Annotated in this window: 48 protein-coding genes (1 of these 48 only partly in view); 23 read left to right on the plus strand and 25 right to left on the minus strand. The window is 35.3% G+C overall.

What is annotated here, in order from left to right; genetic code table 11:
* The 5 genes from C8J95_RS13395 to C8J95_RS13415 form a co-directional block, all read left to right on the plus strand.
* Positions 1-59, plus strand: partial view of a retron system putative HNH endonuclease gene (locus tag C8J95_RS13395; protein WP_107809190.1) — the 3' portion only. Its footprint begins 610 nt before the window's first position; the window shows 59 of its 669 coding nt (coding positions 611-669); the start codon falls outside the window, past its left edge; the stop codon is at positions 57-59.
* Positions 60-354: 295 nt separating this feature from the next.
* Entirely contained in the window at positions 355-3,360 is a 3,006-nt protein-coding gene (locus C8J95_RS13400) for a type I restriction endonuclease subunit R (RefSeq protein ID WP_107809189.1), read from the plus strand.
* On the plus strand, positions 3,353-4,540 hold the full coding sequence (locus tag C8J95_RS13405; RefSeq protein ID WP_107809188.1) for a restriction endonuclease subunit S: 1,188 nt from the start codon (positions 3,353-3,355) through the stop codon (positions 4,538-4,540). The genes C8J95_RS13400 and C8J95_RS13405 overlap by 8 nt, the downstream gene beginning before the upstream one ends.
* 3 nt (positions 4,541-4,543) lie before the next feature.
* Positions 4,544-5,692 (plus strand): AAA family ATPase, encoded by a 1,149-nt coding sequence (locus C8J95_RS13410; protein WP_107809187.1) that lies wholly within the window; start codon positions 4,544-4,546, stop codon positions 5,690-5,692.
* The gene (locus C8J95_RS13415; RefSeq protein WP_107809186.1) at positions 5,692-7,311 is read left to right on the plus strand and encodes a type I restriction-modification system subunit M; all 1,620 of its coding nucleotides are present in this window, start codon (positions 5,692-5,694) and stop codon (positions 7,309-7,311) included. Before C8J95_RS13410 ends, C8J95_RS13415 begins: the two co-directional genes overlap by 1 nt.
* A 79-nt stretch (positions 7,312-7,390) precedes the next feature.
* On the opposite strand, the gene C8J95_RS13420 is transcribed toward C8J95_RS13415, so the two are convergent.
* Complete coding sequence (locus C8J95_RS13420) at positions 7,391-7,801, minus strand: helix-turn-helix transcriptional regulator (protein WP_107809185.1); 411 nt, start codon at positions 7,799-7,801, stop codon at positions 7,391-7,393.
* Between the two features lie 191 nt (positions 7,802-7,992).
* On the opposite strand from C8J95_RS13420, the gene C8J95_RS13425 reads away from it, so the two are divergent.
* The 3 genes from C8J95_RS13425 to C8J95_RS13435 all read left to right on the plus strand — a co-directional run bounded on the left by C8J95_RS13425 (position 7,993) and on the right by C8J95_RS13435 (position 11,761).
* Complete coding sequence (locus C8J95_RS13425; protein ID WP_107809184.1) at positions 7,993-8,841, plus strand: GIY-YIG nuclease family protein; 849 nt, start codon at positions 7,993-7,995, stop codon at positions 8,839-8,841.
* 36 nt (positions 8,842-8,877) lie between these two features.
* Positions 8,878-10,989: a hypothetical protein gene (locus tag C8J95_RS19010; RefSeq protein WP_107809183.1), complete on the plus strand. Its 2,112-nt coding sequence runs from the start codon at positions 8,878-8,880 to the stop codon at positions 10,987-10,989.
* Between the two features lie 358 nt (positions 10,990-11,347).
* The gene (locus C8J95_RS13435) at positions 11,348-11,761 is read left to right on the plus strand and encodes a hypothetical protein (protein ID WP_107809182.1); all 414 of its coding nucleotides are present in this window, start codon (positions 11,348-11,350) and stop codon (positions 11,759-11,761) included.
* A gap of 225 nt (positions 11,762-11,986) precedes the next feature.
* On the opposite strand, the gene C8J95_RS13440 is transcribed toward C8J95_RS13435, so the two are convergent.
* Complete coding sequence (locus tag C8J95_RS13440) at positions 11,987-13,786, minus strand: POTRA domain-containing protein (RefSeq protein ID WP_107809181.1); 1,800 nt, start codon at positions 13,784-13,786, stop codon at positions 11,987-11,989.
* Between the two features lie 373 nt (positions 13,787-14,159).
* On the opposite strand from C8J95_RS13440, the gene C8J95_RS13445 reads away from it, so the two are divergent.
* Complete coding sequence (locus C8J95_RS13445) at positions 14,160-15,452, plus strand: hypothetical protein (protein ID WP_107809180.1); 1,293 nt, start codon at positions 14,160-14,162, stop codon at positions 15,450-15,452.
* Positions 15,453-15,572: 120 nt separating this feature from the next.
* Here C8J95_RS13445 and C8J95_RS13450 read toward each other — a convergent pair whose 3' ends face one another.
* The 3 genes from C8J95_RS13450 to C8J95_RS13460 all read right to left on the minus strand — a co-directional run bounded on the left by C8J95_RS13450 (position 15,573) and on the right by C8J95_RS13460 (position 17,554).
* Positions 15,573-16,367, minus strand: a complete 795-nt coding sequence (locus tag C8J95_RS13450; protein ID WP_107809179.1) for a GLPGLI family protein — start codon at positions 16,365-16,367, stop codon at positions 15,573-15,575.
* Positions 16,361-16,594 carry a hypothetical protein gene (locus tag C8J95_RS13455; RefSeq protein WP_107809178.1) on the minus strand — a complete coding sequence of 78 codons (234 nt, stop codon included), beginning with the start codon at positions 16,592-16,594 and terminating at the stop codon, positions 16,361-16,363. Before C8J95_RS13455 ends, C8J95_RS13450 begins: the two co-directional genes overlap by 7 nt.
* Positions 16,595-16,855: 261 nt before the next feature.
* The gene (locus C8J95_RS13460; protein WP_107809177.1) at positions 16,856-17,554 is read right to left on the minus strand and encodes a DUF1826 domain-containing protein; all 699 of its coding nucleotides are present in this window, start codon (positions 17,552-17,554) and stop codon (positions 16,856-16,858) included.
* 125 nt (positions 17,555-17,679) lie between these two features.
* Between C8J95_RS13460 and C8J95_RS13465 the strand changes: the two genes are divergently transcribed.
* Complete coding sequence (locus C8J95_RS13465; RefSeq protein ID WP_107809176.1) at positions 17,680-18,735, plus strand: DKNYY domain-containing protein; 1,056 nt, start codon at positions 17,680-17,682, stop codon at positions 18,733-18,735.
* 156 nt (positions 18,736-18,891) lie between these two features.
* Complete coding sequence (locus C8J95_RS13470; protein WP_185124616.1) at positions 18,892-19,941, plus strand: DKNYY domain-containing protein; 1,050 nt, start codon at positions 18,892-18,894, stop codon at positions 19,939-19,941.
* A gap of 370 nt (positions 19,942-20,311) precedes the next feature.
* On the opposite strand, the gene C8J95_RS13475 is transcribed toward C8J95_RS13470, so the two are convergent.
* Positions 20,312-20,803, minus strand: a complete 492-nt coding sequence (locus tag C8J95_RS13475) for an ATPase (protein ID WP_107809259.1) — start codon at positions 20,801-20,803, stop codon at positions 20,312-20,314.
* 256 nt (positions 20,804-21,059) lie between these two features.
* Positions 21,060-22,178 (minus strand): lactonase family protein, encoded by a 1,119-nt coding sequence (locus C8J95_RS13480; protein ID WP_107809175.1) that lies wholly within the window; start codon positions 22,176-22,178, stop codon positions 21,060-21,062.
* Between the two features lie 201 nt (positions 22,179-22,379).
* On the opposite strand from C8J95_RS13480, the gene C8J95_RS13485 reads away from it, so the two are divergent.
* The 3 genes from C8J95_RS13485 to C8J95_RS13495 all read left to right on the plus strand — a co-directional run bounded on the left by C8J95_RS13485 (position 22,380) and on the right by C8J95_RS13495 (position 25,062).
* Complete coding sequence (locus C8J95_RS13485; protein ID WP_078403879.1) at positions 22,380-22,928, plus strand: hypothetical protein; 549 nt, start codon at positions 22,380-22,382, stop codon at positions 22,926-22,928.
* Between the two features lie 134 nt (positions 22,929-23,062).
* Positions 23,063-24,466: a PLP-dependent aminotransferase family protein gene (locus C8J95_RS13490; protein ID WP_107809174.1), complete on the plus strand. Its 1,404-nt coding sequence runs from the start codon at positions 23,063-23,065 to the stop codon at positions 24,464-24,466.
* An 80-nt stretch (positions 24,467-24,546) separates the two neighbouring features.
* Complete coding sequence (locus tag C8J95_RS13495) at positions 24,547-25,062, plus strand: hypothetical protein (RefSeq protein WP_107809173.1); 516 nt, start codon at positions 24,547-24,549, stop codon at positions 25,060-25,062.
* A 55-nt stretch (positions 25,063-25,117) separates the two neighbouring features.
* Here the strand turns inward: C8J95_RS13495 and C8J95_RS13500 are convergent, their stop codons facing one another.
* Complete coding sequence (locus tag C8J95_RS13500) at positions 25,118-25,639, minus strand: HEAT repeat domain-containing protein (RefSeq protein WP_107809172.1); 522 nt, start codon at positions 25,637-25,639, stop codon at positions 25,118-25,120.
* Positions 25,640-25,928: 289 nt separating this feature from the next.
* Here C8J95_RS13500 and C8J95_RS13505 point away from each other — a divergent pair, with 289 nt between their 5' ends.
* Positions 25,929-28,793 carry a TonB-dependent siderophore receptor gene (locus C8J95_RS13505; RefSeq protein WP_107809171.1) on the plus strand — a complete coding sequence of 955 codons (2,865 nt, stop codon included), beginning with the start codon at positions 25,929-25,931 and terminating at the stop codon, positions 28,791-28,793.
* A gap of 74 nt (positions 28,794-28,867) precedes the next feature.
* Here the strand turns inward: C8J95_RS13505 and C8J95_RS13510 are convergent, their stop codons facing one another.
* Both C8J95_RS13510 and C8J95_RS13515 read right to left on the minus strand, forming a co-directional pair.
* Positions 28,868-30,358, minus strand: a complete 1,491-nt coding sequence (locus C8J95_RS13510) for a serine hydrolase (protein ID WP_107809170.1) — start codon at positions 30,356-30,358, stop codon at positions 28,868-28,870.
* Between the two features lie 86 nt (positions 30,359-30,444).
* A complete protein-coding gene (locus C8J95_RS13515; protein ID WP_107809169.1) occupies positions 30,445-31,008 on the minus strand; it encodes a helix-turn-helix domain-containing protein in 564 nt (187 codons plus the stop codon).
* A gap of 156 nt (positions 31,009-31,164) precedes the next feature.
* Between C8J95_RS13515 and C8J95_RS13520 the strand changes: the two genes are divergently transcribed.
* Positions 31,165-32,055 carry a type II CAAX endopeptidase family protein gene (locus C8J95_RS13520; protein ID WP_107809168.1) on the plus strand — a complete coding sequence of 297 codons (891 nt, stop codon included), beginning with the start codon at positions 31,165-31,167 and terminating at the stop codon, positions 32,053-32,055.
* Between the two features lie 35 nt (positions 32,056-32,090).
* Here C8J95_RS13520 and C8J95_RS13525 read toward each other — a convergent pair whose 3' ends face one another.
* Positions 32,091-32,294: a hypothetical protein gene (locus C8J95_RS13525; protein WP_107809167.1), complete on the minus strand. Its 204-nt coding sequence runs from the start codon at positions 32,292-32,294 to the stop codon at positions 32,091-32,093.
* Between the two features lie 130 nt (positions 32,295-32,424).
* Here C8J95_RS13525 and C8J95_RS13530 point away from each other — a divergent pair, with 130 nt between their 5' ends.
* Positions 32,425-32,619, plus strand: a complete 195-nt coding sequence (locus tag C8J95_RS13530) for a hypothetical protein (RefSeq protein WP_107809166.1) — start codon at positions 32,425-32,427, stop codon at positions 32,617-32,619.
* 176 nt (positions 32,620-32,795) lie between these two features.
* Here C8J95_RS13530 and C8J95_RS13535 read toward each other — a convergent pair whose 3' ends face one another.
* The 9 genes from C8J95_RS13535 to C8J95_RS18700 form a co-directional block, all read right to left on the minus strand.
* Positions 32,796-34,328 (minus strand): M20/M25/M40 family metallo-hydrolase, encoded by a 1,533-nt coding sequence (locus C8J95_RS13535; protein WP_107809165.1) that lies wholly within the window; start codon positions 34,326-34,328, stop codon positions 32,796-32,798.
* Positions 34,329-34,701: 373 nt separating this feature from the next.
* Complete coding sequence (locus C8J95_RS13540) at positions 34,702-36,216, minus strand: vitamin K epoxide reductase family protein (protein WP_107809164.1); 1,515 nt, start codon at positions 36,214-36,216, stop codon at positions 34,702-34,704.
* Between the two features lie 62 nt (positions 36,217-36,278).
* Positions 36,279-37,583, minus strand: coding sequence for an HlyD family secretion protein (locus C8J95_RS13545; RefSeq protein ID WP_107809163.1), 1,305 nt, complete (start codon positions 37,581-37,583; stop codon positions 36,279-36,281).
* A gap of 93 nt (positions 37,584-37,676) precedes the next feature.
* Positions 37,677-37,859 carry a hypothetical protein gene (locus C8J95_RS13550; protein ID WP_107809162.1) on the minus strand — a complete coding sequence of 61 codons (183 nt, stop codon included), beginning with the start codon at positions 37,857-37,859 and terminating at the stop codon, positions 37,677-37,679.
* A 43-nt stretch (positions 37,860-37,902) separates the two neighbouring features.
* Entirely contained in the window at positions 37,903-38,079 is a 177-nt protein-coding gene (locus tag C8J95_RS18695; RefSeq protein ID WP_158267947.1) for a hypothetical protein, read from the minus strand.
* A gap of 78 nt (positions 38,080-38,157) precedes the next feature.
* Positions 38,158-38,361, minus strand: a complete 204-nt coding sequence (locus tag C8J95_RS13555) for a hypothetical protein (protein ID WP_078720749.1) — start codon at positions 38,359-38,361, stop codon at positions 38,158-38,160.
* Between the two features lie 35 nt (positions 38,362-38,396).
* Entirely contained in the window at positions 38,397-38,600 is a 204-nt protein-coding gene (locus C8J95_RS13560; RefSeq protein WP_107809161.1) for a hypothetical protein, read from the minus strand.
* A gap of 489 nt (positions 38,601-39,089) precedes the next feature.
* The gene (locus C8J95_RS13570) at positions 39,090-41,291 is read right to left on the minus strand and encodes a peptidase domain-containing ABC transporter (RefSeq protein WP_107809159.1); all 2,202 of its coding nucleotides are present in this window, start codon (positions 41,289-41,291) and stop codon (positions 39,090-39,092) included.
* Positions 41,292-41,434: 143 nt separating this feature from the next.
* Positions 41,435-41,605: a hypothetical protein gene (locus tag C8J95_RS18700; RefSeq protein WP_158267946.1), complete on the minus strand. Its 171-nt coding sequence runs from the start codon at positions 41,603-41,605 to the stop codon at positions 41,435-41,437.
* A 189-nt stretch (positions 41,606-41,794) separates the two neighbouring features.
* On the opposite strand from C8J95_RS18700, the gene C8J95_RS13575 reads away from it, so the two are divergent.
* The 5 genes from C8J95_RS13575 (at position 41,795) to C8J95_RS13595 (ending at position 48,913) form a co-directional block, all read left to right on the plus strand.
* The gene (locus tag C8J95_RS13575) at positions 41,795-42,571 is read left to right on the plus strand and encodes a DeoR/GlpR family DNA-binding transcription regulator (RefSeq protein ID WP_107809158.1); all 777 of its coding nucleotides are present in this window, start codon (positions 41,795-41,797) and stop codon (positions 42,569-42,571) included.
* 278 nt (positions 42,572-42,849) lie between these two features.
* Positions 42,850-43,179, plus strand: coding sequence for a hypothetical protein (locus tag C8J95_RS13580; protein WP_107809157.1), 330 nt, complete (start codon positions 42,850-42,852; stop codon positions 43,177-43,179).
* 58 nt (positions 43,180-43,237) lie between these two features.
* The gene (locus C8J95_RS13585; RefSeq protein ID WP_107809156.1) at positions 43,238-44,326 is read left to right on the plus strand and encodes an efflux RND transporter periplasmic adaptor subunit; all 1,089 of its coding nucleotides are present in this window, start codon (positions 43,238-43,240) and stop codon (positions 44,324-44,326) included.
* 32 nt (positions 44,327-44,358) lie between these two features.
* Complete coding sequence (locus C8J95_RS13590; RefSeq protein ID WP_107809155.1) at positions 44,359-47,481, plus strand: efflux RND transporter permease subunit; 3,123 nt, start codon at positions 44,359-44,361, stop codon at positions 47,479-47,481.
* Positions 47,462-48,913 carry a TolC family protein gene (locus tag C8J95_RS13595; RefSeq protein WP_107809154.1) on the plus strand — a complete coding sequence of 484 codons (1,452 nt, stop codon included), beginning with the start codon at positions 47,462-47,464 and terminating at the stop codon, positions 48,911-48,913. The genes C8J95_RS13590 and C8J95_RS13595 overlap by 20 nt, the downstream gene beginning before the upstream one ends.
* Before the next feature lie 226 nt (positions 48,914-49,139).
* On the opposite strand, the gene C8J95_RS13600 is transcribed toward C8J95_RS13595, so the two are convergent.
* The 5 genes from C8J95_RS13600 to C8J95_RS13620 form a co-directional block, all read right to left on the minus strand.
* Complete coding sequence (locus C8J95_RS13600; RefSeq protein WP_107809153.1) at positions 49,140-50,552, minus strand: RagB/SusD family nutrient uptake outer membrane protein; 1,413 nt, start codon at positions 50,550-50,552, stop codon at positions 49,140-49,142.
* Between the two features lie 18 nt (positions 50,553-50,570).
* Complete coding sequence (locus C8J95_RS13605) at positions 50,571-53,399, minus strand: SusC/RagA family TonB-linked outer membrane protein (RefSeq protein WP_107809152.1); 2,829 nt, start codon at positions 53,397-53,399, stop codon at positions 50,571-50,573.
* Between the two features lie 192 nt (positions 53,400-53,591).
* Complete coding sequence (locus tag C8J95_RS13610; protein WP_107809151.1) at positions 53,592-54,290, minus strand: LytTR family DNA-binding domain-containing protein; 699 nt, start codon at positions 54,288-54,290, stop codon at positions 53,592-53,594.
* On the minus strand, positions 54,280-55,347 hold the full coding sequence (locus C8J95_RS13615) for a sensor histidine kinase (protein WP_107809150.1): 1,068 nt from the start codon (positions 55,345-55,347) through the stop codon (positions 54,280-54,282). Before C8J95_RS13615 ends, C8J95_RS13610 begins: the two co-directional genes overlap by 11 nt.
* A 93-nt stretch (positions 55,348-55,440) precedes the next feature.
* Positions 55,441-55,827 (minus strand): DoxX family protein, encoded by a 387-nt coding sequence (locus C8J95_RS13620; RefSeq protein ID WP_107809149.1) that lies wholly within the window; start codon positions 55,825-55,827, stop codon positions 55,441-55,443.
* A 170-nt stretch (positions 55,828-55,997) separates the two neighbouring features.
* Between C8J95_RS13620 and C8J95_RS13625 the strand changes: the two genes are divergently transcribed.
* Complete coding sequence (locus C8J95_RS13625) at positions 55,998-57,644, plus strand: alpha/beta fold hydrolase (RefSeq protein ID WP_107809148.1); 1,647 nt, start codon at positions 55,998-56,000, stop codon at positions 57,642-57,644.
* The last annotated feature ends 27 nt before the right edge of the window (positions 57,645-57,671 follow it).

Consider the following 57,671-nt stretch of genomic DNA (forward strand, 5'->3'; position numbering starts at 1 on the left):
TTAGACCTTATTGTTTAGTGGCTATTTATTATTTGAACAAGAAATTAAGAAGTAACTAAACAGTCAAGACTAAATGAAATTGAAATAAGTTGTTACTTTTTGTTTTTATTTGGTCTAAGAAATAAAATCAACTATCTTTGAAACAGTTTATTACGGTTAAATTTATCGTGTGACTCATTTGTCCCTCGAAAATCATAACAAACTAATAAACAATGGTTTAAAATGAGCTCTAAGTTTTGTATCGGGAAGTAAAAACTACTTCTAAACAAGAAAACATATCAATTTCTACTATATCACTGCCAGCATATATAGTAATTAATTGCCTATATTTGGGAAGATTTAGGCATTAGTTCAATGACACGAGAAAACCACATAGAAGAAAGTCTCATTACTAAACTTTCAGATTTAAAATATATTTACCGACAAGATATTCGAGATAAAGAAAGTCTTGAAAAAAACTTTCGTGAAAAATTTGAAGCTCTAAACCGTGTGAGGCTAAGTGAAGCTGAGTTTGCAAGATTAAGAGACGAAATTGTAAATCCTGATGTTTTTGCAGCGTCCAAATTATTGCGTGAACAGCAATATTTCCAACGTGAAGATGGAACACCACTTCACTACACATTAGTGAATATTAAGGATTGGTGCAAAAATGAATTTGAAGTAATCAATCAACTGAGAATGGATACCGATAATAGTAACCATCGCTATGATGTTATTATTTTGATTAATGGTATTCCTGTAGTTCAGATTGAATTGAAAACTCTGGACATTACCCCAAGAAAGGCAATGCAGCAAATTGTTGATTATAAAAATGATCCTGGAAATGGCTATACCAATTCCCTTCTTTGTTTTATGCAACTATTCATTGTCAGTAATAAAACCAATACTTATTATTTTTCGAATAATAGAAATCAGCATTTTGCATTTAATGCGGATGAACAATTTCTTCCTGTTTATCAATTTGCTGATGAAAATAATAAAAAGATCACCCACTTAGATGATTTTTCAGATAAGTTTTTATCTAAATGTACACTGGGTGAAATGATTAGTAAATATATGGTGTTGGTAGAAAGCGAACAAAAGCTTTTAGTAATGCGTCCCTATCAGATTTATGCTGTAAAAGCTATTGTAAACTGTATCGAACAAAACCGTGGCAATGGCTATATCTGGCATACCACCGGAAGTGGAAAAACACTTACATCTTTCAAAGCTTCTACACTGCTGAAAGACAATCGGGACGTTGAAAAGTGTCTGTTTGTAGTGGACAGAAAAGATCTTGACAGACAAACCCGTGAAGAGTTCAATAAATTTCAGGAAGGCAGTGTAGAAGAAAATACCAATACCGAAACTCTGGTAAGGCGTCTACTTTCTACAGACTATTCTGATAAGGTAATCGTAACCACCATTCAAAAATTGGGTTTGGCGCTTGATGGAAATTTCAGAAAAGAAAACGGACAAACCTATAAAGAGCGATTAGAACCTTTAAAAAATAAAAGAATTGTTTTCATTTTCGACGAATGCCATCGCTCACAATTTGGAGACAACCACAAAGCCATAAAAGAATTCTTTCCGAATGCGCAATTATTTGGTTTTACAGGAACGCCGATTTTTGATGACAATGCCATATACAAAAAGGTAGATGGCGAATTTGCTTCCTATAAAACAACAAAGGATATTTTCCAAAAACAACTACACGCCTATACCATTACCCATGCCATAGACGACAGAAACGTATTGCGTTTTCATATAGATTACTTCAAAGGACAAGGCAACATCAATCCAAATCCCGGTGAAGGTATTGCACAGCAAGCCGTAGCAGAAGCTATCCTTGAGAAACACGATTCTGCAACGCATTACAAAAGATTCAATGCCGTTCTTGCAACAGCATCCATCAACAATGCGATTGAATATTATAATCTTTTCAAAACGTTACAAAAAAATAAAAAAGCAGAAAATCCGGATTATGTTCCGTTAAATATTGCCTGCGTTTTTTCTCCGCCTACACAGGCATTGGCAAAAAACAGTGATCAGAAAAATATTGCCGACATCAGACAATTACAGGAAGATCTGGAACAGGAAAAAGCAGACAATCAGGTCAATCCGGAAGAAAAGAAAAAAGCATTGACAACAATTATTGCTGACTATAACAAGCAATACGGAACCAATCACACCATCAACGAATTCGACAGCTATTATCAGGACATACAGCAACGTGTAAAAGATCATAAATACAGCAATGCAGACTATCCGCATCAGAACAAGATCGATATACTGATTGTTGTCGATATGCTTCTGACAGGTTTTGATTCCAAATACCTCAACACCCTGTATGTAGATAAAAATCTGAAACATCACGGACTGATACAGGCTTTTTCCCGAACAAACAGAGTACTGAATGACACCAAGCCTTACGGCAATATTCTGGATTTTCGTTCGCAACAACAACAGGTTGACGAAGCCATTATGCTGTTTTCAGGTGAAGATAACGAAAAATCAAGAGAAATCTGGCTGGTAGATCCGGCTCCGATAATTATAGAAAAATACCAAAAAGCTGTAGAAGCAATGGGTATTTTTATGGAAAGTCACAATTTAGTTCGCGAACCGCAAGAAGTATACAACCTGAGAGGCGATGCAGCCCGCGTTAATTTTGTAAAAACATTTAAAGAAGTACAACGACTGCGCACACAGCTCGATCAGTACACCGATTTGAATAACGAGCAAAAAGATTTAATCGAAAAAATACTGCCCGAAGATACCCTGCGTTCTTACCGCAGTTCGTATCTGGAAACAGCCAAACAGCTAAAAGAAATACAGGAAAAAGAAGGCGAAAATGCATCTTTGGGCATACAGCAACTGGATTTTGAATTTGTATTATTTGCTTCTGCACTTATTGATTACGACTATATCATGGGATTGATTGCAGACAACACCAATCCAAAGTCTAAAAAGCAAAAAATGAGCAAAGAGCAATTGATAAAATTGCTAAGCTCCAGCTCCACTCTGATGGATGAAAAAGAAGATCTGACCGATTATATCAACCAACTAGACTGGGACAACGGACAGGACGAAAAGCAGCTAAAACAAGGCTACGAAACCTTTAAAACAGAAAAAAACGAAAAAGAACTGGCAGACATCGCTCAAAAGCACGGTTTGGAAACCACATCTTTAAAAGCCTTTACAGACAACATTACCAGCCGAATGATTTTTGATGGCGAAAAACTAACAGACCTGTTAGAACCATTGGAACTAAGCTGGAAAGAACGCCGTGTGAAAGAACTGGCGCTAATGGAAGACCTTATACCGCAACTAAAAAAATTAGCCCAGGGACGGGAAATATCAGGATTAACAGCATATGAATAAGACAGAAAATAAATTGGTGCCGGAGTTGCGATTTCCTGAATTTATAAATGATGGAGAATGGAAAAAAACAGAATTAGATAAGCTAGCCCATAGTATTTCATCCGGAAAAGATAAAAATTCAATCGAAGGAAAATATAAGCTTTATGGTTCAACAGGAATAATTGGAACATCAAACATCTCTAGTTATAATGGCAAATTTATTCTAGTAGCTCGAGTAGGTGCAAATGCTGGCTTATTGAATAAAGTTAGCGGAAATTTTGGAGTTACTGATAATACTTTGGTAATTGATTTAAAAAAACTGAATATTATTGATTTTATTTTCTATTCTCTTGAAAAAACGAAATTAAATAATTTAGTTTTTGGCTCTGGTCAGCCACTAATTACTGGAAGTCAACTAAAAAATTTAAAATTATTTTTGCCAAATTCTGAAAAAGAACAACAAAAAATAGCCGATTGTTTATCATCTTTAGACGGAGTAATTAGCATCCATAACGATAAATTAGAAGCCCTTAAAAATCATAAAAAAGGATTATTACAAAATCTATTTCCACAAGAAGGCGAAACGGTTCCTAAATATCGTTTTCCGGAATTTAAAAATGATAGAGAATGGGAAGAAAAAGAATTAAATGAATTAGGAAAATTAATTAATGGACTTACTTATAGTCCAAATGATGTTAGAGAAAAAGGATTATTAGTTTTACGTTCTTCTAATGTTCAAAACGGGTTGATTGATTTAAAAGACTGTGTTTATGTCAGAACTGATATTAAGGGGGCAAATCTTTCTCAACCAAATGATATTTTAGTATGTGTAAGAAATGGCTCAAAAGCTTTAATTGGAAAAAACGCAATGATACCTAAAAAGTTACCAATAGCAACTCACGGTACTTTCATGACTGTTTTCAGAGCAAAAAATCCATACTTTGCCTTTCAACTATTTCAAACTGTTTTTTATGAAAAACAAGTTAGTGGTGATTTAGGAGCCACAATAAACTCGATCAACGGAAAGAATTTTCTTAAATACGTCTTTCCTGTTCCTAAAAATCCAAAAGAACAACAAAAAATCGCAGACTGTTTATCAGAAGTAGACAACCTGATCACTGCACAAGCTGACAAGATAGAACAACTAAAAGCCCATAAAAAAGGATTAATGCAACGATTGTTTCCACAGCTAAAAGCATAATGTATGAGTAATACGCCCAAAACAATTCATTTTCCGGATCTGCAAAAACTGGTTACCCGCCTCAGGGACGAACTGAACGATCAATTTTTTGTATTGCTCTATGCCTACAACGGTACGGGTAAGACCCGAATTTCGATGGCTTTTAAAGATTTTGCAAAAAAAAGAAAAAAAAATCCGGGAGCAGACACTTTGTACTTCAATGCTTTTACAGAAGACCTGTTTTCGTGGGACAATGACCTGACAAACGATACCGAAAGAGTTTTAAAAATAAATGCCAACTCTAAATTCTTCAACGGATTCAAAGAGCTGGCACTCGAAGAAAAAATATTTGCCTATCTGGAACGGTATGCCGAATTTGATTTCAGAATAGACTATGACGATTATAAAGTCATTTTCAGTAAAACAATCAAAAACCCGGCGTATCGAGCAGGTTCGGGCACACCCGAAACAATAGTACAAGACCATATAAAAATTTCAAGAGGAGAAGAAAACATATTTATCTGGTGTATTTTTCTATCCATCTGCGAACTGGTTGTTGAAAATGCCGAAGCCTATGAATGGGTAAAATATGTTTATATAGACGATCCCATCTCCTCCTTGGACGACAATAATGCCATTGCCGTGGCAAGCGATCTGGCACAGTTACTAAAAAAAGGGAAAGACCGCATAAGAACTGTAATCTCATCACACCACGCTCTATTTTTCAACGTGATGTGTAATGAGCTGAAACAATTAAAATGCAAGCGTTATTTCCTGCACAAAAATGGTTTGGATGGGCACACATTAAGACCAACAGATGACACACCATTCTTCCATCACGTGGCCATTTTAAGCGAGCTTAAAACGGTAAGAGATTCGGAAGCCATAAACACTTACCATTTCAATATGCTCCGTAGTATTTTGGAAAAAACAGCTACCTTTTTCGGTTTCGATGATTTTTCAAAATGCATATACGGAGTTGAGGACGACGTTCTATATGGCAGAGCATTGAACCTGCTAAGCCATGGCAAATACTCTATCTACGAGCCTGTAGAAATGGGGAAAGACAACAAAGAATTATTTATAAGAATTTTAGACGCTTTTCTGGATAAATACAAATTTGATTTACCGGAATTGCTCATTGAACAACCTACAAACGCAAGTCAAGAATAATGACAAGAGATGAACAACAAAAGTTAGGGAAAACCCTTTGGGAAATAGCAGACCAGTTACGAGGAGCGATGAATGCGGATGATTTTCGTGATTATATGCTTTCATTCCTTTTCCTGCGTTATCTATCAGATAACTACGAAGCCTCTGCAAAAAAAGAATTAGGACCAGACTACCCGCAATTGCCGAAAGACGACCACCGCACGGCTTTATCTGTATGGTACAAAAATAATCCGGATGACGTTAGCGAATTCGAAAAACAAATGCGCCGCAAAGTGCATTATGTAATAGAGCCCGACTATTTATGGAGCAATATTGCCGAAATGGCAAGAACGCATAATGGAGAATTGATTAAAATACTAGGAAAAGGATTCAAATTTATTGAGAACGAGTCTTTTGAAGGAAATTTTCAAGGATTATTTTCTGAAATTAATCTAAACTCTGAAAAATTAGGAAAAAACGATACCGAAAGAAATAAAAAGCTATGCACTATCATCACAAAAATATCGGAAGGGATTGCCAAATTCTCGACTAAGACCGATATTTTAGGAGATGCTTACGAGTATCTGATAGGTCAATTTGCAGCAGGATCCGGTAAAAAAGCGGGTGAATTTTATACTCCGCAACCAATTTCGGAAATCCTTTCAAAAATCGTAATTCTGGACAGTCAGGATCCTAAAACAGGACCTAAAAACAAACTGGATAAAATTCTTGACTTTGCCTGTGGTTCAGGCTCCTTATTGCTCAACGTAAAAAAACAATTATATGATCAGAATAAAGGACAAATAGGCAAAATATACGGGCAGGAAAAAAACATCACTACCTACAACCTTGCCCGGATGAACATGCTTTTGCATGGTGTAAAGGATACCGAATTCCAGATTCATCATGGTGACACCTTAGTCAATGACTGGGACATGTTGAATGAAATGAATCCGGCAAAAAAAATGGAATTTGATGCCATCGTAGCCAATCCGCCATTTAGCCTGAGCTGGGAACCTACTGATACGACATCAGACGATTTCCGATTCAAAAATTATGGTGTTGCTCCAAAGTCTGCAGCCGATTTTGCATTTCTCCTGCATGGTTTTCATTTCCTGAGTCAGGAAGGCACAATGGCTATTATCCTGCCACATGGTGTTTTATTCCGTGGTGGAGCAGAGCAAAGAATACGCACAAAACTATTAACAGAAAATAATATAGATACTGTAATTGGTTTGCCCTCCAGTCTGTTCTTCTCTACTGGGATACCTGTTTGCATTCTGATACTGAAAAAATGTAAAAAACACGATGATGTACTTTTCATTAATGCCAGTGCAGATGAAAACTTCGAAAAAGGCAAAAGACAAAACCACTTGCGTGAAGAAGACATAGAGAAAATCGTAAATACGTATAAAAACCGTCTGGATGAGGATCGTTATTCAAGAAAGGTTTCTATGAGTGAAATTGAAAAGAACGACTACAACCTGAATATCTCAAGATATGTAAGTACTGCCGTAGCCGAAGAAAAGATTGACCTGAAAGAAGTGCATGAAAACCTGACCGACATCAACAAAAAGATAGAAGAAGCTACAGAAAAACATAATGCATTTTTGAAAGAATTAGGTTTACCGCCGTTATAAGATTTCTTTTCGAAATATGATGAATACAAAAAAGCTCAACATTACTGTTGAGCTTTTTTATATTTATATTATTATACGTTTATTTCTTATCAATCAGCTTTTCCAGCCTAGCCATTATTTCATCTTTTTCCTTTAGCATACGTTCATAAAGTTCCATCTTTTCTTCATGTAACTTCTTTATTTCTTCAATTGGATTTATATTGAAAGTTGGTGTATGTCCCATATTCAAAAAAGCACCATTGTCAAAAGTATTCGAAATAATATTCACCGCTTGTTCTTCATCAAAATTTTGGATGGCTTCCACAGGAATTTTCAGGACTTCGGCTATTTGTTGTAAAAGAGAGTCTTCAATCACTTCTTTCTGTTCCAGGAGAGAAACTTTCTTCTGGTTCCAGTCGCCACCAATATCAAAAGCCAAAGCCTCCTGCTTTATGCCCAGCATTTCTCTAAAGCGTTTCACATTACGACCCTGATGTATTTTGTGTTCCATGGCAAGTACCTTTTATAATGAGGTTAAATATAAAAAAATATCTACAAAAACACGCCCTAAAACCCAACAATTAAATCTATATTTTTTTCATTAAAATGGCTTTTACGGTTTACCGTATTGGGCGGAGTGGTGATTTTGGTTATATTTACAGTTAGACTATTCAAAAATTAACTTGTAGCATTTAACTATATATGAGCACCTTCGGAAAAACCATACGATTATTTTTAGTAGACGGAACTGCTAACGGCCTTACAACTGCAGAACTCAGCAACTGGACGGGAATAGGTGTAAAAGTACCTCGTATAAAAATCAGAGAATACAGTAATCGACCTGAGTTTCAAAAGCCGGGTGTATATATTCTCATAGGTAAAGGAGAAAATAATGAAGATGCTGCCTATATTGGTGAAGCAGAAGTAATTGCTAATCGCTTATATCAACAAATCGCAGATAAAGATTTTTGGAATGAGGTTATCTTTTTCGGTAGTAAAGACAAATACCTGAATAAAGCCAGTGTAAAATATCTTGAAAACCGTTTGCACGCATTGGCATTAAATGCAGGGAGATATTCTATCAATCAGAATACCCCTACCCGTTCTGAATTATCCGAAGCTGAGCAAGCTGAGTTGGAAGAATTTCTTTCTCATGCAAAAGTCCTTACAGCCACTTTAGGACATAAATTATTTGAAGCATTGGAAGAAACGGTGGAAGACAATGAAGTACAAAATCAAATATTCTATTGTCGGAACGGAGCCGGAGCAGAAAGCAAGGGCAGTCCGTCTACAGAAGGTTTTATTGTTTATAAAGACTCTTTATTTATAATTCCGGAGCAACCTTCTTTAGCTGACGGTATTCGCCTTGAAAGGCAAAAAATGCTGAATGATGGAACCTTAAAAATTGAGAATGATTTTTATAAACTGACCAAAGATTATGTATTTACCTCGCCATCTCGTGCCGCATCAGCAACGCTTGCGCGATCAGCAAGCGGACCTTTGGAATGGAAAACGGCTGAAGGTATTCAGTTAAAGTCTTTGGAGGTCTAGGATTTAAATTGGGGGAAACTAATAAAAATTAAAACAATGAGTTTAGAAAAATTTTATGAACTAAGAGAAAATTTTATCATTCTAGGTCTAACCGGAAAAATGCAAGCCGGCGCAGATAAATTAGTCGAAATTCTAGCAACTGATCAATTATCCAATCAGAATAAAAAATTTTTAAATGAATTCTCTGATAAATATAAAATAATCAGCAATAGTGAAGCTATAAAATATAGAAGAATTAATGATTTTTATAATTACGAAAAAAACTGGAAGGAATTTAAAGTAATAGAATATAAAGATGTTGTCCTTTTATTTATTCTTAAACATTGTTACGCTGAAGATATAAATAAGTTTGCCACAAATATTTCAAATTGGATTATTGAATTGGGAACAATAAAATCAGATTCAAATCTTAGATTTGGCTCTAATCAAGGAATTGCAAAAGGCAGTAAAGGTTTCATTAAAGGAAATTTTAAAAATTCTATTTCTTCTAATTTAGCCAAATTTGATACAAAACAATTAAAAAAGGTATTCAAAAAGGAAAATGAATTAAGTTCAGTTTTAAAAAATAATAATATATTCTTCTCAGATGAATATCAAAAATTTACAGAGCTATTTTTTAATAAATTAGATTCTTTCAGCATTTATCTAAGGCATAAATTAATTCATTTAACTTCTTATCATTTAAGAAAATATGGAACATTAAATTTAAGTGAGAGTGAAAATCCACAAGATAGACTAAAAGATATATATATTATTGCTGAAGTAATTAATGCAATTATAAAATGCCATAGAAACAATAATGATGGTAAAGCACATATCATTATTGATCGTTTAAAAAATTCTTATGAAATGCTTTATTTCAGGGAAAAGTATTCCGGATTTTATATGATATCTCTTAATCGTGAAGATGACTCTCGCTATAAATCTATTGAAAGAAAAATAAGTAAAATATCAAATAAATATACGACTAGAAAAGACAATCTTGATCTAATAAAAAAATTAGACCAAACTGAATATTCTGTTTCTGAATTTAAAAAAGGAGAATTTGAAGGTTTTGATATAGAAAACTGTTTGCAAAAATCTGATTATCATATATGGTATGATGACAAATATTCTAAAATAAAATTTTATGATAACTTTAAAAAAGAAGGAAACAAATTACTCTATAATGAGAAAGAGTTAGAAAAAACTAACCAATATTATGTTTACCAGCCTTTATTATTACAGGTGCTAAAATTAACTGCATTAATTAAACTTCCAGGTTTAATTACGCCAACTTATCCAGAAAGAATAATGCAAATTGCTTATAATGCTAAACTAAATTCAGGATGTATCTCAAGACAGGTAGGTGCTGTAGTAACTGACAAAAACTTTTCAGTCAAAGGTATTGGATGGAATGAAGTTGCTAATGGCCAAACTCCATGCTCTAGTAGAGATATAAGAGATTACAGTTCTTCTTCTTCTACAAAAGACAATGGTTATACAAAGTTTGAGCTTGGGGATTCAAATCATCATTATAAAGATGGAAAAAGTTTTCATGATAAAATGCTTGATGATATTAAAAAAATATCATCAAACTTAGATAATAATTTAAAAGGACGTTCCTGCTCTTTCTGCTTTAAATCACATCACAATGCCTATGAAGCAAAAGAAAATCAAGTACATACAAGATCATTACACGCAGAAGAAAATGCAATGCTTCAAATTTCAAAATATGGAGGTCAGCCACTGCTTGGAGGAAATCTGTTCACTACTGCAAGTACATGTGAGTTGTGTGCTAAAAAAGCATATCAATTAGGAGTAAGAAATATCTTCTATATAGACGTATATCCAGGTATTTCAAATGACCAAATTCTAAATAATGGCACAAATATTCCAAATATTTTTGCATTTCAGGGTGCCATTGGTAGGGGATTTAACAAATTATATGAACCCTTTATGTCTCAAAAAGACGAATTATTTATTCGTACAGAGTTTAAACCAACTGTTTCTCAAAAAGAACAAGCTTCTCAAGTTCAACATATAATTGGTTCAAAAATTGATAAAGGCTCAAAACAATTAAAAGAATATTTGGATAGTATAAAAGATGATCCTGAAATTTTAGAAAAATTGGTTAATTTGTTACAAAAGGGTCTTGAAGCCAAGTAATAACTAGCTTATTATACAAAACATACCGGCAATAACACTAATAAATACAAGATATGAATCTTTAGGTTCCTGCAAGCCTAAGGTCTTATTGGATATTTTTAAAACAATTTTTGACTCCTATATCTACTAATATTTAATATTAAAACCCCAATCACACGATGAAATTTTCATTGTCCTAATATTTTTTTATCTTCGACTATGGAACCAAACAGGAAATGCCTTTCTGTTCCACATTAACACTATTGCATTGAATATGAAATTATACTCAATCCTTTTAGGGATCAGTTTGCTCCCTTTCGTTGCATGGGGCAAAAAAATGGTTGCTCCCGGCAATTAGTGATAACATAAAGAAAGTCTCATGCGGAAATTAATATTAATACTTATACTTTTATTTGGTTGGAATATTAAAGCTCAAAAATTACCTACATATAGAGAGTTGAACGTATGTAAGCAAGAAGGCATGGCTGATAATGGTGATTTCAGAATGCTAGGAGAGAAAAAATATCTTTCAATTATTAAAGAGTTTGAGGGAAATTTGAACAAAACTAAAAATAATTATTCAGATTATTATAGATTATATAGTACACATGGAGGAGTTAAGCTTAAAGGTGTTGCTGTTTATTTAATTCCTAAATCTATTGTATCAGAAGAGCAGAAGGCGAAAAAAGAATACAGAGTATTTGGAGATGAAAGAACACTTTGGGTTTATTATGATTTAAAGACCAAAAAATTAACAAAACCTAGATCTTTTATGTTAACCCCAGATTTATAATTAAGTTTTTATCAATATAAAACCCCGACTAACCTCGGGGTTTTTCTTTTATAGTATATCCATATAAATAACAAATATTAGTTTACTAAATAGTATACTAATTATTTATAAACACCTATAAACAGGATGTTAACTACTTTCTGTATTGGGAAATAACTTCCAACAATAAAATAAAAAAGCCAATATTTTCTATCAACATTCTTTACATGCTACTCTATTTTATGATCAGTTTCCAAAATTCACAAAATGCGGAATTTCTGTGGCAAAACTGTTCATTGGTAAAAGATTATTCCGGTTACTGTTAAAATCAAAGACCGAATTATTATCAAAAGGAACACGGGGATAATAGGTAAACGAAATCTGAATCCTGTTGAAAACCAGAAAAGGATTATTAATCAAAACTCCGATTCCTATCTTAGTATTTGTTTTTGTACTCAGCAATTTATCATCAGGCATACCCAGCCATCCGGCTGCCACCGTCAGATAAGGGCTGAAATGGAAATTCTTCCATGTCTTATCAATAAATAGCTGAAGCTGATATCTTAAAACCAGTTTTTTGGTTCCGATATAATCTGAGCTGTACACAGGAAATTCATCCGGAGATGAAAGATTAATCCTGTCAATGTAAGAATAATTGTGCTGTGGATTTCCCAATGCTAAAGTTGGAGAAAAGAAATGCCTTACTTTGGCAAATCTCCAGTCTGTAAGGTTAGTAAAATAAGTACCATCCAAACGGAAAGACTCGCGGTTTCGGCTATTCTCATTAAAAAATCTTCCAAACTGTGCTTTCAGAGTGAAATACCCAAGCTTTGTAAAACTTCCATAAGATGCAGAAATACCCACATAAGGTTTAACATCATTACTTCGCGATAAGGCGCCGGCAGTAAAATTCACTGAATTACCATAGGCAATATCCTCCGGCAGGTCATATTGGAAAATATTCCGCTGCACCGAGAAATTTCTACGGATAAATCCTACAGACATCAGAAAACTGCTGTAAGAATTAAAATATTTGTATTTATCAATTTCGGGACTGTCTTTGTATTGGTAATTCTGAAACCTTCCTGTCACCGCAATATTACTCGATACTTTTTCACTTTTATCTGATGAAACAGGAATTTGATACCCTCCCCACATATCCTGGCTGTAAGCTTTGATCTGAACCTCCGGATAAGTAGTATCCGTTTCTATGGGAAGTAAAACATTCCTCATAAAATAGTCGAAGCTAAAACCTCCTGCCCATTTTGTAAGAGGTGAAAAGAAATCTCTTCTGATATTGAAATTGATTCTTTCATTTCTCGAAAAATCACGTTCGCCCAGAATCTGGGCATTGATATAAGAACCGAAAAGATTGTATGCGGTATAGCTTCCTAAAACATAATTCTGTCTTTCTTTGGAATCATTTCTATAAAGGAAGTCAAATGTATGCCCCAATCCCAACACATTTTCCTCCGTCACACCCAACCCAATTTTACTGCCGGAATAGCTTATTCTTGGCTTCAGGCTCCAAGAATCAAGAACCTTAACAACTACATCAATAGAATCTTTACCGGAATCACTATCAGAAACACTGATATTAACCCTGTTGATGAAAGACATCCTTCTCAGCAAACGTTCGGATTCGTAGAGCTTCTGAGCATTGTATTCTTCGCCTTCTTTAAAAAGTAAATAATCATCAACTGTAGAATTTCTTGTTGTGGAGTGAAGATGATGTGTCAGCCAATCATACCATTTCAATTTTTCTTTATTGTCTTTTGAGCCATATCCAAAAGGATCTATGGTTTCTATTAGTATATTTCTGATATATTTTTTGTTATAGGTTTCCTGAGACAGCTTTTCTGTCCGTGACTTCACGGAAGTAGAATCTGCCTCCCTTCGGAATATGAGACGATGGAAGAATTTGGTAACTTTTCTCTGATCCGAAAATTCTTCTATTTTATAATAAAGCGAATCTTTTTTTTCCTGTGCTTTTAAAGAGAAAAAACCACATAAAAAGAAAATTAAAACTATAATCGACTTGTTCATTAATAATCAAAAATTCAATGAGATTCTTATCATCAATTTATAAGCCAATAAGCATGAAACAAATGATAATGTATTTTAATGGAAAAAATTAAATATAAGGAAATTTTTGATCCGATTCTTTTTAAAACAGATAAAATATTACATAAACCACAGGATGTTAGAATTCTAACCATAAATATTTTTATACTCTTTACCATCTGCTATACATGAAAATGTATATCTAGCCAACTTTTAATAATTCAAAAATTAATGAATACTCAGCAAAAAATTATTGATATGGCAAAATTTTCATTGTCCTAATATTTTTTTATCTTCGGCTGTGGAATCGAACAGGAAACCTCTTTAGTTCCGTAATAACACTATTGCACTGAATATGAAATTATACCCAATCCTTTTAGGGATCAGTTTGCTCCCTTTCGCTGCATGGGGCCAAAAAATGGTTGCGCCCGGCAGTCCGGACATTAATACAAAGTACATAAAACCCGAAAAATCACTTTATACTGTATATTATGTCAAGGATAATAATTGGGACAAACAAGGATCATTGATCTATGATGTCACCTCAACGGGCAATCAGCTGATCTTAAAAAATTCCTTCACACCCAAAGATAATTCCAGGGTCAATGCCCGGACAAGTGTTGTGGATTTTCAGACACTAAAATCCATCAGCTATACCGGTGACGAAAAGAAAACAAAACTAAACCTCAACTTTGGTGAGACCATCACAGGTAATTATTATTCCAAAGAAACCAAAAAAGATAAAAAGGTGAATTTTCGTCCTACCGAAGCATTTATTGACTTCAATTGGACGGATCTGATGATCGGAACACTCCCTTTGGATGTTGGTTATAAAGCCCGTATTCCACAATTCTATTATAATGATGGATCCAATGTACATGTGGAATACTATACCATTAAGGAAGTAAAAAGCTATAGTTACAATTCTCCAAAAACAGGTAAACATGCCACCTGGCTGGTCACCTTACTGGAAGAAAGCACCAATGCTATCTACAACTTTGTGGTCGACAAAAAGGACCGAAGACTTTGGCAGCGTGAAATGTCCATGAGCAAGGGTATGTGGGAGATTACCGTCAACGAGGAACTGGACTATCAACCCATCAAAAATAAATTCAACAAAGAGCAAGCCATTCGACAGATCTCCAATGGTAACAGCGTCATTATCGGCACCGCCTTTGCAAGGTCAAGTTCCGGCAAAAAATTAGGGGGCCTGGTGAACACGGCAAGAAAACAATATGCACCAAAAGGGACTGAGATTCTACTTTTCCCAAATTCAGCTTATTATGATGAATGGCTGGAAGTCAATAAAAAAATCCGGAAACAAAAGAAGGTTGCTGAAGTACCATTGGATCCCGATTTTGGCCATGCCGTGAAACGAACCAGAACTTATGACGATGAGGGTCACTTTGAGTTTGCAGATCTAATGCCTGGCAACTATATCATTATGACCAGCTTCGATTTTACCAATTCGTACAATTATTCGTATGTGTCCGGTTATACAAACTATTACAATTATTGGGGTTATGCCGGTTCCACAACCAATTATGGTACGGGCAGATCATCTTACACCGATAAAGCCAATATCGAAAAACGCATCACTATTGATAAAGATGGTGATAAAAAAGAAGTGAATTTAAAGGAAATGTAGTCAAAACAGAAAGCCGAGCGAAAGCAAAATTTGCTGTGGTGAAGATATCAAGAAGTATGATTTGTAGAGATCAATTAATAGTTTCTTTTCTTATTTAAAAGACTATTAATTGATCAACACCTACTCCTTCATCAGCTCAATGGGATTTTCTTCTTTTTGAAAACTCATTTTACCACTTTTTAAAAATTCCTTTGCATTGACTTCCTGACCATTTACAATCACCTTATTAATTCTATCAGGATCTGTTCCCCTTTCTCTAAGCCATGCTAAGGGATCTTTTACATTATCCTGATATAATTTATTATACTTCTTAGCCGTTATTTCTATATACTGAGGTTCTGGCTTTTCAAACATAATAAAGACATTAGAAGTCTTTACCAACTCCATTTTATGTTGCTGTTTGTCATCAGAGTTTTTCAGAATCAATCCCGGCAATCCGGAAAACTTATAAGGTCCGTCTGAAATCGGTATCTCATTTGTAAACCATGCTGTCCATTTGCGTCCTGCAAAAACAGCTGAAGCTTTTTGAACATTGTAGCCCTCATAAACCGATTTCTCCTGAAGCACCTCCCATTTCAGAGGTCTTTCCTCTTTTATCTTATAATATGTATCTAATAATTCTGTATACATATTGGTTGTCGGGCTCGTATATTTCTTTTCAATAAAAGTATTATAATATGTTTTGGGAGAAATAAACATATTATTTTTTCTGAATTTTTGCAGCACGGAATCACGCTTATATTCTTCGTATTTGTAATAGAAAGATCCTTTTGGCGAAACATCCAGGAAAGTAACATCTTCCATTTTTGTTTCCGGCTTTAGCGAATCTTTTAAATAGGAATGTTTATAAACGAAACGGGCATTTTGTCCTGATAATGTTATAAAAGCACAAAAGAAAAGAGCAAACCTTAGCATGTTTTAATGTACATTGAATCCCCTTTTTTACAAAAAATACCACTACGGTCTTTTAATTGACCTGCATCGTCACATCCCTGAAAAGATATTAAAGTGGGAGCTTCTCCTTCCACTGAGCTTTTACACATAAGCATCGCTATAGGTATTCCACTACCTACTACACTTCTCAGTTGTTTTCTGGTTAGTACTTTAGTGTTTGTGCCTTTTAAATTAAATAATTTTTTCATGTTTTTGGATTTTTAATATTGAATAATTTGCCATAAAATCCCTGAAATCGGGCATTCTGAATTTATTTGAAAGATTCAGATCTATATGATAATAACAGACTGCTATTATCATATTATTACAAGCGATTGATGAATTTTATTTTCATCTGCTTTGCTAAGTTATTCAAAAAAATCAAATACACAAATATTTTACTGTAAAATAAAATTTACAGTTTATTTTATTTATCAAAAACAATTATTTTGATATTATTCCATAAGTTATCAGCAAATCAACAGCAATCGATATTCCCCATTATGTTCAACAGGAGCACGATGCACGCATGGCAAAACTTTTTGTTCCGGATGATCTACTGCTAAGCGCCAAAGATGTCCCAATCCCAAATTGACAGGTTTAGCATCTGTTTTAGACTGGTAATGCAAGTCAAAATAATTTTCCTTTAAAAAATCTTCAAATTCCGATTCCAGACCATCATGCAATTCTTTCAGCTTTTCCCGGACTTCAGGAATCAGTATTTTTTGCACCACCTCATCATTAGGAATAATATCGCTTGCAGCACCATGGTAAATGCATAGAAAAGTATCTGTACCAACAGGAGAACGGTCAACATGCCAGGAATAGACATCGGTCGAAATAAAATCGAACTCATCGTCACGTTCATAACATTTCAGCAAGTTAAGAGAAGGTGATGCTCCGAAATCGGTTAATAACTGCAAATCATTTAGTATAATATCTCTGGCGGCACTCCCCTGTTCCGATAACTGAAGTGATAAAAGATCTTCGGGAGAAATCTCTGTAATGTTTTCCTCTAACTGCAGCTGAGCTACAATTTCTTTAAAATCACCTTCTAAACTTCTGTGCCAGCAAAGCGCATTTGTATTCCCCTGAAAATCGGTATTTACCAATTTAGAAAACGTAGTAACTACCCCAACCTGATCGTTATCAGAACTCTTATTACTCATATTTTTTTGAATTAGATCAACAGCGATTTAATTCTGTGCAAAAGTACAAAACTGATTACAGGATAACTACACATACAGGATAATGCGTATATTAGTTATTCTGTTGTCTCACAAATACTATACGAATGAAAAAATACACCTTCTTTCTGGCGTGTGCTTTACTAAGCTTTTGCATCTCCTGCAAGAATATTGGCAAACCGGTTGACAAACAAAAATCAGGTTCTTATTTTATCGATTCCAAAGGGAAAATCGCTTATTGCCAGAATGGTAACTGGTTTAGTCTGGGCGTATTACCGATGAATGCTGATGCAAAATCTTTTCAGGTTTTGGCAGAAGATATAGCCAAGGATAAAGACTCTGTATACTATCGCAGTATGGCACAAAAACTGGTTGACAGAAATTCTTTTTATGTCGAGAATCAGATCCCAAAAGATGGTCTTCACGTTTATTATATTGACCAGGTTTTAGGCTTTAACATCATTAAAGGTGCAGATCCCAAAACATATGAACTGGTAAAAGACCGCATAAACTGGGCCCGGGATAAGGATCATTACTTCTACTCTGATCGCATGATAAATGCGGACCGAAATACTTTTGCATTCGTCAATGATTATTTCCTGAAAGACAAAGACTCTGTCTATGTTTCACCTAATATCGGACAATTTAAGTCTATTCGATCCAATCCCGGAAATATTGAAACTATAAACAAGCAATACATAAGAATTGGAAACACAATATACTTTCCGCCATTTCAACAAGGCTCAGAAGTTGCGACGAATTCATTTGATAAAATCGACAAGATCAGAATTATTGATCAGGATATTATTGGTGTAAACAATAACACGATATTATCCAGAGGCAAAAAGTTTAAATATGATAATGTTGATGCCGGCTCCTTCCAGTTATTCCCCACTGATGATAAAGATAGTGTATATACTGGCAGTCCGTATTCAAAAGACAAAAACAATGTATATTATAATGAGGAAATAATTCCGGAGGCCGACGTGAAATCATTTAAACTCATGGATAATAATTTCGGGAAAGATGCAAAAAACGCCTATTATAAAAATCAATTACTAAAAGGTGTAGATGCACGAAGCTTTAAGAAAGAAGGCGATTTTTATAAAGACAAATCTGATAATAAATTTAGCACACTGACAGGAAAGAGAATCCAAAATTAATATCCTGTCTCCTAGTTATTTCCCGCTATTGGAGATTAAAAACCATTTCAGTTTGATTTATAATCTCGAAAAAGATGGAATAGATATTTTTATATACTAGACATATCGGATAATGCTGATAATTAGTTATCCTGTTGTTTTACAAATACTATACGAATGAAAAAATATACTCTTTTTTTGGCTTGTATTTTACTTAGTTTCTGCATCTCTTGCAAGGATACAGGTAAACTGGTTGATCAAAAAAAATCGCATTCTTACTTTATTGATTCCAAAGAAAAAATAGTCTATTGTCCGGGTGGTAGTTGGTTTGGTGCAGGAGTATTACAGATGAACGCTGATACAAAATCGTTTCAGGTTCTGGAAGAAGATTTAGCCAAAGATAAAGATTTTGTATACTACCGTGAAAAGGCTCAGGATCTGGAGGTAGATATCCCTTCTTTTCATATAAAAAACAACATCATGAAAGATCGCTTTCATGTATTTTATAATTTTCACGGGAATATTTATTCAATTACAGGAGCAGATCCTAAAACGTATGAACTTCTAAACAACCGTAAGGAATGGGCACGGGACAAAGACCATTACTTTTATGCTGGTACTATGGTGGCTGCAGACCGGAAAACTTTTGCATTCGTCAATGACTATTTTCATAAGGATAAAGATTCGGTTTATGTCTTATATGATACCAGATACTTCAGGTCAGTACTGCCTAATACAGGAAATATAGAGTTGATCAGCAAATATTACATAAAAGCAGGAAACACCATCTATTACCCACCTTTTGGAAAAGATTCAACTGCCGTAACGAAGACATTTAATACCCTGGATAACATCAGAGTCATTAATCCAAGTATTATTAGTATAAACAACAAAACCATACTATCCTCGGGTAAAAATTTCAAATATGATCAGGTTGATGCCGTTTCGTTTCAATTATTTCCGATCGATAAAGAAAAGTCTGCCTATGGAAACGACTTTTATTCAAAAGACAAGAACAATGTTTATTATGACGAGGAGGTCATTCCCGATGCCGATACCAAGACATTTGTCATCATGGGTGATTATTTCGGAAAAGATGCAAAGAACGCCTATTATAAAAACCAAATACTAAAGGGTGTAGACGCACCAAGCTTTAAGAAAGAAGGTGATTTTTATAAAGACAAATTAGGCAATAAATTTAGCGGTATTGGGGGAAATAAGGTGTAAGCAACTTATTTTTATAGCAAACCACATAGACATATAGGCTTCTATCCATAAAAGGATTACATAGATTACTAAAGTAATTACACAGCAACTCGTGTGAAGATTTTTTTGCCATTAAGCTATTAAATTGATTAAGACATAAATTCTGAATTTTCTTAACTTATGGATACTGGAAACTTATGATAAAACGCTTAGTGATGTTTATTAGCACCAAGGCATAAGTATTTTTATATTCTTATGTTTTTGCTTCGCAATATTATACTGAGTGTCATTCAATTTATCAAAGTATATTAAATTTTGAAAATCATTGATTTTCCTGTGCCTTAGCCTGGCTAATTGATCTAATCATTTGTTTATTTGTGATTAATCAACTTTATGTAAGTTTCCATTTCTTTACAATCTCTGCATTGAATCCGTCTGCTTCTTTCGGATTAGGCTCTCCCTTTCCAGTAGAAATAAGATGATGCAGACTATTGTTTATATAATTCCCCCAGGCATCGGTACAAACATTATAACATTCCTCTTCCGGTACAAGCCCATCATGAGTAAACTTTACAGTTGTTTTACCCTTATCCCCGGAAATTTCAAAAACCAATTTTGTACCCCGCCATTCATTTTTGTTTTCTGTAAAACTGAACTGATTGTCTAAAACATCATAAACCAGCTTTTTGTCCGGAATTACTTCACTCAGTCTGAGTTTCGAAAGATGAACGTCTTTATAGTGATATAAAAATGTTTCATCCAGTCTATCAGTAGCACCTTCTATTTCTTCAGACCACCAGCCTCTAAAGTTTTTTATAGCATTAAAGCATTCGCTGGGTGTCTGGCTGACAGAAAATTCTGTGGTGTAACTCTTGTTGTCCATATCGTGTGAGATTTTAGGTTTATACTTTACATAATTTACCATCACTTTATCTGGTAAAGTAAAATTAGTAAGGAACCTAATTCTTTGATCTTGTCTTATGGCAAGAAATGATTTGGACATCTCGAACCGAAATAATAAAATACTCCACTTGAATTACTAGGAAAACAATAGTGAAAAAGTTTATCGATTTAACCTTGTCAAGATTAGTTTAGCATTAAATATGAACCTTGACAAGGTTTGTAAGCATATTCAAAATCTAATACTCCCTTACCTGTACTGTTGAAACATTTTCTATTTTTGCTTTTCCTGTTTTTTTCAACAATCCTGTTTCAGGATTTCGTTTGAATACAACAGCCCTTCCGCTTCCTGTATTTGCAGCAATTAAAAACTTTCCGGTAGGATCGATTGTAAATACTCTGGGATGTTTTCCTCCGGTTGACTGATAGCCTACAGTTTTCAGTGTACCATCTGCCTGAATGGAGAAGATAGCAATATTATTTTCTTTACCACGATTCGATGCGTACAGATAAAGACCATCCGGGGAAATATGAATATCGGAGCTTTCAAAACCATCTTTATACTGATCCGAATGGGTATTAATTCTCTGCAAATCGTTTAGTTTACCATTTTCATAAGAATATGCACTTACAGCGCCACCCATTTCTTCAATACAATAAGCAAATTTACCATTTGGGTGAAATGTAAAATGTCGTGGTCCGCTTCCTAAAACAGCCTTCGTAGAAGGAAGTTCTGTTAATGGCTCTTTTTTATCCTGATCGAATTGGTATGCTCTTATTTTATCCGCACCTAAATCGGGCATAAAAACATAATTATAATCTGGTGAAAATACAGTTGAATGAATATGAGCACGGTCCTGTCTTCCGGAATTTATACTGCCTTTAGAAAATTGAAAATTCTGAACATAAGGCTGTATCATTCCATTTTCTGAAACCGGATATACAGAAGCACTTCCTTCTGTATAGTTGCCATTAATCAACCATTTTCCATTTTTGTGAACTGTTATATATACAGGGTTTTCTCCGCCGCTTTTCTGACTATTGATATAAGTAAGTGTTTTTTTCTCAGGGCTAAATTCAAAACTACTTACACTTCCTCCATCTTTGGTTTTGCTTTCAGTACAGGCAAAAACATATTTTCCGTCCGGTGATAAAGTTAAATAGGACGGATTCAGAATATTTCGTACGCTTGTAACCTTAGATAATTTTCCGTTATTCGTATTCAGCTGATATACATAAATACCTTCGGTGCTTTTGCCCCAGTTAAACGAACCAAAAAACACGTATGTATTCTGAGAATAAAGATGTGCAGATGCAAAAACCGCAAGAAACAATGCAGTTATTAATTTGAATTTCATAAGGTTATATTATTTTCTAAAGAATTAAAGCAGGTTTCTAATTTACATATTACATGAATGCAATCTGCTATTAAGCATAATATTATTTTCACCTATAAGTGAAAAACATTCACAAGTCATTAATCCATTTAAGAAACAATAATTTGCATTGAGTTTTTTATAAAACATTATCTTCGTAACCGGAAATAAAAACTCAACAAGATGAAAAAGATCTTATTTATAATTTCGGCTGCATTTCTACTGAATTCCTGTGTAGTATCTACTGCAGCAAAAGTGGTAAAAGGAGCTGTAAATGTAAGCTACAAGGCTGTAAAAGGAACCGTAAACGGAATCAGCTGGGCGGTAAGCAAAGCAAAAGGAAAGATAGATGAAGACCGTATAGACGGAACCTGGAAAGTTGTAGGTGTATACCGTGGCTCTTTTGAAGATTTCACAAAGGACCAGAATCCGGAAAGCAACTTTACATCTGAATGTACAAACGATAGCTTCGATCAGATTATTTTCAATGCCAGAAAATCTAAATTTAAGCCTGTACACTGTAGTTCGGACAAAGAAGAATGGCAAAAATATTCTATGGAATTTGGGAAAAATCCGATAACTAAGGAAAAAGAGAACTATATAGAATATAATTCCAACAATTATATTTCGGTTATTGATGTCAATAACAAAACTATGGTACTGGAAGGAAACCTGATGCCTAAACTAGCTTTTTCAGGAGCTAAATTATATCTTCTGGAAAAAGTAAAATAGAAAATAAATTATACCAGAAAACAGCAGCACGGTAATATCTGTGCTGCTGTTTTTATTTGCAATCTTTCCGATTCCCGGGTACAAAACGGATTTATATTTACTAAATTTACACTTAGGAGCTTTTTGCCTGCAGAATGAAGGATTATAAGTATAGGATATTTACATCTGTTATTGAGAAGAATATCAATAAAGGAATATTAAAACCGGGAGACTATCTACCTTCCGTAAGGAATATAAAACAGGAATATAATCTGAGTACCAGCTCTGTCCAGAGTGGATATGACTATCTTGTGTTCAAAGGGCTTGTCACCAGCCTGCCAAGGCAAGGATATATTGTAACAAACCATACACTAACAATTAACGAACCTCATCCCATTCCGGATCCGGTACCCAGAGATCCCATTTTCAAGGAAAACATTCTGCTTACTTCCGGCACAGGACGGTATTCTGAATTCACGCCACTGAATGTTGCAGCACCTTCGGATCTTATGGTTCCACAAAAATTACTATTGCGTACCATGCAAAAGGTTATAAAAGAGAAAGGCACAGCTCTGCTACGCTATTACCCTGCAAATGGTTCGGAGCAATTAAGAGATGCCTTGTCCAGACGATCTGCCCGACATGGAGCCATAATAAACCCCGACGAAATACTGATTACAGACGGAGCACTTCAGGCGTTGTATATTGCATTGGCAGCTACTACAGATCCCGGAGATATTGTTACCGTTGAAAGTCCGTGTGTATTTTCTGTTCTGGAAGTTATTGCATCACTTCGTCTAAAAGCAATAGAAATACCGGTGAGCTATAAGGATGGTTTTGATATTGGATATCTGGAAAACGCCTGCAAAAAGAATAATATAAAAGCGGTTATACTTACGCCAAATTTCCACAATCCTACCGGTATACTGATGTCTGATGATCATAAGAAAGAAATACTTTGTATTGCAGACCGGTACAATATTCCGATTATAGAAAACGATATCTATGGAGATTTGTATTTTAGCAATTCCAGATCTGGCAGCATCAAAAATTTTGATACTATAGGTTCCGTCATTACATACTCTTCATTTTCAAAAACTCTAGCCCCGGGTATTCGGCTGGGATGGATGTCAGCCGGTAAATTTTTCTCGAAAGCTGAGCGTATAAAATTCTCACTCGGCAGATCTGTTTCTCCGTTTAATCAGGAAGTCATTAACCAACTTCTTAATTCGTCCGGTTACGACAAACACCTTCGATCTTTCCGCCTTCAGTTGGAACGTCAGGCTTTGACACTGGTAAATATTTTCAACCGTTATTTTCCGGGTTCCTATACTCCGATTCCGCAAGGTGGGTACAGCATATGGAGCAGATTGCCTGCTGATACTGATATGAAAGAATTTTACAGATACTGCGAAAAATACAACCTTCATTTCACTCCCGGCAAAACATTTTCTTTTACAGATGCCTACGATCATCACTTCAGAAGTATTTTTTCACAAAGAATAACCTCACTCGGGCTTCAGTCTATTAAAGAAATTGGCAAATCACTATTCCGTTAACTGTACCGATTATTTTGCACCATTCTGTACCTTGTACTGAAATAGAAGATCCTCTACTTTTACGTCAAAATTAAGACAAGATGGACATAGAGGTAAAATTTACAATTGGCTCGGAAGAAGGAATTGGTCAGCTTTTTTTCCTTCAGAATGCGCAAATTAGAGGACAGTATGAAGATGTAACAGATTCCGGCCAATTGGACCTCTATATTAAAGAAAAACTGAATCACCGGAATGTAATTAATGATCTCAACGACCTCAGCACCCAGCTATTGGTCTTATTTGTAGAGAGCAAACCTGCAGGTTATACCATTATCCGAAACTCCTTCGAACGTCCGGAGGTATTGGAAGGGAAAAGAGTGATTAATTATTCATCCTTCTATATTTTACCGGAATATAACAATCCGGAAACCAGGCAGGCATTATGGAAAAAATGTGTTTCGATAACCCGGACTTTTGATGAAGCTTACTGGATAGAAACCTTGCAAAGCGATCCACTCGTCCCGTTTTTTGAAGAATGCGGATTCACAATACATGAACAATCAGTTATGGAACCTTTTGATCAACCTTCAGTTGTACTAATAAAATACAATCAATAAACATTTACACAGCTAAAAAATGTTACGATAAAATGGGGTAAAAGGATCTTAAAGTTTAATTTTTCTTCACTTTTTTTATCGCATCAATATATTTTTTCTTTACTCCGTTATCCTCCTCTTCTTCACAGAGTCTTTCGATTTTCGGAAGTAAGGTTTTATTGTAATCCATTTTCAGTTTCAGGATTTCGGCTAGTGCATAGGCTGTTGCCCATCGGACAACTGTTCCTCTATCTTCAGCATTTTTTAAGAGCCCCGCAATTGCCGGGGCTAATTTGTCTGCATGTTGTTTCGAAATATTCCCGATTACTTTGGCACTTTCCCATTTAATCCTAGCTTCTTCCTCGTCTAAAGCTTTTGTAACATAACTAAGTAATGCATCTTCTGTCATAAGATCAGATTTTTTTGTTGCATACTCTATTGCTTCTATACAGGTTGCTTTGTTGGCTGCCGGTTGTGAATCTGCAAATACCAGTAATTCGTCAACAGGTAATTCCTGACCGATAAGCCACCCCCCGATTTGAGAAACCTTCGCTTTGGCTTTTATAGATTTATCCTGAAATATTTCTTCTAAACTCATACTTATATTTGATTTAAGAACCGAGTAATCTATTCTATTTTCCAACAATAATACTAAGAAATTTTATATTCAGGATGTATTATTTTTTGAACCTATCCACTATCTATTTGTATTCTTTCAGGCAAAAAATATTATGGAATAAATAAAATAAATCGACAACAATTCGTTCTATTTAACATAATTATAAATAATTAAAAGTTAATTTTATTAATAAAACATCAATTAAAGTTTGTTTTTGTTATTTTTTTAATATTTTTATACTCATAATTATTTCTAAAACTACACTAAGATGAACACTAATCACAAAAAAAGCATGGCCTTGGGGGTCGTATGCTTTCTCGCCGGAAACCTATGTATCTATGCACAGGAAAAAGATACTCTGAAAAGCAAGACTATTGAAGAGGTAAAAATCACGATTGGTTCCCGAAACAAGGCCAGAGTTGCGACTGATACACCAGTTCCTATTGATGTTATTAACATTGGTCAGCAATCAGTACTGAGCCCACAAACTGATCTTACTCAAATCCTGAACTATGCGGCGCCTTCTTTCACTTCAAATTCCTCAACTGTTGCCGACGGAACAGATCATATTGATCCTGCTCAGCTCAGAGGACTGGGACCAGATCAGGTGTTGGTATTATTAAATGGTAAAAGGCGGCATACCTCATCGTTGGTTAATATCAATGGTACCCCCGGAAGAGGTTCTGTTGGTACCGACCTTAATGCTATTCCTTCATTTGCAATTGAAAGAGTCGAAGTTCTAAGAGATGGAGCTTCGGCACAATACGGCTCCGATGCTATTGCCGGAGTTATTAATGTTGTCATGAAAAAAAGTACCAATCAGCTGGCAGCAGCCATTACAGCAGGCGCGTTCAATTCCAAAGGATCTAATGACCACCAGAAGGGATGGGATGGCGACAAGTATCAGTTAGACCTGAATTATGGAACCAAAATAGGCTCCAATGGCTTTATTAATTTTACAGGATCATTAATGAGCCGTGGTGATACAAGAAGAGCCAGAGCTGCTACCGGAACTATTTTCAATGCTTACAATGCTATCGAACAAAGAGCTTTACAAAATGGAGTTAATATTAATTCTCTTTTTTCAAATATCAACAATACACCAAACTCTCAAAGTATAATAAATTATATACATCAGTATGCCGGAAATGTCAGCTATTTTACGGGTGCACAACAATCGGCTATCCAATCGGCTACAACTATTTCAGCACTACAATCAGCACTTAACTTTGATGTTACTGAAAATGAGCTTACCTACAGAGGACTGACAAGGGATGATTTCAATATGAGAATTGGACAATCCAAACTAAAAAGTGGTCAGTTGTTTGTAAATTCTGAATTTGATATTACATCTGGTATAAGAGGTTATGCATTTGGCGGTTATTCCTACAGAGATGGAAATGCTGCCGGATTCTTCAGAAGACCTAACCAAAGCCGGACTCTTACATCTGTTTTCCCTAACGGTTTCTTGCCGGAGATTGCTTCTGCTGTTACCGATATTTCTTTTGCAGCAGGTTTTAAAGGAAAAATTGGAAAAGTAAATTACGATATAAGCAATACATTCGGACAAAATACATTCGATTATACGATTAAAAACACTACAAATTCCACAATGTCTTTTTCGGATAAAACAGAGTTTAAGGCCGGATCATTAGGCTTTTCTCAGAATACCATTAATGCTGATTTTGACACTAAATTCAATTGGCTGAAAGGTTTCAACCTTGCATTTGGAGCAGAAGCCCGTTTTGAGAATTTTAAAATAACACAAGGCGAAGAAGCTTCATGGGCAAATTATGACATCAATGGAAATTTGGTAACACCTAAAACTGATGTTTCTTTAAAACCAACAGATTTCTATGGCAGCAGCAGGCCTGGTGGTGCACAGGTATTTCCGGGATTCCGTCCGGAAAATGCTTTGAATAAAGGCAGACGTTCGGTAGCAGCTTATGTGGATACCGAACTGGATATTACCGATAAATGGTTATTAAGTGCAGCATTGAGGTTTGAAAATTATTCTGATTTCGGTTCTACTTTCAATTACAAAATTGCAACTCGCTACAAAATAACAGATAATATTAATTTCAGAGCAGCCCATTCTACCGGATTCCGTGCCCCATCTTTACAGCAAATATATTTTAACTCTACTTCTACTCAGTTTGTTGGAGGCGTCCCTTATGAGGTAGGAACATTTTCTAATGATTCCGAAGCTGCTAAAATATTGGGAATCCCTTCTCTGAAGCAGGAAGAATCTAAAAGTTTCTCTGTTGGATTTACGGCAAAAATTCCACAAGCCAATCTTACATTCACAGTGGATGGTTATTATATCCGGATTAATGACAGAGTCGTACTTACGGATCAGTTTTCGAAACCATCGGCACCTGGCACACCAGGATCTAATCAAGAAAAACTTTATAATGCTTTCGAACAGGCAGGAGCCAATGCTGCAACATTCTTTGCCAATGCAATTGATACACAAACCAAGGGAATTGAAGCTGTGATTTCACACAAAGCAAGGTTAGGTGCAAAAACAACACTTAATTCGGACTTTGCTCTGATGGTTGCCAAAACAAACAGGGTTGGAGATATTAAAGGATCGGATATACTAATTAATGCCGGACAAATCAACAGGTATTACTCAGAAACCAGCAAAATCTATCTGGAAGAAGCTATTCCCAGACTGAAAATGTCTCTTAACAATACTTTAGATTTGGGAAATCTGAGCTTTCTGATGCGAAATGTCTACTTTGGAAAAGTAACGGATCCAAATACAGTTGATGTTAATGGCGATGGGCTTATCCAGGCTCAGGTAATAAACGGACAAGCCGTAGAGACAGAACATCCGGTATGGGGTGGAAGAATTGTAACAGATTTTTCTGTTGGCTATAAACTAACTAAGGCTATAAGACTAACAGTAGGTGCTAATAATATTTTTGATGTTTATCCGGACCTGAATTATGGCCCTGTAAATGCAAAAAGACCATCAGGCGTGGATGCTAATGGGAACATCACTTATCCGACAACAGCCACAACAATTGACTTGTCTAATCAAAATCAGTTTGTATATTCCAGAAATGTATCGCAGTTTGGAATGAACGGAAGGTTTCTTTTTGCAAGGATTAATTTGACTTTCTAATTAATGTTCAAAAATATTAACTAACAAAAACCGCACAAAATACTAAATATTTGTGCGGTTATTTTTTTGCATTGTTACTTTTTCATCTCTATATCTACAATCCTTTCTCCTTGTTTTCCTAAGTACCGAGGAATCAATTTTTCATAAACTTTGTAGCCTTCATCTGAATTCGTAAATATCAGAAGTCCCTGTCCGGTTTTGGGTAAAATAAAAACAAGACATCGTGTTCCGTTATCGGATCCACCGTGTGACAGTGCAAATTCATTATTCCCGAGATCGTATATCTCAAAACCCAGCCCAAAATATTTATTCTCTCCGGTTTTCACCTGCTTTTTAATCATTTCCTGATAAACTTCCGGCTTCAGATTACCTCCCTTCAGAATATTTACTAAAAAAGTTCCGTAATCTTCTATTGTGGTGACTAAATCATCAGCAGCATTAGCAGTGGTTTGTTTTTCTATCGGATAAGGCTTTAAATCTTTATTATAACCTATTGCAAATCTGGATTCATCTATATTATTATTCCATATATAATCTGTATCCTTTAATCCCAATGGTTGAAAAATAAGTTCTTTTGCCAATTCCTGTAAGGGTTTTCCAAACTTATTTTCAAGAGCTTTTCTCAAATATTCCAAACCTTCTCCGGAATACTGATATTTTGTTCCGGGCTCGAATTCAAAGCTTAGCTTTTTATCTTTATTCTGCCATCTCCAGTTTGGAAAACCTGCTTGGTGTGATAAAATAATCCTTGTCGTTAGCTTTTTGTGCCTCGGATCCTTAACAATATCCGGATCTGTCCAATATTGATCAAGCGGTTCATCTAGTTTCCATTTACCGAGGCTTATCAGGCGTAAAGCCACCATTGCTGTTACTGGTTTGGTAAGAGACGCTACATTGAAATAAGTATTATAGGGTGCCGGGACTCCTTTCTTTATTTCTCCAAAAACTTTGACTTGCTTCAAGGCTGCATTTTCAATAATTCCTAATCCCAATACAGGAATTTTATTTTCCTTTAGCCATACTTCCAATTCTTTATCACTTTCAAATCCAAACTTTTGATCAATACTTTGTTTTGCCTGATGATCGAAGCTTAATGATCTTGAAAGCTTCCAATCTCCATTTTCCAGAATCCAAAGATGGGTAAATTTAGCCGCTCCCGTTAATTTCTCAGCCTCCTTATTTATGCTTGCATAAAACAAATGATCTCCATTCTGAACAGCACCATACAACTTTCCGTCTTTATATAGTGGATAGATGGTTGTACTTTCTTTAACCAGAGCCCTTCTTGCACGAAATGTGTCCGGCGTACTGCATAGGTTATTCTTGAAATCTGTCATAAATTTCTTTTTATCTGCAGGGCCACTTTTATCATGATAAAATTCAAACGGATCTTTTAATAATCGCTCTGTCTGTTCAATATTACAGGTATTAAATCCTATTGAAAAAAGCAGACTGTCTTTAGCCATAATAATTTTGTACAATGTACTATTCTCCTCTGCCTGTGCATGAAGAATACTAAAAATTACAATACTAACGGAGAGAAAAAAACGGGTATATTTTGTCATTGCTATTTTTTTACAAAGATTATATTTTAGGATAATTCCTTGCTAAAAATAAACCTGACAAAAACCCGACAAAGCCCTGACAGGGCTTATATCATACTGAAATTCAGCTTATAGAAAAGTCTTTTCCTTTTGTCTATTTCGGCTGCATTACGCAGAATAATGAACAGATTGGACAACACAATAAGGATCATTAGCACCAATGTAAACTGACGTCCCAACTTTAGAAAAATTCCCAGCATAAATATAACTGGCGCCATTACCGTCCATAAAATCTGGATAGAAATTATCTGTCTGGCCAGAGTATTTTTTTGCTTCATCTTAAACATCAGCAGCAAAGGAACCAGAATGTTGAGAGGTGGTAAAAGAATGAAGAGTATGGAAGAGAGGTTAATGATCTTTATGAATGCAAAATTTATAACAGATTCCTCTTCTCCCGATATTTTCACATCTCTTGTTTCAGTTACAATCTCATTATTCTGCAATAAATTTTCCTGTATATCCAGTGCCTGAGCCAGCGCCCGAAGGGTATGCCCTTTAGGTTCTGTTCCGGCTTCGATACGCTGAATAGTTCTTACGGAGATCTTTGATTTTTCTGACAACTCTTCCTGTGTCAGATTCTTCAGTTCTCTGGTAGTTTTTAATTTAGACATAGTATCGGGGTTAAACAGAATTTCCGTGAACTAAATTACATTTTTTCCGGTATTTATCTTAAAAATGTATAAAACTGAAAATCAATAAAAAATAAATGTAATTTTATTAAAACGAATTACAACAGATAACATTAGAAATCAACACCAAATCTTTTCATGGAAAATACTTCAATCCCTAACTCTGAAATTAGAAAGAACGTTGCTACCTATCTTGGATTAACACTTCTTTTATGTCTTCCCGTTTATTATATGTGTATCCGAACCGGACAACTTGGCGGTGGCGCCATATCATATGCTATGATTATTATGTGGTGTCCTGCTATTGCAGCATTACTTACATGTCGTATCAGAAAAATCCCTATTGCCTCATTAGGCTGGAAATGGGGACTTACAAAATACCAGCTATTAGCTTATGCCGTTCCCCTTCTATATTCTCTGGTTCCTTACCTGATTGTATGGATTAGTGGTGCCGGAGGGTTTTATAATCATGAATTTGTAGCAGAAACAGCCAAAGGAATGGGATGGAACCTGCCAGACGGACTTGTAATTATTTTGTACATTCTGTTAATGAGTAGCTTTGGGATGATACGCTCCATGGGTTCTGCTCTTGGAGAAGAAATCGGCTGGCGGGGCTTTCTTACACCACAACTGGCAAAAATGAATTCGTATACATCTACCTCCTTATGGATGGGTGTAATATGGTCTTTATATCACTACCCTCTCCTTCTATTCTCTAACTACAATACAGGCGGCCCAAAATGGGTAGCATTAATATGTTTCACTGTTATGATTTTTGCCTGTTGTTTTATCTTTACCTGGTTTCGTCTGAAGTCCGGCAGTCTCTGGACGGGCGTAATTCTTCATGCAAGCCACAATCTTTTTATACAGGCAATCCTTACACCACTTACAGTAGATACAGGAAAAACCATGTATTATATAGATGAATTTGGTATAGGCCTGCCAATTGCAACTTCAATTGTAGCTTATTATTTTTGGAGAAGGCGAAAGGAATTACCCAAAATTCAGAAGGAAAACTCCGTTGTATAGAGTAATATCGCAAACAGGATTTATAAAGAATATATTTATTTCCAGAAAATAAGTTTCCCGGCAACTCCGATTCGGTAAAAGATTTTATCTTCTGTTTCCAGCTTTTCCAGAATAGGTTTTACATCCTGGTAAGGAATATTCAGGTCATAGCACATTGCAGCAGCATAAGTTCCACAGTTTCCGCCGGTTTTGGTTTTCTTTGCTTTTAGGATATCAATAATCGTTTCTTCCAGTTCCATTTTGTAAAAATACGACTATTATTTTCGGAAAATAAAGGCTTTTTATTTCTATAATTATATTTTCCTGATTCTTTATCACATTTATGTGAATAATTAGTATATTTACTTTTCAACCAAATAAATATTTAATATGAAAAATCTGAAAAAGATCACAAGAAACGAGCTTAAATCTGTTCTGGGAGGCCAGCCCGGTATGGTAGAACTTGGAGGAGGAGGCAGTGGCCCAAGATGTCCTAAATATATGCACATGGAAGAAAGTGTAGCTTATTGTGATCCTGAAGTAAATCCAAGTGATGATTGTAAGCCCAAATGTGTAAACGATTAATAAATCTTATATAGATTTTCAGGTTTGCCTAAAGGCAAACTTATATCACAAAAATAGTTTTTACAAGGAGATAAAGTTTTTATCTCCTTTTCGTTTCCAATTCCCCTAATGTATTTAAAAAATAAAAAAGAACCTCTGGTATAGAGGTTCTCATATTCCATATTTAGAATGAATTATTATTTATCATAATTTTTCATCACATATTCAAAATAGTGAATCATCCGCATATAATTTTCTATACTTATATATTCATTGGTACTATGAATACTTTGTTGCTCAGCATGATTAATTTTAAACGGGATAAATCTGTAAATATTCTTACTAACAATCTGGTATTTATAAGCATCTGTACCCCCCACTGTAAGATAAGGAGAAACTAAAGCTTCCGGATACAGTTCTTTAATCCCTGACTCTATAACTTTATAAGCTTTAGTTTTTGTAGAAGATACTGCTGATGCTTCTCTTGTGTTATCTACTTCCTCTACTTCCACATCAAATCCTTTGGTAGCCTTGGCAATATGATCTTTAACATCTTTTACTGTATTTCCGGGAAGCAATCTGAAATTCACTACAAATTCTACCTCCGGGGAAAGCACATTAGTACCATCACTTCCCTTCATCATCGTAAGCGCAGTGGTCGTACGCACCAATGCATTAGTAGAATTATTCTTAGTAAGCTGAGACAACAGAACAGGATTTAGTAACCAACGATTGGCAATAGCCATACGATTGGTAAAAGGCATTGCTCCACCAACATTATCAAAAAATTCTTGTATCAATGGGGTAATCATTGGTTTCATCTGATCATCTTCCAATCGCTGCATAATAACAGCAGCTTTTCCAATCGCACTTTCCATAGGTGGCATAGAAGAGTGTCCTCCCAATCCTTTTACTTTTATTCTGGCAGAAAGAAAGCCTTTCTCGGCACATCCTATTAATGCCACATCTGAATTGATTCCGGATATACTTCCTTTTTCTACGATAATTCCTCCTTCATCGTAAACAGCATCAAACTCCAATCCTTTTGATTTAAAATATTCTGCAATCTTTACGGCTCCTTTTCTTCCGCCTACTTCTTCATCAAATCCAAAGGCAAGATAAATATCCCGTTGTGGCACGTGCTTTTCTTTAATAAGTGTGGTCAAAGACTCCATTAAAGAGAATAACATTCCTTTCATGTCCAACGCGCCTCTTCCATAAATACGTCCGTTTGCTACAGCTCCCGAAAAAGGTGCATAATCCCAGTCCTCTGCAACTTCTTTTGGAGAAGGTGCGGGTTTATCCTGGGGTCTAAAGATATTTTCTTCTTTATTTTTAACATCTGCATCTCCTGGCGGAACCACATCCATATGGGAAAGAAACAGAATAGGTTGTAAACCAGAATTACTGCCTTTTAACTTAAATATCAATCCGTAACCATTTACTTCTTGGTATTCTGTATGTTCATAGATAAGAGGATAATTTTCTTTTAAATATTTTTTAAACAGGTCAAAACTTGTATAATCAAAGTCACCTAATTCTCCAGTAGAAATAGTCGGAATCTTTAAGCCTCCGGAAAATCGCAATATCGCCGAATCATTCTGTGGGATATTTACTGCGGTTTTGGTATTTACATCTACTTTCTTAAAAGGATAAGTATAAGTTTTTACCAATACAATTATAACCAGAAGGACAAGTACTGTTATAATGCCTAAAATAATTTTTTTCATATTATTTTAATTTTATTACTATCTATGGAATATTCAAAATTGATTTTTGTCAATTTAAGAAAAATAAATAATTATTCCTGTCATAGAGTGGGAATAATTATTAAAAAGTCAACAAAAAAAGGGAGCCGAATAGCTCCCCTCATATCTGAGAATATTAAATATTCATAACAGATTTAATCTTTACAAATCTGACTTGAAGTCATACAACGCATACTGCTTAAGCAGCAATAAGAATTTCCAGGGCAATAAAAATCCTCATTTCCGCAAGCCCGTCCGCCGGCAATAGCACTCTTTTGTTTTCTTGTTAACTTTTTCATAATAATATTTATTTAATTGGTTGTTAATTATTATTGTTTACTATGTAAAATAGAAACTATTGTTCTTCCATTAAGTCATCAATAAAATAGTAAATGTCTTCGCGCTCATATACACTTGGATATTTATACTTATTAACAATAAATATTGGCGTGAAATTCAATGAATGTTTATCGTTTTCCAATGTTTGAATTTCCAATGCATGAAGGAATGGCTGATTAATTTCTGCTTCTCCATAAGTTTTGAAGAATACATCATGATCTCTTTTTTCAAACCAAAAGTGCAATGCCTCTAAAAATTTTTTCTGATCTTTTAAATATATTTCATAAAGTTTGGACAAGAGCTTTTTAAAATTCTCATCAGCACGGAAATCCCGATAGTTAAATCTTATTTGTACTGAAATGTCTTCAGACTTATCCAATAACTTCTGGATAATTTCATGTCCTCCTTTACAAAAACCACAGTAAGGATTGGAAATTATTGCCATATGAAGCTTTCCAGCCGGATTACCAACAAAGAATAACTCTTTAGGATTATCAAAATTAATTGGCTCTTCTGCCTCTAATTCTCGTTTGAATAACTGGAAATTTCTTTTGAATCTTATATTCTTCATATGATTCTTCTTGAGCTCATCATATTTTAAATTCAAATTTTTAAAATAGTAAATAAGTCCAAAAATGCCTCCCATAAGTACCAATGAGATCAAAAATGGGTAGATATGATATCCGCTATTCAATTTCAGAAGACTCAATACAAATTGCCCTATAAGAATTGCAGCTATAAAAAGACATACTTTACAAAAAGCTTTCAGTACTACAGACTGCATATACAGAGAATATGCAACTACAAGTAAGGATATTGTACTAAGTACAAATAAAACAGTACCGGAAAAAGGAATAAATATACCTATGAAAAACAAGCTTAGAAAATAGATGAAACTATAATCCTGTAGTTTTAATCCAAATAAGCTAAAAGTGCCCGAACCAATCACTTTATCACAGGAAGAACGATTATCGGGCCCCTGACCTGCCCCGCCGCCACAAATATTACTAATAATGGCTGAAGTCTGTCCCAGGTCCTGAAAGAATAGCTCATAAGACAGCATAATACCTATAACGCTTAGAACATTAAAAGCACTGCTCCATAATGTATTAAATGGTAAGCTGATTAACAGAAACAAACCAATAAGTAAATAGAATATATTCTTTTTTTCTATTTTGTCTGATTTTTCCTGATGTTGATCATTCATGATCAATACAAAATTACCAACATTTTCTAGAAATTCTTTTTCAGAATAATGGTACTTTTTATCCGAAAACAAATCATAACCATCTTTTGTGCGATGTACCAATGTAAATTTACTCTGTTCATTCTGCTTTACTATAGCTACATACTTATCTGGAAGTTCTCCCCATATATCTTCTTCTATTTCGTAAGCATCATTCTCTATTCTGAAAAAATCCAGTGTATCACTCAAGGCTAGAGCCGATGGATAATCGGGATGCGAATTAAACTGAAAATAAAATTCTTCTTTATCGAGTTTTAACTGGTGTATTAGTTGATCAAAATTCATATCAATACTGTTGTGATTTTTAATTTATATTTTTTTGGTGTTTTTCTGGTGTTGTATGTTATTTAACTCTGGTAGCCTAATAACTTTCTGAATTGATAGAAGAAACGTTCTATCAGTCTGAGATCTTGTGTTACAATCTCTGCATTTCCTTTTAGTTCTTTATCAAAAGATAGTTTTTTGTTATAAGAGGTTATAAGTCCTTTAGGAAGACTTACATCAACGTAATATTTTCCATCTTTGTCCGGCACTGAGGACATATTCCGCACACGGCCCTCCACAATTCCGAATTCCTGGAACTGATAATTATCTAATTTTATTAAAACTTTTTGTCCCGGCTTAACTTTTCCGGAATTAGTTGAAGGGATTGTTAGCCTGCCTATCAGGGTTTCTCTTTCTTTAGGCATCACTGTAATAAGTATTTCCCCGGATTTTACAAACTGATGCTCTCCCAAATATTGCTGAAAGCTAACTGTTCCGTCCGCAGATGAAGTAAATAAATAGTTCTGCTCCCAGCTGTTAAGTGATTTTCTCAGCTGTTCAAACAATTGTATTGTTTGAGAAGAAAAGTTAACTTTATCTTTTTGTGCATTAATAGAAACTCCACTTCTGGTCTTTTGTATTCCGGAAATCCCTTCCTGTAGCTGTGAAATTGACATATTAACATTTTCCACACTTTGACCAGCCTGCAAGAGCTTAATTCTCTCCTGATCTAATTCTGATGCAGAAATTACTCCCTGGTTATATAATTGCTGTGATCTTTCAAATTCTTTTTTAGACAACTCATACTTAGCTTGCTCCAGCCTTTTCTGCTGTTGCAATGTCTGGATCCTGTTTCTGGATTCAGAAAGGCTTTGCTCTGCAGCTATATTATCCGGAGCATATGGTTGAAGACGTGTATAAAGTTGCTCTTCTGTAAGGGCTTTAGCAAAAGCATTATAATCCCCCTGAACTTCTCCCAGTTTGAATCCGGAAGTTTCTCCCAAAGGAAAATTATCTAGCTGTCTATTGTCTAAAGCACCTACTATATCCCGAAGTTTTAATACATCCTGATAGCGGGCTGTAGACTGAAGAATTAATAACTGTTGCCCTTTGGTAACCGCCTGATGATCTTTTACAAAAAGAGCTTCTATTTTACTATTGATTCTTGATTCTAATTTCTCTGGTGGATTCTGCGTAGAAATCACAACCTGAGATGGCACAAATTCGGGGTATTTAATGATGTAACTCATCAATAATATGAGTAACAAAATAATAAAAATAAGGGTATTTCCCCAGCGAATCATCCAGTGTGGCGGACGTGTTAGTATGTCCTGCACGCCTTCAGAACGCAATTCTATTTCGTCTAAAATATCTCTCTTTACTTCCATATAATAAAATTATGAATCCTTTTTGAAAAGGATTCATAATTATTTAGATTGAATACTTTTACTTATTCTTTATTAATATTCTGCTAATGAATACTAGGAAAGATTTCCCGGTACAGGAGCCATACAGATAGGCTGAGTTTTCAGTTTGTCAGGACAGAACTCATTACAAGGTGTTGGAATATGTTCACCTTTTACAATACAGATTCCCCATCCTTCTGGTAGAGGTTCTCCACCGCCTACGATTTCTTTAAGTACTTTTCTTTCGATCTTTTTCATAATAAAAATAATTTGGTTGTTTTATTTGGCTTATATTTTATTTTTAAGGGTTAGGAGCCCAACATGGACCATCATTTTCAGATTTTCTACATACACCTGATGGGCTATTCCATTCTAAAGCACAACATACAGTATTTCGTGGACAGTCAAGACCAGCACTGGGATTACATCCAATTCCTCCTGTAACAACCTTTAATTGATTTCTTACTAATTTTTTCATAATGTTTTAATTTGGTGATTTTTAATATTTAAGATTTTTTCTTTCTAGCTTTTTATAATATAAATCTGGAATAATTAATTAAAGCTCACAAAAATCAGGAATACCATTTCTGGAATTAATACAAGCTGCCATATTTCTGCAAAAAACTTCATCTTTACATGGACAATTATAAAAACCGCCTGGCTCAGGAAGCTCTAATGGTGGAACTAAATGATCTTGGCATGCATCATCAAAGCCATTTCCAACAAGCTTTTTTAATTCTTTTCTTTCAAGTTTTTTCATATTGAATATATTTAATTTGGTTAAATTTAGTAGACTTAGATTTCACAAAAATCAGGAATACCATTTGCTGAAACTGTTATACAAGCTCCCATATTTCTACAAAATACCTGGGTATTACAAGGGCAGTCATAGTAACCTCCTTCTTCCGGAAGCTGATCCCCCGGGACAAGATGATTGTTACATACTTTAAAACCGCTTCCAGAGAAACTTTTCAACTCTTTTCTTTCTAGTTTTTTCATAATAAATATTTATTGATTAGTAAATCTAATATAAGATTTTTCACACTATGTTGAAAAAATATTTATCAATATTTCATTATTTATAGTACTAATCAATAATTCCTTAATTATATAATAATCTTAAAAAGATAAATTCTAATAATCCAAGTACTTCTTCGACATGCTTATATAATTGCACCCAGTAAAATTGAAAAGCCTAATTCAAATAGGCCTTTCAAATATTTCAATCCGAAAATTAACTATGGAAGCCAACATTCAGCAGGTTCACTACCTATAGCGTAACACAATCCGCTATATCCCTGAAATCTTGCACAACAAGTAAAACCGTCTTCACAGTTAAACCCTGCGCTTGGTCTGCAAATTCCTTTTCCTCCTTGAACTTCTTTCAGTTGATTTCTAATTAATTTTTTCATAATAAATATTTTATTGATTAGTAAATCTAATATAAGATTTTTCACACTATGTTGAAAAAATATTTATCAATAATTCTTAATTACCAAGCTCTAATTGGTTTTTCACTAATCGGTAATATTCCCCCTTTAATGCAACTAATTCGGAATGGCTACCTTCTTCTACCACTTTACCTTTATCCAATACAATAATCTTATCCGCATGCTTTACAGTTGATAATCTGTGAGCAATAACAATAGCTGTTTTTCCTTTAAAAAACTGTTCCAGATTTTCCATAATAACCTTCTCATTGTTAGCATCAAGGGCACTGGTAGCCTCATCAAAAAAGATATATTCCGGAGATTTATAAACTGCACGGGCAATAAACAATCGCTGCTTTTGTCCACCACTTACACCAATCCCCTCATTTCCTATTTTAGTATTATAACTTAGCGGAAGTCCTTCAATAAATTCTTTAATATTAGCAATATCAACTGCTTTCCGAAGTTTTTGCTTATCAATATAATCTTCACCTACAGCAATATTATTAGCTATAGTATCATTGAACACATAACCTTCCTGCATAACAACACCACAATGATCCCTCCAGAAACGTGGTGAAACATTCTTTAGTGGAGTATTACCTATTCTGAGCTCGCCTTCCTGTGGTTCATAAAATTTCATCAACAATTTTAGCAATGTTGTCTTTCCGCTTCCACTGGCTCCAACAATTGCAGTTGTCTTCTGATAAGGAATACTCAGATTGAGATGTTCGAAAACATAAGCGTCTGAACCTACATAACGGAAAGAAAGATCTCTAACTTCAATATCCTGTTGGGGTATCTCGCTCGCATATTGTTCTTCTGCATTCTCTTCATCTTCTTTATCATGAATTTCGCCCAAACGTTCTAATGATATTTTCGCATCCTGAGTCTGACGAATAAAATCAATAAGCTGCATCAACGGCCCGTTTAACTGTCCGATGATATACTGTACAGAAAGCATCATCCCCAGAGTTAAATTACCATCCAATACTAGTTTTGCAGATAAAAAGCTAACAAGAATATCTTTCATCTGATTGATGAAATTACCTCCTACAGATTGCCATTGCTCCAATGAAAGCGACTTGATACGAAGCTTGAATAACTTTACCTGCAGAAACTCCCATCCCCAACGCTTTTGCTTCTCGGCATTGTGCATTTTAATTTCCTGCATTCCGTTAACAAGCTCTATTACCTTACTTTGCTCCTGTGAGATCTGTGAAAATCTTTTATAATCAAGCTCTTTCCTTTTTTTCAGGAAGAAAGTAATCCAACCAATATAAAGAACAGCTCCTAAAAGATAAATCAGGAATAAACGGTAATCATAAAATAATAGTACAATACTAAATATAATAAGATTGACCAATGAAAATAGGGTATTGAGAGAAGAGTTGGTCAACAGCTGTTCAATACGATGGTGGTCATTTATCCGTTGCATGATATCTCCGGTCATCCTTGTATCAAAGAAACTAATTGGCAGCTTCATCAATTTGATAAAGAAATCGGAAATAATAGAAATATTAATCCTGGTAGAGAGGTGAAGCAAGATCCAGCTGCGGATAACTTCTATTCCCATTCTTCCAACGAAAAGCATTATCTGGGCTAATAAAACCAGATAAATAAAATTAATATCATGATTCTGAATTCCGACATCGACAATACTCTGTGTAAGGAACGGGAAAATAAGAGAAAGTAAACTCCCTGCCAAAAGCCCAACTGCCAGCTGCAAAATCAGATTTTTATACTTCAATAAGTATTTTGAAAGAAATTTAAAACTGGCTTTACTTTCTGTATCATCCCATTCGGTCTGATAAAAAGCAGGAGTAGTCTCCAGAATAAGAGCAATACCCTCTTCTGTTTTCTCATCTGCATTTTCTCCGATCCAGAATTTAATAAACTCTTCCCGTGTGTAGGTAATTAGTCCATAACTTGGATCAGAAACATATACTGTATAATCGTTTTTCTTTTTTTCAATTTTATAAACCACTACAAAGTGGTTTTTGTTCCAGTGAACAACACAAGGCAACGGAACTTCGGACGCTAGGTCCTCAAAATTAATCTGTACACCTAGTGTGCGGTATCCGAGATTTTCTGCAGCATCACTTAGCCCTAATAGACTACTTCCTTCACGTGTGGTTTCAGAAAGACCACGTATTTGTTGTAATGGTATGCTTTTTCCGTAATATTTACTTACAATCCGCAAACATGTAGGACCACAGTCCTTGGCATCAGGCTGCTTATAGAATGGAAATTTTTTCAATACTAATAATTTTTCACAAAATATAGAAAAAAGAGTGTATTAGACACTCTTTTATATAACAGTTTGGTGCTTCTAAAAGCCATATTATATATTAAACCTACTATTATATATAATATTAAGCTTAATTATAATATATGAATGTATTAATTAAATACAGGTTCTGCATTACAATACCCATACTTAGGAATAGAATCCAAAGGAATACAGAAAGATCCGTTACAACATGATTCACCAGGGCAACGAGGTAGTTCTCCTCCACATTGCTGACGACCTCCATTAATAGATCTCAGCTCTGATTTTTTCAACTTTTTCATTATATAATATTTTATTTGGTTGGTATACAAATATGATTTTTTCAAACGACATGCGCAAGTATTTTTACAAAATAACACCAAAAAGGGAAATATAATAATGCTCTTATATATTAATAATGTCGGCTAAAATTCTATATCGGTGTTTTTCAGCAACTCTGAATTACTTAAATTTGTATGTAATAAAAAAACATGGATAGTAATCACTTAGACAGTTACACTAAAGAAGAAAGAAAAGCTCATATTTTAAAAGAGATTAATCTGCATACACGTGTAAGTTTTGATACACTATCTAATCAACTTTTTGTTTCTGAGGATACCATCAGAAGAGACATCAATGAACTAGAGGCAGAATCGTTAATTATAAAAATAAAAGGTGGAGCTATGGCAAAAGCATACCATCACTCTTCTGCTACCACTCAAATCTATTCCGGCGAGGCTCAACAGATTATTGCTCAAAAAACGCTTGGATTATTACACGATGGTATGGTCTTGTTAATTGATGGAGGCGCTACAGTTCGAGAATTTATTCGTTTAATTCCGAATGATTTACAACTTACAATATTCACTGCTTCTGTAATCTCAGCTAGCGAATTACTGGACAAACCCAATATTAAAACAATTATGATAGGCGGCGCTATCTCCCCTTACAGCCAGATGTGTGTTAGTGGAGATGCTTATCACACATTGGGAAGTATAAAAGCAGATTTATTGATTCTGGGCACCAATGCACTAGATATAGAAGGAGGTATTTCGGATTCGGACTGGGATACTGTTCAGGTAAAAAAAATGATGATAAAAGCGTCTCAAAAAGTAGCTATTCTTACAATAACTGAAAAATTAAATACTGTATTAAAAATGAAAATTGTAGATCTATCCCAAGTAAATTATGTTATCACAGAAGCTGATTCTGGTGATGAGAGGCTGCAGTCTTACAAAAATGCAGTTCCAAGTCTTACATTTGTCTAAGCCCAATTCTTCATAGGAAAGTTTATCCAGTCCTGATGAAAAATATTTTTGGGGTTTCCATCATTATGGCTTCTTATTACATTTGAATAACAGCCCAGAAATGGACATGATATATTTCAATAAAATAATTACACCGCTATAAAACCTCGTCCGCATACTATAAAAACAGGATAATTGAAAGTACATTCAATATGCTTTTTTTTTCTTATTCTGATATTTAAAATAAACTCCCTATTTTTGTGCCGAAAACTAGTAGTTATACGACAGAGTGAATTTAAATGAAAAATATAAATTCATACATCTTATTATTTTTTCTGTCTCTTGTAAGTATTTTTAGTGATGACTGGACTAATTCCACTACTAAGAATATTTCGCATACATACGACAGTATTGTTGTTCACACCATTGATGTTGGTGAGGATACGGATAATAGTATACTGGTATCAGGCAGAACAATCCATGTTCTGAAAAAAGTATTCTACGACGACTCTTATTTTTACAGCCTTTTAACTCCTTCTAAAGTTGGTAAAAAGGTTTATGTTACGGATCTTCCGATCCACATCAAATGTTCAGTCAAATCCTTTTTACATTTACTCCAGTTATTTTAGCGGTAAGTGACTTATAATCAAATTTATAAAATTCACTTTTCAACTAAAATATTTAACAATGTATTTAAAACATGTAATAATCTGTATTGTTACAGTATTACTTATTGCTTCATGTAGTAAAGCCAAAGACACAGGCAACAAAGAAGTAAAAAATGTACCCGTATTAAAAATCACCAAAAAAGACACCTTAGTAAGCAACCAATTTGTAACCGATATTCAGGCAAAAAAGAATGTAGAAATTCATTCCAGAATTGCAGGAATTATGCAATATATTTCGGTTAATGAAGGTCAGTTTGTAAAGCAAGGTCAGCGACTTTTCAAGATTAACGATGCTGAATTACAAATGGAACTTTTAAAATCTAATGCCAGCCTGAAGCAGGCAGAAGCAGATGTTCGTATTGCCGAAGTAGAGGTTAAACAAATTCAGAGTCTTTACGATAAAAAGTTTGTTGCAGGGAACGAGCTGGAAATGGTAAAAGCAAAGCTATCTTCCGCAAAAGCAAAACGCGCATATGCAGATGCTGAGCGTAAAACTGTTTTACAAAAAATAAGTTTCACCAATATTGTTGCGCCTTTTGACGGCGTTATAGATGTTATACCATACAAAGAAGGAAGTTTGGTGGAAAACGGGTCCCTTCTAACAACATTATCTCAGCTGAACGAAATCTATGCTTATTTTTCTATTCCTGAAAACAAGTATTTTGAGATGCTGGCTAATGATAAAATTGGCGCTCACCAAAAAATTGAATTAATGCTTCCTAACGGAATTAAATACCAGTACAACGGAACATTAAGAACTGCGGAAGGTGAAATTGACAAGGCTACAGGATCTATCAGATACAAAGTATCTTTCCCGAATCCTGACCACCTCATCAAACATGGTACTTCCGGAAAGCTTATTATTTCGGAAAACCAACCGGATGCTATACTTATTCCGCAGAAGTCTACATTTTCTATTCAGGACAAAACCTATGTTTTTGTAGTTGATTCTCAGAATAAAGTCAAAATGAGACATATAAGTATCGGATCAACCCTCAGAGATTCTTATATTGTGGACAGCGGACTAAAATCCGGTGATATTATCGTTTATGAAGGCACACAGTCTTTAAGAGATGGTGAATCTATCAGTATAAAAAAGACTTATTAACATCCTTTCATAATCTGTAAAATCAACTAGCAATGGTAGAAATGTTTATCAGGCGAAAGGTTCTTTCGCTAGTAATCTCTATAATTATTGTTCTATTGGGAGTGATGGCTTTGTTAAAGTTACCCATCACTCAGTTTCCCGATATTGTACCTCCGTCTGTAACTGTTACAGCAAGATATACAGGTGCCAACGCCGAAGTATCTGCTAATGCAGTAGCCCTTCCACTGGAACGGGCCATCAACGGTGTACCGGGAATGACCTATATGTCCACTGTAACTTCCAATGACGGACTAACCCTTATTCAGGTTTTCTTTGAAGTCGGAATAGATCCCGATGTAGCTGCTGTTAACGTTCAGAACAGGGTAACAACTGTTCTCGACGAATTACCGGAAGAAGTTATCCGTGCCGGTGTTACAACCGAAAAGGAAGTAAACAGTATGCTGATGTACCTTAACATAACCAGTAAGGACGAAAGTCAGGATGAACAATTTATTTACAACTTTACGGACATCAATATTCTGCAGGAACTGAAACGTATCGATGGTGTAGGTCGTGCAGAAATTATGGGGCAGAAAGAATACTCCATGCGAGTATGGCTGGATCCTCAGAAAATGGCCGCATATCATATCTCAGCAGACGAAGTCATTACTTCTTTGCAAAAACAAAATATTGCAGCTGCGCCCGGAAAAGTAGGTGAAACATCCGGAAAGACTTCCAGCCAGCTACAATACGTTATAAAATATACCGGAAAATTCTACGATCCTAAACAGTATGAAGAAGTACCTATCCGCTCGGATGCTAACGGTACAATTCTGAAATTAAAGGATATTGCCAAAGTAGAATTTGGTGCTATGAACTACGGAATGGTATCCAAAACCGATGGAAGACCATCTGCATCTATTATGATGAAACAGCGTCCGGGCTCTAATGCTTCGGAAGTTATCAAAAACGTAAAAGCAAAAATGGCGGACCTGAAAGAGACTTCTTTCCCTCCGGGCATGGAATACAATATGGCCTATGATGTTTCCCGATTTTTGGATGCATCCATAGATTCTGTATTGCATACTTTAGTTGAAGCTTTTATCCTTGTAGGAATTGTAGTATTTATCTTCTTACAAGACTGGCGATCCACATTAATACCGGTTCTCGCGGTACCTGTTGCCTTAATCGGGACATTTGCATTTATGCAGACACTGGATTTCTCCATTAACTTACTAACGCTATTTGCACTTGTTCTGGCCATTGGTATTGTGGTGGATAATGCCATAGTAGTTGTTGAGGCCGTCCATGTTAAAATGGAAGAAGGCCTTAGCCCTCTGGATGCTACTATTACAGCAACAAAGGAAATTGCAGGTGCTGTAGTAGCGATTACAATTGTAATGTCCGCAGTATTTATTCCGGTTGCCTTTCTGGACGGGCCTGTAGGTGTATTCTACAGACAATTCTCACTGACACTGGCTATCAGTATTGTAATATCGGGGGTAAACGCACTAACGCTAACACCGGCTCTTTGTGCTATTATCCTGAAACCACACGACCACAATAAGAAAAAAAATATTGTGGATAAACTCTTCCAACGTTTTAACAATGGTTTTGATAAGCTTACAAATGGCTATACCAATATCCTTTCAAAATTCGCTACCCGAACAACGGTAACCTTCGGGTTGTTATTTTTGTTCATTGGCTTGACATGGGCGACATCCAAATTTCTACCGGGTGGGTTTATCCCAATGGAAGATCAGGGAATGGCTTATGTTAGTGTTACAACTCCACAAGGTGCAACTGTAGAAAGAACTGAAAAAGTTCTGGATGAAGTTACTGAGATTGCTAAAAAGATTGAGGGCGTAGAAAACGTAACGACTCTTGCCGGCTACAGCATTGTTACGGAAATTGCAGGAGCATCTTATGGTATGGCGATGATTAACCTGAAGGACTGGAAAGACCGAAATATTTCTGTTAATGAGTTTATTGCTGAATTATCGAAAAAAACCAAAGGTATATCCGATGCTCAGATCGAAATCTTTGCACCACCTACAGTTCCGGGATTTGGTAATACCAGTGGTTTCGAGCTACGTTTACTAGACCGTTCGGGCGGAGACATTGCCAATACAGACAAAGTCACCAAAGAATTTATCAAAAAGTTAAATGAAGCTCCTGAAATTCAGAACAGCTTCACCAGTTTCGATGCTACCTTCCCGCAATACATGATCCATATTGACTATGACATGGCGGCTAAAAAAGGAGTATCTGTGGACAATGCGATGTCTACCCTGCAGACTATGCTTGGATCCTATTATGCAACCAACTTTATTCGTTTTAGTCAGATGTATAAGGTAATGGTCCAGGCAAGTCCGGAACATCGTGATACACCGGAAAGTATTCTGAATCTGTATCTGAAAAATGACGTCGGGGAAATGGTTCCTTTTTCCACATTTATTACCATAGAACGTGTATACGGTCCGGAAGTTCTTACCCGTTACAACATGTATATGTCGGCAATGATCAATGGGGAACCGGCTGAAGGCTATAGTTCCGGAGATGCTATTGCAGCAGTAGAACGTGTAGCTGCAGAAACACTTCCGAGAGGTTTTGATATCGAATGGTCCGGTATGACCAGAGAAGAAATTTTATCCGGTAATCAGACGGTATATATCTTCGGAATATGTCTGCTATTCGTTTACCTTCTTCTTGCAGCACAGTATGAGAGCTTCTTGTTGCCAATGCCGGTATTACTAAGCTTACCAACAGGTATTTTCGGTTCTTATATTGCCTTGGTACTCGTCGGTCTGGATAATAATATCTACGCACAGGTGGCCCTTGTTATGCTGATCGGTTTGCTTGCTAAGAATGCCATTTTGATTGTAGAATTTGCCATAGCCCGAAATAAAGAAGGTTATGACATTATTCCTGCAGCCATCGAAGGAGCCCGTCAGCGTCTTCGTCCGATCCTGATGACATCTTTTGCTTTTATAGCTGGACTTATTCCACTATGTATTGCAACTGGTGCCGGTGCTACAGGAAACCGCTCCATTGGTATTGCAGCAGCAGGTGGTATGCTTATCGGTACTATTTTCGGACTGGTTATTATCCCCGGACTTTACATATTTTTTGCCAAACTAGAAAACAAGAAGAAAGATGAACAAAAGGCTTCATAGAATTATATACATCCCTCTTGTAGTACTGGGGCTACATTCATGTACTACGCCACAGGTATCCGATATAAAAAAAGCACCGGCATTACCCGTAAATATTCTGCCGACAGCAAAAGACCAGCAAGCGGAATTTAAACCGGTGAATATAAAAACTTATTTCAACGATCAGGCTTTAATCCAGCTTTATGATCAGGCTGTGAAGGCTAATCCCGATTTTCAGATTGCACAACAGCGCGTAGAAATTGCGAACAGTTTCCTCAGAAGATCGAAAATGGATTTACTGCCTTCTCTGGATATCGGCGCATCTGTGTCCGGAGATCATTATGGTAAATATACTATGGAAGGTGTTGGTAATTACGACACCAACCTTTCTCCTAATATCACAGATGAACAGAAGATCAATCGCGATTTCACCCCCAATTATTGGTTAGGTGCAAGAAGCAGCTGGGAAATAGATGCGTGGGGAAAGCTGAAAAATAAAAAGATAGCAGCCCAGAAAAGATATCTGGCTTCTACAGAAGGCCTGCGCTTGCTACAAGTAGAGCTGTTTACAGATATTGCCAATTTATATTATCAGTTGGTATCACTCGATCATAAACTGGCTATTTATAAACAAAATTATCAGCTACAACAAAGAGCTTTCGAAATTATTACCGCTCAGCGTGCGGTAGGTAAAGCAACTGAGCTGGCAGTACAACAGTTCAGGGCACAAAACAATAACTGGCTGGCTGAAGTTGAACATATTAAGGCCGAAATTGTAGCCGTGGAACAGGCTGTAATGACACTTACCGGATCTTACGGTGGTGAAGTAAAACGCAGCAAAGTACTAATAACAAGCAATATGGATATCCTAAATAAATCTATAGACGTAAAAAACATTATCCATTCCCGACCGGATGTTGCTTCAAATTACTATGTACTGGAAGCCACACATGCTGATGCAAAAGCAGCAAAGGCAGCATTCTATCCCCGTATAGATATTGGTGCAGGTGTAGGTTTCAATTCATTCTCAGCAGAAGTATTATTTAAGCCTAGTTCATTAGCAGCACAGCTTTTAGGCGGATTAGTTGTTCCAATATTCAATAAAGGGCAGCTAAAACATGAATTCAATGTTGCTGACAAAGAGCAGGAAATAGCTTTTCTAAATTATCAGAAGAGTATTACTACAGCATACAATGAGCTTCAGTCAATTTTAAAGCAAACCAAAATTTATGAAAAGGTTTTAAAGCTAAAATCTGAAGAAGTTGGATTTCTGGAAAGAGGTATAGAAGTATCTAATGACCTTTATGTTACCGGTTATGCCAATTATCTGGAACTAATCAACTCTCAGAAAAACAAATTACAGGCAGAATTAGATTTACTGGAATTTCAGCATCAGAATACCCGTAACAATGTTCTTTTATTCAAAGCACTTGGCGGAAATTTGGACGATTAAATAAGAAAGCAGCCTGAAAATTTCAGGCTGCTTTTTTTAAACAACAAACCCGTATGGTTATACGGATTTGTATTATAAATCATAGTGGTGAAAAATTTACTTTGATATGAAGAAACTATGATTTGGAAATATTAAATACTGTTTTTAATTACTTACCAAAGGTAACCAGGGAATTAATGAATAAAGAAAATATTCTACCAACAACCTTCCAGGCTCTATAAAAATTTTAATTATCATACCCTGGATTAGAGACTACCGGAGTTCCTGCTACATTAGTTTCTGACTGTGGAATAGGAAAAGCAATTTTATTGGTGCCTAAAATCCAATCCTTCGATGGATTTAATGCTCCGCTAGATTCCGTAAAAGGTAAATTATTCCCCCATCTCAATAAATCCCACATTCTGAAACCTTCTCCGGTTAATTCTCTCAATCTCTCATCTCTTATTAACTGCATATCTATATTTGTATAATCCGGAATGCCTCTATTCTTTGCAATCATATTAATGTAATCCAAAGCTTTTGAAGTATTTCCCCCATTTAGTTCTGCCTCTGCTCCATTTAGTAAAATTTCTTCCAGCCGGCATACTCTCACATTATCTATTCCCGATATATCTGAATATTTATAATCCATGAATCCACCATTGCCAGTTATTACAATCCCAGTTTTACGAATATCTCCAGGGGAATACTTGGCTATTGCAGCAGACTTCATTATCACATTTTTGTAAGCACCTTTGGAATTCAACATTGCATTAAGCCCCAGGTCCGGTCTTGCATTTGGCGTACCTATAAATAATTCGAAAATGGAGTTGGGAGATGCATTTTGTAAAGAAAAACTGGTAATGAATAAATCTTTTGCTACCACAGAATATTTATTGGAAGTTACAATATCACTTACCAAACTTCTGACTTTCCCCATATCATTTTTATACAGATAATATCTGGTCATAAGTCCTTTTACCGAAAGCGTATTCAGTTCGGTTTTATTAGCATATTTTTCCAGATTATTGTCTGCATAAAATTGCATTAGCTGCAATGCTTTGGTATAATCACTTTCTATCTGTACTCTGTTTTCAGTTAAACTACTTCTTGCCTTTACACCTTTAGGATCATATTGTAAGGGCATAACCACACCAAGACTTCCTCCGGAATATTGCTGTCCATATAACCTCATCAGATCAAAAATGGCAAATGCTCTGAGGGCATAGGCTTGTGCTTTCAAATAATCTACCTTATGCTGTACCTCAACCGGATCAGTAGATTTTGACCATTTCATTCCGGCATCCGGAGTATTGATTACAATATTTGTTTTTGCCAGTACTACATAAATGTTATTGTAGGTTCCACCAGCATTACCATTAGCAGAGGTCATTGTATTCGCCGCTACAGCATTGTAATAGCCAGATCCTCTATTGGAATACATTTCATCGCTTCGTATTTCACCATACATAATATAATCTGCACCATAGTAAGGCATTCCGATCATTGCTCCGTATATGCCATATACAAATGCCTGAAGTTCTTCTACAGTAGTAATGGTTTCTTGTTCTTTGCTCTGGTAAAATTGTGTCTCTACAAAATCATTACTACAGGATGAAAGTGCAAATACTGAACATATTATAAATATTATTTTTTTCATTTTTTTAGATTTTAGAGGTTAAAAATCAAGTGTAAAACCTATTACATAAGATTTAAGAACAGGAAGATTTAGATTTGTTAGTGCAGAAATTGCAGATTCCGGATCGAAAGCAAGATTATTATCAAAAGCCTTTGTCCATATATTATTACCCATTACATACACTGTAAAAGAATTAATGGGAGCTCCTTTAATAAAGTCACCCCGGAAGGTATACCCCAGTCTTACATTACTCAAACGCAAATAATCTGCCTTGTATAAAAATCTGGTCGACGCCTGGTTGGCATTTACTCCACCATCATAAGGTTTAGGGTTAGCTGCATTAGGGTTCTGCGGAGTCCAGTAATCTAACTGAGAAGCATACCCCGGATAATATAAAGTATATGCTCCGTCACTTAATGTATAAAAGGCCCAGTTATCAAATACTTTTGCTCCGAAACTATAGGTAAGTCTGGCATTCAAACTGAATCCTTTATAGCTGACATTGAGTCCTGCCCCACCAAATATTTTTGCAAAAGGAGAGCCCTGCACGGCTCTTTTAGCCTGATTCCAGTCATTAGTTGTGGCTCCATCTACTCCGTTTATATACCATAAAGGATCTCCATTTGAAGGATCTACACCCGCCCATTTACGCATAAAGAATGAGCCTACTATTTCGCCTTCCCGCATAATACTGAGACCATTAATAATATCTTTCCCGCCATACAGACTTGTAATCTTATTATCCAACGTAGAAAGGTTGGCATCAAAACTTAATCCCAGGTCATCATTGCTTTTAGCTCTTAGTATAGTTGCATCTACACTAAATTCCATTCCTTTATTTACCAAATTTCCAATATTCCTGTCATAACTTCCCAATCCATGCGAGTTGGACAATGGAACACTAAACACCAGATCTTCTGTTTTCTTATTAAAATATTCTGCCGTTACCTTTATTCTGTCTTTTAATAAGCCTACATCCACACCGATATTAAAAGGCTTTACTGTTTCCCATTTCAGATCCGGATTATACACTCCCGCATATACTGCACCTGCATTGTCATTATAATTCAGTCCAAATGAATAAGTAGCGTATGGTGTACTGGTAATTGTATTACCTAGTTTCCCGTATGAACTCCTCAACTTAATTGCGGAAAATGTATTGGAATCTTTTAAGAAAATTTCGGCTACATCCACACTAGCTCCTACAGAATAAAAATTACCGGCTTTTTTACCCGGCATAAAATTGGACAGGGCATCCCTTCTGTAAGAAGCATCCAGATTGAAAATCTGTTTATAATTATAATTGATTTGTGCGGCATAACCTGCTCTGCTGGTCACGGCTTTTGTTCCTCCTACCGAATTGGGTTTTATAAAATTATCCAGTGTTTGAAATCTTTGCAGGGCAACAACTGAACCTACAGCGTTTATATTCCTGCCATTTGTTTTATAAGCCTCCTGAATAACTCTGGCTACAAAATTATGATTTGTTCCTACTTTAAAATTGTACTCCAGTATATTCTGAATATTAAAGTTAAAGAACCTCCTGGTATTAGCCGAAAGTTGGCCTTTGTAGCTATAACCATCACCATGCAACGGGCTCAGATACTGATCTTCCTCTACTACAATATATTCCGGAGCAAAGACAAACCTGTAGCTCAGATTTGGAATAATTTTATAATTCACTCCAAGATTAGCAAAAACCCTTGTTGTATTGGCTCTGTTATAGTTCATATCCTGAAGTGCTGCTGCATTAAAATTTCCTGATGGAAGCTGATTATCTATTCCCAAATACCAGCTTCCGTCGGGGTTTCTTACCGGATCTATTGGTAAATTAAAATACTGGGCAATCAGCGGATTGGAAAAAGCTCCGCCATTTGCTACTGTATTAATAACACCATTAGAAAAATTGAAGTCAGTTGCAATATTCAGGCGTTCAGTTGCTTTATACTCCAATTTTGTAGAGGCTGTAAGTCTTTTAAAATCACTCGCTTTATAAACACTTTCCTGTGTAAAATAATTGAAAGACGAATAGTACTTAAATTTATCTGTGCCGCCTGAAGCTGAAAAGTTAAGATCTTCCTGTACAGCTGAAGTTCGGGATAGTTCTTTGTTCCAGTCGGTATTATATCCCATATAAGCTGCTTTTCCAAGAATATCTATATTAGGATCGGTAATAGCTTTATAAGCATCTTCTTTAGTTGGGAAATCATTGCTATATGTATTAGTTACAATCTGAGAAGCCAGATCCAGCCATTGTTCTTTGCTCAAAGTACCTGGCTGCTTATACGCTATTTTATTAATTCCGAAGTTTTTATGAAAACTAAATCTTGGTTTGCCGGATTTACCGGATTTTGTTGTGATTAGAATAACACCAGCTCCTGAATCTGCTCCGTATAATGAAGTGGAAACAGCATCTTTTAGTACTGTCAGGGATTCTATATCATCACTGTTCAGATTCGCAAGTATATTAGCGGTTGTATTTAGTGCTGTAAGGTCTCCAGAAGATATTCTTACTCCATCCACAATATAAATTGGGGAAACACCACCATTCACAGAGGTAATTCCCCGTACCCGAACATTGGTGGCGCCTCCCGGTTGCCCGGATGCAGATCCTGTCTGAACTCCGGATACTCGTCCCATCATCATTTTATCTACAGAAGCTACAGGAACTTTTTCTATCTTATCTGCTTTCATAGTAGAGACAGACCCGGTTACCTCCTTCACACTTTTCTTCTGTCCAAAACCAACCATTACTACTTCCTCTATTTCTTTGGTTTTCACAGTATCTTTTCTTTGCTGTGCAATGAGCAGATCTTGTCCTATAAAAAAGACAACACCTGCACTTAATAGCTTTAAACAATTTTTCATAACTCTTGATTTTTCAACTGATTACTAATCAAAATTCAAAAATTGTTAAAGTCTAAAGAAAATATATCTACCAACTCAATGTTGTAGTCTATATAAAATAATAACATCCCTCTGGAGGATGTTATTGGTAGTCTTTACTTTTTATTTCAGTATTTATACAGTACTTGTTTTTAGATTCTTTAATACTAAACTTTATAAATCGATTAATGGTTTATACGTCCGTCCGACAGGCAGCTTCTTACCATTAATCTGTATCTCATTAGCTGACTTTATCTCAATTTTGGATTTTGAAATAATATAAGACTTGTGAATTCTGACAAACGCCAATTTATCTAGACTTTCTTCTATTTTGCTTATCGGCATTTTTACAATAAAAGTTTCATTCTTTGTATGAATATTGATATATTCTCTCAGGCTTTCTATATAAAATATATCCTGCAAAAATATTTTAACCTGTTTTTTCCCGATGCTGATGTAAATAAAATCCCGGTCAGCAATTTCCAACATAGCTTCTTCTGCTTCCATCAGATATTTGAATTTGTCTGCAGCAGTAGTAAAGCGACTATATGGGATAGGCTTCATAAGATAATCGACTACATCCAGTTCAAAACCTTCTAATGCATACTGATGGTAGGCCGTTGTGACAATTACAAATGGAGGATTCTTTAGTTTTTTCAGAAAATCAAATCCTTTTACTACCGGAAGGTGCAAATCCAGAAACATCAGATCTACATGATGTATACTCAAAAGACTGCTTGCATATACTGCATCCGCACATTTACCTACCAAATGAAGTTTTTCGTCCTGAACAATAAAACTTTCCAGAATTTCGGCAGCCAAAGGTTCGTCTTCTACGATAATACAGTTGTATTTTCTATTTTTAGGATTCATAGCTAAAATCAATTGTAAGCTGTACTTTATATATATCGTTGCTATTTTCTACCAAAAGGCTATGTTGTGGATACAGCAATTCCAGTTGCCTGCTTATATTCCGCAAACCTATACGGGTAGAATCTTCTCTTATTCGCTCTTCTTTGGAGTTTTCTATACCAAACTGCAAAATTTTCTTTTTTAACTGAAGATTTATCCTGATAAAAGAATTTCCAATGCTTTCGGATGCACCATGCTTAAAAGCATTCTCCACAAACTGTATCAGAATTAGTGGTGATATTTCTTGCGACAAATTATCTATATCTTCATAAAACTGGATATTTAGATTATGATAACGTATTTTTTGTATCTGAATAAAGTCTTTCATGTTTTCCACATCTTTTCCGATCGGGATCTTACTTTGGGCAGCTTCATATATATTATACCGCATAATTTTCGACAACTGTAATATAACATCCGGTGTTTCATCGGCTTTTTTCAATGCCAGCCCATAAATATTATTCAGAGAGTTGAAAAGAAAATGAGGATTAATCTGTGCTTTCAGCATTTTTAATTCATGATCTAGTTTTTCCGCTTTGAGATCAGAGACTTGTTTATTCAGAATCATTTTCTGGCGTGCCGTTTCTATCCCGAAGAATAATCCTACCATAAACATAAGATCCATCAATGTATTCAATATCCCGTACATATTAAACCTGTCCATAGGCTTGGTCCCGTCCACCATTTCTGTAATATGATAAATATAAGGATAGAGAATATCATGACAGTAAAATCGGTGTACAGCAATTGCTGTCAGAAATATAATGATGTAAAGAAAGTATTTGAAAGTCGATGAACGAATGATTTTATTTGATATATACAACAGCAGATAAGCCAGCGGAATTTTTATAATTAGGTAGCCAATTTCAAGTACCACCGAATTTTTCAAACGGAGATACCATTCCAGCTTTGGAAACTGGTACCTGGACCAAAGAAAATCCAGATAAACTTCCAGAAAATAATACAGCAGCCAGAAGATAAGATGGATTCTGATTGCGCTATACTTGTTCTTTTGCATTATACCTATATATTGAAACTGCAAAATACTGATTTTTAAAATCCTGGATGAAATTTTGGTATACAAAATACCAGGTAACGTCTACCAACAACTTTATTTTTTAAACAAACTTTTAATTCCATCGGGAAACATAAGACTAAGCAAACAAATGATAAGTAAAAAATTAAATTCCATACCATTCCTTCCACCGCCTACTACAAACCATCCTTCCCGGGCATGAATGAGAATAATCCCCATTACTAAAATGATAATATTACTTATTCCTATAACCTTTAGCCATTTATTCAGTAACAATAAAGGAACTGAAACAAGATGCGTAAGTTTAATAATCCACGCCAGATAAATACCAAATGGCGCAAATCCTACATGATCAAGATAATTTCTCCCGAAATGATTGACATCACCAGAAAATATTGACATCGCACTATGTGCAAGAAGTATAACTGCCAACCCAAAACGCAGCAAAAATGTGTTAGTCATTTTTATTTTCAAATTTCAAGAAAATTTTATTCGCAAGCACTTATCCGGTATCAACAGCAAACTTTCATCTACATAAAAAATATAAAAACTTCTTAATAATAGTTAAAGTTTAAAATCTGGTGAAACTTTTTTCACTATACGGTGTCATATAATTAAAATACCATAGAAACATGTACAAATTTGGATGTATAACACTACTATCTTTATTGAGCATCAATGTTCGTGCTCAGTCCGTTATTACTGGAAATGTGAAAAATCAGGACAACAAAACAATCCCCTATTGTGCAATAGGAATAAAAGATTCTAAAACCGGAGCTATTACTGACGGGAGTGGAAACTACAAACTTGAGATTCCTGAGGAAGCGAAAAATAAGGAAATCATCTTCACGGCAGCCGGATATTCGGACAAAAGTATTCCTGCAAGCGAATTAAAAACCAACAGTAATATTGTGATGGAATACAAAGTTACTAACATTGAAGCTGTTGTGGTAGGCTCTAAGAAGCTGAAGGAGAAAATAATTGGTCAAAAGTCCCGCCCCTTTCTTACTTTTTCTAAAATGTTCGATCAGAATGTTCCTACTATAGAACAGGGCAATATTTTCACGGTTTATCAAAAAACCAGGCTGGCTGCTTACAATTTTTATATTATCCCAAGCTCAAAATTCGAACAGATAACGATGAAGCTTAATATTTACAGTGTAAAAAATAATGAGCCAGACCGTTCACTTTTACAGGAAAATATTATCTACAAAACCTCAACTACCAGGTGGCAAAAAATTGACCTTTCAGAGTATAAATTAAACTTTAACAATCTGGACAAAATAGCAGTCACTTTACAATTAGTAGATCATACAGCATTACCAGATGTCGGTTTTGTATTCGGTGTTTCTGCTAAAAAATCGCTTTCAAAAAATCTGCTTTTCAGATACCAAAGCCAGGGGAACTGGGAAGCAAGTGAAGGAAGCTTTATAACCAATCTCGACATTCGTTATGATAAAGCTAATGGAGAAAAGGATATTACTGAAGAACAGGAAACCGATAACAATAATGATTTAGATACTAAAGCTCTTATTAGTTATTATGAACATAAAAAAACTGCTCAGAAAACAGTATATGGAAAAAATAAAGAAGGAAAATATATAGATCTGAAAGATGCCAAAATATATTATGAAGAATATGGAAAAGGGCAGCCTTTGATCCTTTTGCATGGAAATAACGGAAGCATTTCTGATTTTTCTAAACAAATTCCTTTTTTTGCCAAGCATTATCGCGTGATTGCTATAGATACAAGGGGTCAGGGAAGAAGTACAGATCTTACACAAGACGCCTATAGCTACGAAAAATTTGCCTCAGATTTGTATCAGGTTACCAAAAGTCTTAATCTGGAACAGGTTGATATTATTGGCTGGAGCGATGGGGGTAATACTGCCATAATCTTTAATTATGAACATCCAGAAATGGTTAACCGTATTGTTACTATTGGTGCCAATATGAATCCTGCAGGTGTAAAAGAAACATTAATTGAGCAATTCAAAAAACAAACAACTGCTGATGATCCTAAGACTAATCAGCGACTGGTAAAACTTATGCTGAATCATCCGGATATTAAATCCAATCAGTTGAGTGTTATTACCAACCCTGTTTTGGTGGTTGCGGGAAGTGATGATGTAATTAAAGATGAACATACCAGACTTATCCACAAACTTATCCGTAATTCAGAGCTGGCTATTATCCCCAATGCAACACATTATGTTCCGTTTGAACAGCCAGAGAAGTTGAACGAACTAATGCTAAATTTCTTAAAAAATAAATCCTAATGTTATAATCTATAATAGAAGCAAATG

It is taken from the genome of Elizabethkingia sp. YR214, assembly GCF_003058195.1.
Lineage (GTDB): Bacteria > Bacteroidota > Bacteroidia > Flavobacteriales > Weeksellaceae > Elizabethkingia.

Coding starts and splice junctions, on each gene's coding strand:
- C8J95_RS13400 (WP_107809189.1), top strand. CDS start 355: ATGACACGAGAAAACCACATAGAAGAAAGTCTCATTACTAAACTTTCA.
- C8J95_RS13405 (WP_107809188.1), top strand. CDS start 3,353: ATGAATAAGACAGAAAATAAATTGGTGCCGGAGTTGCGATTTCCTGAA.
- C8J95_RS13410 (WP_107809187.1), top strand. CDS start 4,544: ATGAGTAATACGCCCAAAACAATTCATTTTCCGGATCTGCAAAAACTG.
- C8J95_RS13415 (WP_107809186.1), top strand. CDS start 5,692: ATGACAAGAGATGAACAACAAAAGTTAGGGAAAACCCTTTGGGAAATA.
- C8J95_RS13420 (WP_107809185.1), bottom strand. CDS start 7,801: ATGGAACACAAAATACATCAGGGTCGTAATGTGAAACGCTTTAGAGAA.
- C8J95_RS13425 (WP_107809184.1), top strand. CDS start 7,993: ATGAGCACCTTCGGAAAAACCATACGATTATTTTTAGTAGACGGAACT.
- C8J95_RS19010 (WP_107809183.1), top strand. CDS start 8,878: ATGAGTTTAGAAAAATTTTATGAACTAAGAGAAAATTTTATCATTCTA.
- C8J95_RS13435 (WP_107809182.1), top strand. CDS start 11,348: ATGCGGAAATTAATATTAATACTTATACTTTTATTTGGTTGGAATATT.
- C8J95_RS13440 (WP_107809181.1), bottom strand. CDS start 13,786: ATGAACAAGTCGATTATAGTTTTAATTTTCTTTTTATGTGGTTTTTTC.
- C8J95_RS13445 (WP_107809180.1), top strand. CDS start 14,160: ATGAAATTATACCCAATCCTTTTAGGGATCAGTTTGCTCCCTTTCGCT.
- C8J95_RS13450 (WP_107809179.1), bottom strand. CDS start 16,367: ATGCTAAGGTTTGCTCTTTTCTTTTGTGCTTTTATAACATTATCAGGA.
- C8J95_RS13455 (WP_107809178.1), bottom strand. CDS start 16,594: ATGAAAAAATTATTTAATTTAAAAGGCACAAACACTAAAGTACTAACC.
- C8J95_RS13460 (WP_107809177.1), bottom strand. CDS start 17,554: ATGAGTAATAAGAGTTCTGATAACGATCAGGTTGGGGTAGTTACTACG.
- C8J95_RS13465 (WP_107809176.1), top strand. CDS start 17,680: ATGAAAAAATACACCTTCTTTCTGGCGTGTGCTTTACTAAGCTTTTGC.
- C8J95_RS13470 (WP_185124616.1), top strand. CDS start 18,892: ATGAAAAAATATACTCTTTTTTTGGCTTGTATTTTACTTAGTTTCTGC.
- C8J95_RS13475 (WP_107809259.1), bottom strand. CDS start 20,803: ATGGACAACAAGAGTTACACCACAGAATTTTCTGTCAGCCAGACACCC.
- C8J95_RS13480 (WP_107809175.1), bottom strand. CDS start 22,178: ATGAAATTCAAATTAATAACTGCATTGTTTCTTGCGGTTTTTGCATCT.
- C8J95_RS13485 (WP_078403879.1), top strand. CDS start 22,380: ATGAAAAAGATCTTATTTATAATTTCGGCTGCATTTCTACTGAATTCC.
- C8J95_RS13490 (WP_107809174.1), top strand. CDS start 23,063: ATGAAGGATTATAAGTATAGGATATTTACATCTGTTATTGAGAAGAAT.
- C8J95_RS13495 (WP_107809173.1), top strand. CDS start 24,547: ATGGACATAGAGGTAAAATTTACAATTGGCTCGGAAGAAGGAATTGGT.
- C8J95_RS13500 (WP_107809172.1), bottom strand. CDS start 25,639: ATGAGTTTAGAAGAAATATTTCAGGATAAATCTATAAAAGCCAAAGCG.
- C8J95_RS13505 (WP_107809171.1), top strand. CDS start 25,929: ATGAACACTAATCACAAAAAAAGCATGGCCTTGGGGGTCGTATGCTTT.
- C8J95_RS13510 (WP_107809170.1), bottom strand. CDS start 30,358: ATGACAAAATATACCCGTTTTTTTCTCTCCGTTAGTATTGTAATTTTT.
- C8J95_RS13515 (WP_107809169.1), bottom strand. CDS start 31,008: ATGTCTAAATTAAAAACTACCAGAGAACTGAAGAATCTGACACAGGAA.
- C8J95_RS13520 (WP_107809168.1), top strand. CDS start 31,165: ATGGAAAATACTTCAATCCCTAACTCTGAAATTAGAAAGAACGTTGCT.
- C8J95_RS13525 (WP_107809167.1), bottom strand. CDS start 32,294: ATGGAACTGGAAGAAACGATTATTGATATCCTAAAAGCAAAGAAAACC.
- C8J95_RS13530 (WP_107809166.1), top strand. CDS start 32,425: ATGAAAAATCTGAAAAAGATCACAAGAAACGAGCTTAAATCTGTTCTG.
- C8J95_RS13535 (WP_107809165.1), bottom strand. CDS start 34,328: ATGAAAAAAATTATTTTAGGCATTATAACAGTACTTGTCCTTCTGGTT.
- C8J95_RS13540 (WP_107809164.1), bottom strand. CDS start 36,216: ATGAATTTTGATCAACTAATACACCAGTTAAAACTCGATAAAGAAGAA.
- C8J95_RS13545 (WP_107809163.1), bottom strand. CDS start 37,583: ATGGAAGTAAAGAGAGATATTTTAGACGAAATAGAATTGCGTTCTGAA.
- C8J95_RS13550 (WP_107809162.1), bottom strand. CDS start 37,859: ATGAAAAAGATCGAAAGAAAAGTACTTAAAGAAATCGTAGGCGGTGGA.
- C8J95_RS18695 (WP_158267947.1), bottom strand. CDS start 38,079: ATGAAAAAATTAGTAAGAAATCAATTAAAGGTTGTTACAGGAGGAATT.
- C8J95_RS13555 (WP_078720749.1), bottom strand. CDS start 38,361: ATGAAAAAACTTGAAAGAAAAGAATTAAAAAAGCTTGTTGGAAATGGC.
- C8J95_RS13560 (WP_107809161.1), bottom strand. CDS start 38,600: ATGAAAAAACTAGAAAGAAAAGAGTTGAAAAGTTTCTCTGGAAGCGGT.
- C8J95_RS18700 (WP_158267946.1), bottom strand. CDS start 41,605: ATGAAAAAGTTGAAAAAATCAGAGCTGAGATCTATTAATGGAGGTCGT.
- C8J95_RS13575 (WP_107809158.1), top strand. CDS start 41,795: ATGGATAGTAATCACTTAGACAGTTACACTAAAGAAGAAAGAAAAGCT.
- C8J95_RS13580 (WP_107809157.1), top strand. CDS start 42,850: ATGAAAAATATAAATTCATACATCTTATTATTTTTTCTGTCTCTTGTA.
- C8J95_RS13585 (WP_107809156.1), top strand. CDS start 43,238: ATGTATTTAAAACATGTAATAATCTGTATTGTTACAGTATTACTTATT.
- C8J95_RS13590 (WP_107809155.1), top strand. CDS start 44,359: ATGGTAGAAATGTTTATCAGGCGAAAGGTTCTTTCGCTAGTAATCTCT.
- C8J95_RS13595 (WP_107809154.1), top strand. CDS start 47,462: ATGAACAAAAGGCTTCATAGAATTATATACATCCCTCTTGTAGTACTG.
- C8J95_RS13600 (WP_107809153.1), bottom strand. CDS start 50,552: ATGAAAAAAATAATATTTATAATATGTTCAGTATTTGCACTTTCATCC.
- C8J95_RS13605 (WP_107809152.1), bottom strand. CDS start 53,399: ATGAAAAATTGTTTAAAGCTATTAAGTGCAGGTGTTGTCTTTTTTATA.
- C8J95_RS13610 (WP_107809151.1), bottom strand. CDS start 54,290: ATGAATCCTAAAAATAGAAAATACAACTGTATTATCGTAGAAGACGAA.
- C8J95_RS13615 (WP_107809150.1), bottom strand. CDS start 55,347: ATGCAAAAGAACAAGTATAGCGCAATCAGAATCCATCTTATCTTCTGG.
- C8J95_RS13620 (WP_107809149.1), bottom strand. CDS start 55,827: ATGACTAACACATTTTTGCTGCGTTTTGGGTTGGCAGTTATACTTCTT.
- C8J95_RS13625 (WP_107809148.1), top strand. CDS start 55,998: ATGTACAAATTTGGATGTATAACACTACTATCTTTATTGAGCATCAAT.